53 protein-coding genes and 1 tRNA gene (1 of these 54 running past the window's edge) are annotated in these 55,946 nt (G+C 65.5%); 26 read left to right on the top strand and 28 right to left on the bottom strand.

Translation table 11 applies throughout. The features are described from left to right. The 6 genes from ABIE08_RS20290 to ABIE08_RS20265 form a co-directional block, all read right to left on the bottom strand. Positions 1–1,108, bottom strand: partial view of a glycoside hydrolase family 127 protein gene (locus ABIE08_RS20290; protein ID WP_354553669.1) — the 5' portion only. Its footprint begins 830 nt before the window's first position; the window shows 1,108 of its 1,938 coding nt (coding positions 1–1,108); it begins with the start codon at positions 1,106–1,108; its stop codon lies off the left edge, out of view. Positions 1,109–1,149: 41 nt separating this feature from the next. After that, entirely contained in the window at positions 1,150–2,010 is an 861-nt protein-coding gene (locus ABIE08_RS20285; protein WP_354554216.1) for a carbohydrate ABC transporter permease, read from the bottom strand. 17 nt (positions 2,011–2,027) lie between these two features. Then, positions 2,028–2,960 (bottom strand): carbohydrate ABC transporter permease, encoded by a 933-nt coding sequence (locus tag ABIE08_RS20280; protein WP_354553668.1) that lies wholly within the window; start codon positions 2,958–2,960, stop codon positions 2,028–2,030. Between the two features lie 71 nt (positions 2,961–3,031). Next, the gene (locus tag ABIE08_RS20275) at positions 3,032–4,279 is read right to left on the bottom strand and encodes an ABC transporter substrate-binding protein (RefSeq protein ID WP_436409590.1); all 1,248 of its coding nucleotides are present in this window, start codon (positions 4,277–4,279) and stop codon (positions 3,032–3,034) included. A 66-nt stretch (positions 4,280–4,345) separates the two neighbouring features. Further along, complete coding sequence (locus ABIE08_RS20270) at positions 4,346–5,401, bottom strand: LacI family DNA-binding transcriptional regulator (protein WP_354553667.1); 1,056 nt, start codon at positions 5,399–5,401, stop codon at positions 4,346–4,348. 271 nt (positions 5,402–5,672) lie between these two features. After that, positions 5,673–6,341, bottom strand: coding sequence for an exopolysaccharide biosynthesis protein (locus ABIE08_RS20265; RefSeq protein WP_354553666.1), 669 nt, complete (start codon positions 6,339–6,341; stop codon positions 5,673–5,675). Positions 6,342–6,498: 157 nt separating this feature from the next. On the opposite strand from ABIE08_RS20265, the gene ABIE08_RS20260 reads away from it, so the two are divergent. Both ABIE08_RS20260 and ABIE08_RS20255 read left to right on the top strand, forming a co-directional pair. Next, complete coding sequence (locus ABIE08_RS20260) at positions 6,499–8,913, top strand: DUF3772 domain-containing protein (protein WP_354553665.1); 2,415 nt, start codon at positions 6,499–6,501, stop codon at positions 8,911–8,913. Positions 8,914–9,002: 89 nt separating this feature from the next. Beyond that, on the top strand, positions 9,003–9,614 hold the full coding sequence (locus ABIE08_RS20255; RefSeq protein ID WP_354553664.1) for a CAP domain-containing protein: 612 nt from the start codon (positions 9,003–9,005) through the stop codon (positions 9,612–9,614). Here ABIE08_RS20255 and ABIE08_RS20250 read toward each other — a convergent pair. After that, the gene (locus tag ABIE08_RS20250; RefSeq protein ID WP_354553663.1) at positions 9,604–10,494 is read right to left on the bottom strand and encodes a LysR family transcriptional regulator; all 891 of its coding nucleotides are present in this window, start codon (positions 10,492–10,494) and stop codon (positions 9,604–9,606) included. The two genes, ABIE08_RS20255 and ABIE08_RS20250, sit on opposite strands and share 11 nt — an antisense overlap. A gap of 83 nt (positions 10,495–10,577) precedes the next feature. Between ABIE08_RS20250 and ABIE08_RS20245 the strand changes: the two genes are divergently transcribed. Then, the gene (locus ABIE08_RS20245) at positions 10,578–11,618 is read left to right on the top strand and encodes a YeiH family protein (protein WP_354554212.1); all 1,041 of its coding nucleotides are present in this window, start codon (positions 10,578–10,580) and stop codon (positions 11,616–11,618) included. On the opposite strand, the gene ABIE08_RS20240 is transcribed toward ABIE08_RS20245, so the two are convergent. Both ABIE08_RS20240 and ABIE08_RS20235 read right to left on the bottom strand, forming a co-directional pair. Then, on the bottom strand, positions 11,581–12,729 hold the full coding sequence (locus tag ABIE08_RS20240) for a GNAT family N-acetyltransferase (RefSeq protein WP_354553662.1): 1,149 nt from the start codon (positions 12,727–12,729) through the stop codon (positions 11,581–11,583). The genes ABIE08_RS20245 and ABIE08_RS20240 overlap by 38 nt on opposite strands. Continuing rightward, positions 12,726–14,165 (bottom strand): lipopolysaccharide biosynthesis protein, encoded by a 1,440-nt coding sequence (locus tag ABIE08_RS20235; protein ID WP_354553661.1) that lies wholly within the window; start codon positions 14,163–14,165, stop codon positions 12,726–12,728. The genes ABIE08_RS20240 and ABIE08_RS20235 overlap by 4 nt, the downstream gene beginning before the upstream one ends. Before the next feature lie 125 nt (positions 14,166–14,290). On the opposite strand from ABIE08_RS20235, the gene ABIE08_RS20230 reads away from it, so the two are divergent. Beyond that, positions 14,291–14,596, top strand: coding sequence for a sulfurtransferase TusA family protein (locus tag ABIE08_RS20230; RefSeq protein ID WP_354553660.1), 306 nt, complete (start codon positions 14,291–14,293; stop codon positions 14,594–14,596). On the opposite strand, the gene ABIE08_RS20225 is transcribed toward ABIE08_RS20230, so the two are convergent. The 4 genes from ABIE08_RS20225 to ABIE08_RS20210 all read right to left on the bottom strand — a co-directional run bounded on the left by ABIE08_RS20225 (position 14,584) and on the right by ABIE08_RS20210 (position 18,103). Then, positions 14,584–15,123, bottom strand: coding sequence for an NADPH-dependent FMN reductase (locus ABIE08_RS20225; protein WP_354553659.1), 540 nt, complete (start codon positions 15,121–15,123; stop codon positions 14,584–14,586). The genes ABIE08_RS20230 and ABIE08_RS20225 overlap by 13 nt on opposite strands. Before the next feature lie 77 nt (positions 15,124–15,200). After that, positions 15,201–15,467, bottom strand: coding sequence for a hypothetical protein (locus tag ABIE08_RS20220; RefSeq protein WP_354553658.1), 267 nt, complete (start codon positions 15,465–15,467; stop codon positions 15,201–15,203). 123 nt (positions 15,468–15,590) lie between these two features. Next, positions 15,591–16,778, bottom strand: a complete 1,188-nt coding sequence (locus ABIE08_RS20215; protein WP_354553657.1) for a CobW family GTP-binding protein — start codon at positions 16,776–16,778, stop codon at positions 15,591–15,593. A gap of 5 nt (positions 16,779–16,783) precedes the next feature. Next, positions 16,784–18,103, bottom strand: coding sequence for a D-alanyl-D-alanine carboxypeptidase family protein (locus tag ABIE08_RS20210; protein ID WP_354553656.1), 1,320 nt, complete (start codon positions 18,101–18,103; stop codon positions 16,784–16,786). 371 nt (positions 18,104–18,474) lie between these two features. Between ABIE08_RS20210 and ABIE08_RS20205 the strand changes: the two genes are divergently transcribed. After that, on the top strand, positions 18,475–19,182 hold the full coding sequence (locus ABIE08_RS20205) for an urease accessory protein UreE (protein WP_354553655.1): 708 nt from the start codon (positions 18,475–18,477) through the stop codon (positions 19,180–19,182). An 87-nt stretch (positions 19,183–19,269) separates the two neighbouring features. Beyond that, the gene (locus ABIE08_RS20200; RefSeq protein WP_354553654.1) at positions 19,270–20,439 is read left to right on the top strand and encodes a M20 aminoacylase family protein; all 1,170 of its coding nucleotides are present in this window, start codon (positions 19,270–19,272) and stop codon (positions 20,437–20,439) included. Here the strand turns inward: ABIE08_RS20200 and ABIE08_RS20195 are convergent. After that, the gene (locus ABIE08_RS20195) at positions 20,397–21,416 is read right to left on the bottom strand and encodes a TerC family protein (RefSeq protein ID WP_354553653.1); all 1,020 of its coding nucleotides are present in this window, start codon (positions 21,414–21,416) and stop codon (positions 20,397–20,399) included. The two genes, ABIE08_RS20200 and ABIE08_RS20195, sit on opposite strands and share 43 nt — an antisense overlap. Before the next feature lie 260 nt (positions 21,417–21,676). Between ABIE08_RS20195 and ilvD the strand changes: the two genes are divergently transcribed. Next, on the top strand, positions 21,677–23,533 hold the full coding sequence (ilvD, locus tag ABIE08_RS20190) for a dihydroxy-acid dehydratase (RefSeq protein ID WP_354554210.1): 1,857 nt from the start codon (positions 21,677–21,679) through the stop codon (positions 23,531–23,533). A 103-nt stretch (positions 23,534–23,636) separates the two neighbouring features. On the opposite strand, the gene ABIE08_RS20185 is transcribed toward ilvD, so the two are convergent. After that, positions 23,637–25,139 (bottom strand): M48 family metalloprotease, encoded by a 1,503-nt coding sequence (locus tag ABIE08_RS20185; protein ID WP_354553652.1) that lies wholly within the window; start codon positions 25,137–25,139, stop codon positions 23,637–23,639. Between the two features lie 3 nt (positions 25,140–25,142). Continuing rightward, positions 25,143–25,886 (bottom strand): thermonuclease family protein, encoded by a 744-nt coding sequence (locus ABIE08_RS20180; RefSeq protein WP_354553651.1) that lies wholly within the window; start codon positions 25,884–25,886, stop codon positions 25,143–25,145. A gap of 419 nt (positions 25,887–26,305) precedes the next feature. Between ABIE08_RS20180 and ABIE08_RS20175 the strand changes: the two genes are divergently transcribed. From ABIE08_RS20175 to ABIE08_RS20140, 8 genes are all read left to right on the top strand, one after another. Beyond that, positions 26,306–26,382, top strand: a tRNA-Arg gene (locus tag ABIE08_RS20175). Between the two features lie 402 nt (positions 26,383–26,784). Then, on the top strand, positions 26,785–27,801 hold the full coding sequence (locus ABIE08_RS20170; protein WP_436409595.1) for a UDP-glucuronic acid decarboxylase family protein: 1,017 nt from the start codon (positions 26,785–26,787) through the stop codon (positions 27,799–27,801). Next, complete coding sequence (gene galE / locus ABIE08_RS20165) at positions 27,798–28,784, top strand: UDP-glucose 4-epimerase GalE (protein ID WP_354553650.1); 987 nt, start codon at positions 27,798–27,800, stop codon at positions 28,782–28,784. The genes ABIE08_RS20170 and galE overlap by 4 nt, the downstream gene beginning before the upstream one ends. Further along, positions 28,781–30,634, top strand: coding sequence for a glycosyltransferase family 2 protein (locus ABIE08_RS20160; protein ID WP_354553649.1), 1,854 nt, complete (start codon positions 28,781–28,783; stop codon positions 30,632–30,634). Before galE ends, ABIE08_RS20160 begins: the two co-directional genes overlap by 4 nt. Before the next feature lie 2 nt (positions 30,635–30,636). Further along, entirely contained in the window at positions 30,637–32,058 is a 1,422-nt protein-coding gene (locus ABIE08_RS20155) for a UDP-glucose dehydrogenase family protein (protein ID WP_354553648.1), read from the top strand. After that, a complete protein-coding gene (locus ABIE08_RS20150) occupies positions 32,039–32,665 on the top strand; it encodes a DUF995 domain-containing protein (RefSeq protein WP_436409589.1) in 627 nt (208 codons plus the stop codon). The genes ABIE08_RS20155 and ABIE08_RS20150 overlap by 20 nt, the downstream gene beginning before the upstream one ends. A gap of 6 nt (positions 32,666–32,671) precedes the next feature. Continuing rightward, positions 32,672–33,643 carry a glycoside hydrolase family 26 protein gene (locus tag ABIE08_RS20145; protein WP_354553646.1) on the top strand — a complete coding sequence of 324 codons (972 nt, stop codon included), beginning with the start codon at positions 32,672–32,674 and terminating at the stop codon, positions 33,641–33,643. Positions 33,644–33,753: 110 nt separating this feature from the next. Continuing rightward, positions 33,754–34,269, top strand: a complete 516-nt coding sequence (locus ABIE08_RS20140) for a DUF995 domain-containing protein (protein ID WP_354553645.1) — start codon at positions 33,754–33,756, stop codon at positions 34,267–34,269. A gap of 123 nt (positions 34,270–34,392) precedes the next feature. Here the strand turns inward: ABIE08_RS20140 and ABIE08_RS20135 are convergent, their stop codons facing one another. Then, positions 34,393–34,707 carry a hypothetical protein gene (locus ABIE08_RS20135; RefSeq protein WP_354553644.1) on the bottom strand — a complete coding sequence of 105 codons (315 nt, stop codon included), beginning with the start codon at positions 34,705–34,707 and terminating at the stop codon, positions 34,393–34,395. A gap of 548 nt (positions 34,708–35,255) precedes the next feature. Between ABIE08_RS20135 and ABIE08_RS20130 the strand changes: the two genes are divergently transcribed. Both ABIE08_RS20130 and ABIE08_RS20125 read left to right on the top strand, forming a co-directional pair. Further along, the gene (locus ABIE08_RS20130) at positions 35,256–35,726 is read left to right on the top strand and encodes a hypothetical protein (RefSeq protein WP_354553643.1); all 471 of its coding nucleotides are present in this window, start codon (positions 35,256–35,258) and stop codon (positions 35,724–35,726) included. Further along, positions 35,726–36,121 (top strand): helix-turn-helix domain-containing protein, encoded by a 396-nt coding sequence (locus ABIE08_RS20125; protein ID WP_354554207.1) that lies wholly within the window; start codon positions 35,726–35,728, stop codon positions 36,119–36,121. The genes ABIE08_RS20130 and ABIE08_RS20125 overlap by 1 nt, the downstream gene beginning before the upstream one ends. A 340-nt stretch (positions 36,122–36,461) precedes the next feature. On the opposite strand, the gene greA is transcribed toward ABIE08_RS20125, so the two are convergent. Continuing rightward, positions 36,462–36,944 carry a transcription elongation factor GreA gene (greA, locus tag ABIE08_RS20120; protein WP_354553642.1) on the bottom strand — a complete coding sequence of 161 codons (483 nt, stop codon included), beginning with the start codon at positions 36,942–36,944 and terminating at the stop codon, positions 36,462–36,464. A gap of 197 nt (positions 36,945–37,141) precedes the next feature. Between greA and ABIE08_RS20115 the strand changes: the two genes are divergently transcribed. From ABIE08_RS20115 to ABIE08_RS20105, 3 genes are read left to right on the top strand one after another with little or no spacing between them, the layout of a single operon-like run. Next, complete coding sequence (locus tag ABIE08_RS20115) at positions 37,142–37,645, top strand: DUF3833 family protein (protein WP_354553641.1); 504 nt, start codon at positions 37,142–37,144, stop codon at positions 37,643–37,645. A gap of 48 nt (positions 37,646–37,693) precedes the next feature. After that, entirely contained in the window at positions 37,694–38,092 is a 399-nt protein-coding gene (locus tag ABIE08_RS20110; protein ID WP_354553640.1) for a hypothetical protein, read from the top strand. Beyond that, entirely contained in the window at positions 38,092–39,453 is a 1,362-nt protein-coding gene (locus ABIE08_RS20105; RefSeq protein ID WP_354553639.1) for an MFS transporter, read from the top strand. The genes ABIE08_RS20110 and ABIE08_RS20105 overlap by 1 nt, the downstream gene beginning before the upstream one ends. Here ABIE08_RS20105 and ABIE08_RS20100 read toward each other — a convergent pair whose 3' ends face one another. The 3 genes from ABIE08_RS20100 to ABIE08_RS20090 are packed head-to-tail and all read right to left on the bottom strand — an operon-like array spanning position 39,454 to position 41,123. Then, positions 39,454–39,870 carry a DUF2177 family protein gene (locus ABIE08_RS20100; RefSeq protein WP_354553638.1) on the bottom strand — a complete coding sequence of 139 codons (417 nt, stop codon included), beginning with the start codon at positions 39,868–39,870 and terminating at the stop codon, positions 39,454–39,456. Positions 39,871–39,891: 21 nt separating this feature from the next. Continuing rightward, complete coding sequence (locus ABIE08_RS20095; protein ID WP_354553637.1) at positions 39,892–40,548, bottom strand: ChrR family anti-sigma-E factor; 657 nt, start codon at positions 40,546–40,548, stop codon at positions 39,892–39,894. Then, positions 40,545–41,123 (bottom strand): sigma-70 family RNA polymerase sigma factor, encoded by a 579-nt coding sequence (locus ABIE08_RS20090; protein ID WP_266331199.1) that lies wholly within the window; start codon positions 41,121–41,123, stop codon positions 40,545–40,547. Before ABIE08_RS20090 ends, ABIE08_RS20095 begins: the two co-directional genes overlap by 4 nt. Before the next feature lie 233 nt (positions 41,124–41,356). On the opposite strand from ABIE08_RS20090, the gene ABIE08_RS20085 reads away from it, so the two are divergent. From ABIE08_RS20085 to ABIE08_RS20075, 3 genes are read left to right on the top strand one after another with little or no spacing between them, the layout of a single operon-like run. Beyond that, positions 41,357–42,715: an NAD(P)/FAD-dependent oxidoreductase gene (locus ABIE08_RS20085; protein ID WP_354553636.1), complete on the top strand. Its 1,359-nt coding sequence runs from the start codon at positions 41,357–41,359 to the stop codon at positions 42,713–42,715. Beyond that, positions 42,712–43,521 carry a DUF1365 domain-containing protein gene (locus ABIE08_RS20080; RefSeq protein WP_354553635.1) on the top strand — a complete coding sequence of 270 codons (810 nt, stop codon included), beginning with the start codon at positions 42,712–42,714 and terminating at the stop codon, positions 43,519–43,521. The genes ABIE08_RS20085 and ABIE08_RS20080 overlap by 4 nt, the downstream gene beginning before the upstream one ends. Then, positions 43,508–44,728 carry a cyclopropane-fatty-acyl-phospholipid synthase family protein gene (locus ABIE08_RS20075; protein ID WP_354553634.1) on the top strand — a complete coding sequence of 407 codons (1,221 nt, stop codon included), beginning with the start codon at positions 43,508–43,510 and terminating at the stop codon, positions 44,726–44,728. The genes ABIE08_RS20080 and ABIE08_RS20075 overlap by 14 nt, the downstream gene beginning before the upstream one ends. A gap of 9 nt (positions 44,729–44,737) precedes the next feature. Here the strand turns inward: ABIE08_RS20075 and ABIE08_RS20070 are convergent, their stop codons facing one another. The 6 genes from ABIE08_RS20070 to lsrA form a co-directional block, all read right to left on the bottom strand. Continuing rightward, entirely contained in the window at positions 44,738–45,529 is a 792-nt protein-coding gene (locus ABIE08_RS20070) for an SDR family NAD(P)-dependent oxidoreductase (RefSeq protein ID WP_354553633.1), read from the bottom strand. A gap of 155 nt (positions 45,530–45,684) precedes the next feature. Beyond that, a complete protein-coding gene (locus tag ABIE08_RS20065) occupies positions 45,685–46,932 on the bottom strand; it encodes a class II aldolase (RefSeq protein WP_354553632.1) in 1,248 nt (415 codons plus the stop codon). 72 nt (positions 46,933–47,004) lie between these two features. Beyond that, positions 47,005–48,036, bottom strand: a complete 1,032-nt coding sequence (lsrB, locus tag ABIE08_RS20060; RefSeq protein WP_354553631.1) for an autoinducer 2 ABC transporter substrate-binding protein LsrB — start codon at positions 48,034–48,036, stop codon at positions 47,005–47,007. Positions 48,037–48,049: 13 nt separating this feature from the next. Then, positions 48,050–49,051 carry an ABC transporter permease subunit gene (locus ABIE08_RS20055; RefSeq protein WP_354553630.1) on the bottom strand — a complete coding sequence of 334 codons (1,002 nt, stop codon included), beginning with the start codon at positions 49,049–49,051 and terminating at the stop codon, positions 48,050–48,052. Beyond that, on the bottom strand, positions 49,048–50,091 hold the full coding sequence (locus ABIE08_RS20050) for an ABC transporter permease subunit (RefSeq protein ID WP_354553629.1): 1,044 nt from the start codon (positions 50,089–50,091) through the stop codon (positions 49,048–49,050). Before ABIE08_RS20050 ends, ABIE08_RS20055 begins: the two co-directional genes overlap by 4 nt. Next, positions 50,084–51,580, bottom strand: coding sequence for an autoinducer 2 ABC transporter ATP-binding protein LsrA (lsrA, locus tag ABIE08_RS20045; protein ID WP_354553628.1), 1,497 nt, complete (start codon positions 51,578–51,580; stop codon positions 50,084–50,086). The genes ABIE08_RS20050 and lsrA overlap by 8 nt, the downstream gene beginning before the upstream one ends. Before the next feature lie 241 nt (positions 51,581–51,821). Here lsrA and ABIE08_RS20040 point away from each other — a divergent pair, with 241 nt between their 5' ends. The 3 genes from ABIE08_RS20040 to ABIE08_RS20030 are packed head-to-tail and all read left to right on the top strand — an operon-like array spanning position 51,822 to position 54,709. Then, a complete protein-coding gene (locus tag ABIE08_RS20040) occupies positions 51,822–52,769 on the top strand; it encodes a sugar-binding transcriptional regulator (protein ID WP_266331189.1) in 948 nt (315 codons plus the stop codon). A gap of 10 nt (positions 52,770–52,779) precedes the next feature. Then, on the top strand, positions 52,780–54,345 hold the full coding sequence (gene lsrK / locus ABIE08_RS20035) for an autoinducer-2 kinase (protein ID WP_354553627.1): 1,566 nt from the start codon (positions 52,780–52,782) through the stop codon (positions 54,343–54,345). A gap of 58 nt (positions 54,346–54,403) precedes the next feature. Then, positions 54,404–54,709 carry an antibiotic biosynthesis monooxygenase gene (locus tag ABIE08_RS20030; RefSeq protein WP_354553626.1) on the top strand — a complete coding sequence of 102 codons (306 nt, stop codon included), beginning with the start codon at positions 54,404–54,406 and terminating at the stop codon, positions 54,707–54,709. 35 nt (positions 54,710–54,744) lie between these two features. Here the strand turns inward: ABIE08_RS20030 and ydiK are convergent, their stop codons facing one another. Further along, positions 54,745–55,800, bottom strand: coding sequence for an AI-2E family transporter YdiK (ydiK, locus tag ABIE08_RS20025; protein ID WP_354553625.1), 1,056 nt, complete (start codon positions 55,798–55,800; stop codon positions 54,745–54,747). Positions 55,801–55,946 lie beyond the last annotated feature (146 nt).

Raw genomic sequence — 55,946 nt, 5'->3', positions numbered from 1 at the left:
GTTCCATGGCGTCGGCATAGCGCGTGTTCGGACCCATGCCGAGCATGCGGTTGGCCCAGAAGGCGAGGCCGACGGCGGCGCAGGTCTCGGCATAGGCCGTCTCGTTCGGCAGGTCGTAGTCCGAGGTGAAGCCCTCATTGTCGGCCGACGGGCCGAGGCCGCCGGTGACGTAGAGCCGCTTCGAGTTCAGATCGTCCCAGAGCCGGTCGAGCGCCTTGCGCAGGTCGTCGTCGCCATATTCCGTCGCGACGTCGGCCATGCCGGCATAGAGATACATGGCACGGACGGCGTGGCCGACGACCTTGTCCTGCTCGCGTACCGGCTTGTGCGCCTGGTTATACTCGTAGTTCTTGAAGTGATACTCGGACGGATCGGCGCCCCGCGCCTTCGCCTCTTCGTCGAAATAGTGCGGCTGCTGGCCGCGCTGGTCGACCATGTACTTGGCGAGATCCATGTATTTGTGATTGCCGGTGACGCGGGCAAGCTTGACCAGCGCCAGCTCCAACTCCTCATGGCCGCAATAGCCCTTCCGCTGGCCGGGATTGGGGCCGAACACGGTGCCGATATGGTCGGCATAGCGCGACATCACGTCGAGCAGCTTGCGCTTGCCCGTCGCCTGGTAATAGGCGACGGCGCCCTCGATCAGATGCCCGGCGCAATAGAGTTCGTGGCAGTCGCGCAGATTGGTCCAGCGCTTGCCGGGCTCCATGCGCTGGTACCAGCTCGACAGGTAGCCGTCTTCCTGCTGCAGCTTCTCGAACATGTCGATCACCGCGTCGATCTTGGCCTCGAGCGCCGGATTGGGCTTGCGATAGACGCAATAGGCCGCCGTCTCGATCGTCTTGCCGAGATCGGAATCCCAGAACATCTGCATCGTCACCGTGCCGTTCGGGTGGAACGGGATGCGCAGCGCCGGCACCGGCCGGTCCGGGTCGATCTGGTCGAGCATGCCGGCCTCGACGCAGCGCTGGTAGAGGATGTCGGCGGTCTTGTCGGCGACGGCGTCGACGCGCGCGCCCCAGAAGCCGCGGACTTCAACCTGGGGAACTGCGGGCGGGCGAAAACGGGCGCGCGGCACGTCGTGGGCGGCGGATGGCAGGGCACTCATGGAAGACTCCTGTTCTTTGGAAGCTTGGGTCGGGGGGAGGGCTACTTCACCGCGCCGGCCGTCAGGCCGCGGATGTAGTAGCGCTGCAGCAGCAGGAAGAGGATCAGGCAGGGGATCATCATCACGGTGACGCCCGCCTGCACGGCGCCCCAGTCGACGGCGCCGAAGCGGCCCGACTGCACGGCGGTCATCATGATCGGCAGGGTGAACTTGCCCTGGTCGGTCATCAGCACGAGGGCCGCGAGGAACTCGTTCCAGGTGTTGAGGAAGGCGAACAGCCCCACCGTCACCACGCCAGGCCAGACCAGCGGCAGCATCACCTTGGTCAGCAGCGCGAAATTGGTGGCGCCGTCGATGCGGGCGGCTTCCTCGATCTCCTTCGGCACCGCGTCGAAGGCGTTGCGCATCATGAAGATCGAGAACGGCATCTGCAGCGTCACATAGACGAGGATGAGCCCGGTCAGCGTGTTCTGCAGCCCGAGCCAGGAGAGGATCAGGAAGATCGGCGTCAGGATCGACTGGAACGGGATCATGATCGTCGACAGGATCAGGATGAAGAACAGGTTCTTGAACGGGAAGCGGAAGCGCGAGAAGCCGTAGCCGGCGAGCAGGCTGATCACCGCCGTCAGCACGACGCTGGAGCCGGCGACAAAGATGCTGTTCTGGGCCGAGTGCCAGAGACCGGCGCCGAAGCTGTCGAGCGTCACATAGTTCTCGAGCGAGAAGCCGGTGGTTGGCCAGGGCGGGATCGGCGGCAGCCGCGCCTCGGCAGGCGGCTTGAAGGTGGAGAGGATCGCCCAGGCGATCGGCGCGATGAACAGGATCGACAGGAACAGGCCGATGCCGTGCTCGCCGACGAGGCGGGCGGAAAAGCCGCCCTGGCCGTGCTTGGTCTTCGCCATGGAGGATGCCTTGGCCATCATGTGCCCTCCGGGTTACGCAGCAGCCGGAGCTGGATCAGGCTCAGCACGACGAGGATGACCAGCAGCACCATGGACAGCGCCGCGCCGTAGCCGAGTTTGAACGAGACGAAGGACTGGTTGAAAATCCAGTACACCGCCGTGATCGTCGAATTGCGCGGGCCGCCGCGCAGCAGGATGTAGAACTGGTCGAAGGCGAGGATCGAACCGGCGACCGAAAGGATCAGCGCCAGCGCGACGGTCCGGCGCATCAGCGGCAGGGTGATGGCGCGGAAGCGCTGCCAGGCATTGGCGCCGTCGATCTTGGCGGCTTCCTGCAACTCGGTCGGGATCGACTGCAGCCCGGTCATCAGGATGACCATGGTGAAGCCGGCCACCTTCCACACCACCATGACGATGATCGACCAGAAGGCCGGGTTGAAGGTGGCGATCAGGTTGAACTTCTTTTCCGTCAGGCCGAGCTGCTGCGCCGCCGGGCTGAAGAGCCCGCTATCGACATTGAGTAGCCAAGCCCAGAGCAGGCTGGCCGACGCGAAGCCGACGACGACGGGCATGAAGAAGGCCGTGCGATAGACGCTCGCCATCGGCCGCGGCTTCTCGACGAAGAGCGCCAGCGGAAAGGCGACGGCGAAGATCGCGATGGTGACGATCACCGTGTAGTAGAGCGTGAACTTGAGGGCGTTCCAGAAGCGGACGTCCTTGGTGATGGCGACGTAATTGTCGAGGCCGATGAAGCGGTGCTGGCCCATCAGCGGCCAGTTGTGCAGCGACATCCAGGCGGTCATGCCGAGCGGGATCACGAAGAACACCGTCACCAGGAGGATGGCCGGGGCGATGTAGAGCAGGCCGACCCAGTGGCTGCGGTCGACTTTCGCGCGTCGGCGGACAGGCTGGGAGGACATGGCGCCCGCCTTGGCCGTGATCGAGGACATGGATGTTTCCTTCGCGAGCGAGGCTGGCGGACGGCGGAGGCGCAGCTGGCGCCCCCGCCGATCGAGTGGCCTTACTGACCGGTGCCGGCGTCGATGATGCCCTGCATCGTTTCCTGCGCATTGGCGATCGCGCCGTCGACGTCGTCGCCGAAGAACACCTCGTTGATCATCTGCGCCCAGGGGCCGTTGGCGCTGTTGATGATGTCGTTGAAGACGACGCTGTACGGGGTGCGGCCCTTGGCCATCGCTTCCGCCGCGATCTGGTAGCGCGGGTCGAGATCCTTCAGCGCTTCCTTGGCGAGGTCGCCACGGACGGGAAGGCTGCCGCGGCTGGCGAGCAGCGTCTGGCCTTCGAGCGAATAGGCGTAGTCCAGGAACTCCTTCAGCACGGCCAGCTTCGGCGTGCCCTTGGTGACGACGAAATTGTCACCGCCGGCGAAGGAGGACGAGCCGCCATCCTTGCCCGGCAGGAAGGTCACGCCGTAGTCGATGTCCTTGTACTGGGTGTTGAGCGCGCCGATGGCGAAGGCGCCGGACGGGGCGATGCCGATATTGCCGGCGGCGAAGGCGGCGAAGAAGTTGGCGCCGCTATCGGTCTTGGCGCCTTCCGGAACCAGGCCCTTCTCGACCATGCCGCGATAGAGCGCGATGGCGTCGCGCATCTGCGGCGTGTCGAGCGTCGCCTTGGAGCCGTCCTCGCTGAGGATGTCGCCGCCGCTCGCCCAGATCAGCGGCGTGAAGGTGAAGATGTTGCAGCCGCCGCAGGCGCCGGAGAAATAGAAGCCCTTGATGTCGCCGCCCAGCGCTGCAACCTTCTCCGCATCCGCCGCGATCTCGGCGAAATTGGCCGGGCCCTTTTCGGGATCGAGTCCCGCCTGCTTGAACAACTTCTTGTTCCAGATCAAGACCGAGCTGTCGGCCGAGAATGGCAGGCCGTAGATCTTGTCCTTATAGGTGCCGGTCTTCACATGAGCCGGCGAAAGATCCTTGAAATAGGGCAGCGATTTCGCCCAGTCGGTGATGTCCTCGAGCTGGCCGGCCGCCGCGAAAGCCGGCGTATAGATCAGGTCGAGCGACAATCCGTCCGGCGCCGTGCCGCCGGCGGCCGAGGTCGCATATTTCTGGACCAGTTCGCCATTTGGAATGATGTCGAGCTTGATCTGGTTTTCGTGGCCCTTGTTGAAGGCCTCGACGATCTGCGGCATGAAGTTCGAGCCGTCGGCCCGGACCCAGATATTGGCGGTTTCCGCCGCAGAGGCGAGCGCCGTCATCGATAGCAGGGCCGCCGTCGCGGCGAGCCAGCGTGTAGTTGTTTTCATGGTTTCCCTCCCTTTTGAAGACTTCGTTCCCCCGCAGCTCCTCCCGCGGGTTCGCGACCGTTCTGGTTAGCCGCCCGGTGGACGGCCGCATGACTGACGCACCACCAGTCGGCACGGCAGTTTTCGGATTCCCGGCTCGACGGGCTTGCCGTCGACCAGCGAAAGCAGCGTCATCCCGGCCTCGCGGCCGAGCGAGACGAGGTTCATGTCGACCGTGGTGAGCGGCGGGCGCGTGGCGGCAGCGACAATCTCCCAATTGTCGAAGCCGACGACGCCGACATCGTCGGGCACGCGCAGTCCCCGTTCGCGCAGCGCATCGACGACGCCGCGGGCGATCTGGTCATTGCCGCAGAAGACGGCATCCGGCTTCTCGCCAGGCGCGTCGAAGAGTTGCGCCACCGCCTGGTGACCCCAGCCTTCCGACCAGGCCCCCATCAGAACGCGCGGCGGCGCCAAGCCCTGTTCGGCCAATACGGCGCGATAGGCGCCGGCGCGCTGGTGCACGACCTCGAAGGTCTCCGGTCCCGTCACATGCACGATGCGCCGGCGGCCCAGCGCCACGAAATGCTCGACGGCAAGCCGGGCGCCGCCGGCATCGTCGGAGACAAAGGCAATCGCGTTGGTGTCGGGGTCGGGGTTGGTGAAGGCATAGATCACGGGAATGCCGAGATTGGACAGATCGACGGGCAGGCGGCGGTCGAGCCGCTTGCCCGAGGCGATGATGCCGTCGACGCGCTTTTCCAGCATGGCGTCGACATGCATCTGGCCGAGGCGCGGGTCGTCCTCGACATTGCAGAGAAAGACCGAGACGCCATTGTCGAGCAGCGCTTCGGAAACGCCGGCCATCACCGGCAGCGAGAAGCGGCCATAGGTGTCGTTGGTGAGCAGGCCGACGGTGAAGCTGCGCCGGCGGAGCAGGCTCTGGGCGAGGCCGTTCGGCCGGAAGCCGAGCTGCAGCGCCACGCTACGGATGCGGGTCCGCGTCTCGACGGTCATGCGGCCCTGGTCGTTCAGCGCCTTCGAGGCGGTGGCGACGCTGACGCCGGCCGTCTCGGCGACGTCGCGCAACGTCACAGGCCGCCTGCGGGCGGGCTGAATCACGTTGTCGCTGCCGTCGCTCATGCCGTGTTTCCTGACCCCGGCCATCCGTTCGAGCGGCGGCCTGTTTTGTAGAGAAAAGGTTTTCTCAAGTGGTGCTTAAAAAAGGCGGAGGGAGTGTCCCGCCGCCAACGGCCGATTGAGAAAACCTTTTCTCACTCAAAGCTAGCACGATTTTTTCGTCGCGCAAGTCGATCCGGGGCAAAGTTGCGGAGAAAATTCGGCGAGCTCCGACGTGGGCCGGGCGAAGCCTTTTGAAGCCTGGGGACAGGTCCCGTCCGAAGGAGGGACTGCCTCAGAGCGACGCCCAGAGATCCGCCGTCCAGCGGTAGAGAAACAGCGACAGTTCCGCGCCGAAGAAGACGATCGCCGAGTTCCAGGCGATCGCGATCACGGTCAGTACCCAGCCCACGATCACGGCCAGTCCGTCGCGCTCGATCAGCCCGAAGGCGAAGACGATGACGGCGAGCGAGGGAAGCTGGTTGCCAAGCGGGATCGGCAGCAGGATCATCACGGCGTGCACGAAGATCGGCACCGCCAGGATGAAATAGGCCAGCTTGCCCGCGAGAAAGGAATAGCGCGGCCGCAGCATCCATTCGACCCGCTTGAACCAGGGCGCGATCCACGCGCCGCCGCTCACCACCGGGCCCCTGGGGAGGCTGCGCCGGCGCAGCCATTGCGGCAGCAGCAGCCGGTCGGCGCCCACCATGATCTGCAGCGAGAGGATGGCGAGCGCCGTGCCGAAGACGAAACCGGTCGGCAGGCCCGGGATCGGGATGAAGGAGGGGAGGGCCAGCATCAGGATGGTCAGGCCGAGGCCCGCTTCGCCCAGCGCATCGACCATGTCGCCGAGGCTCACCCGGTCCTTCTTCAGCACCGAACCCAGATCGGCCAGGATCGCCGAGGCGGACCGGGTCCGGAAGAACGCCGCCGTCGGGTCCTCAGGGTTCTGATCACTGGGCAAGCGGCGGGTTCCTTCGCGATGGCTCGAGGGTCGCATATGGGGTGCCGTCGCCGCCGCGCCACCCATTCGGGCGTAAGATGGAGCGCGTACACCCTCCGCAAATTGCAGCTTAAATCCCTATTCTCGTCATCTTTCATCCTATAGCTCAGGCAAGCGCATGACGCGTATCGTTGCCTGCCCGGAGATCTGCTTGTTCAGCGCCGCCGCCCTCCACCGCCCGTCCGCCTATCTCGTCGCGTCCCGCGCCTGCGTGGCCGCGCTGCTGCGCCTGGCGGTCGCCGCCTTCTTGCTCGCAGTTCTGGCGGTCGGGGCGGCCTGGGCGCAGCCGGATGACCCGCAGAAGCAGATCGACGCCTGGAACGCGACGCTGGAACGGATCGATCTCGCCATCGACCAGCCGGGCGTGACCGATGCCGATTTCCGGCGCTACAAGCAGGACGCGACCGACATCGTGCTGGCGGCGAATGCCTTTGCCGACACGCTTACGCCGAAGGTCGAGGCCGCGACTGCGCAGTTCGAGCAGCTGAAGCCGACGGAGACCACCGAGGCGGCGGAATCGGAAGCCGCCAAGGCGAACCGCCAGCAGGCGCAGCAGCAGCTGGCGGACCTGGCCGGCTTCCAGAAACAGGCGCTCGCCGTCGCGACGCATGGTTCCTACACGCTGTCCCAGATCGGCGAACGCCGGCGAACCCGCTTCACCGCCGCGTTGCTGGAGCGCAATTCCAGCCTGATCGACCCCGGCCTCTGGGGCGACGCCGCCACCGACGTCCCCTCGATCGTCGGCCGCTCGGGCTCGGTCGTCGGCGAATGGGCCGGCGTCGTCGCCAATCGCAGCGACCGCTCGGTGATCGCGATCTTCGTCAGCCTGCTGGCGCTGATCATCATGGTGCTGGTGCCGGGACGACGCTTCCTGCTTTCCAAGCTACGCCGGCCGACCGCCGACCAGCAGCCGACCATGCGGACCAAGGTGATGTCCGCCGCCGCAATCGTGGCGGTCAATGCCTTCCTGCCGCTGATCGTGTTGACCGCCGTGCAGTCGATCCTGAAGGCGCTGGATCTGATGCCTTATCGCATCGATCTGGTCTGGACGGGTGCAACGGCGGCGATCGTGTTCTTCTCGCTCGCCTTCGGCGTGTCGCGGGCGCTGCTGGCGCCGACGCGCAGCACCTGGCGGCTGGTCGCGCTGGACGATGCCGTCGCCACCCGCGCCTTCCATCTCTCGGTCGCGATCGCGGCGCTCGAGGCGTTGGTAATCGTCCACCAGAGCTTCGCCAAGGTGACGCTGGCCTCGCTGCAGTTCGTCATCGCCCTGGACGGCATCCTGTCGATCGTCATCGCCATACTCGTCATCGGCATGGTTCGCGTGCTGACCCGGCGCAACACGCCGGACGAGGAGGAAACGGACGACCCCGCTGACGAGGAATACGGCCTGGGCCGGCTCGCGCTGCTGGTCGCCGGCCTTTCCGCCGGCGCCGCCATCATCGCCAACCTGATGGGCTATGTCGCGCTGGGCCGCTTCCTCACCACGCAGACGGTCTGGGTCGCGGTGGTCATCTCGCTGCTCTATCTGCTGATGAAGCTGACCGACGAGCTGACCGCCGCCTCGTTCCGGCGCGACGGCGTGGTCGGCAGCCGCCTGATCTCCTCGGTCGGCTTCGCGCCGCGCTCGGTGACACAGGCCGGCGTGCTGGCCAATGGCGCGGCGCATCTGGTGCTGATCGGCTTTGCCTTCCTGGCCATCGTGGCGCAGTGGGGCGTGGATTCCTCCGGCCTGTTCGAGACGATCCGCCAGCTCTTCTTCGGCTTCAAGATCGGCTCGATCACTATCTCGCTGTCGACGCTGGTCGCCGGCATCGCCGTCTTCATCGTCGGCCTGGTCGTCACGCGCTCGATCCAGAACTGGCTCGACACCCGCTTCCTGCCGACGACGCGGCTGGATTCGGGCCTGCGCAATTCGATCCGCACGACCTTCGGCTATGTCGGCATGATCTTCGCGGCGACGCTGGCCTTCGGCTATGCCGGGCTGGATCTCTCCAACATCGCGATCGTCGCGGGCGCGCTCTCCGTCGGTATCGGTCTCGGCCTGCAGGCGATCGTCAACAATTTCGTCTCGGGCCTGATCCTGCTGGCCGAGCGGCCGATCCGCGCCGGAGACTGGATCACGGTCGGGGCGGAGGAGGGGACGGTCAAGCGCATCAATGTGCGCGCCACCGAGATCGAGACCTTCGATCGCGCCACCGTCATCGTGCCGAATTCGAGCCTGATCACCGGCGTCGTCAAGAACATGGTGCTGCGCGACCGGTCGGGCCGCATCATCCTGCCGGTCACGGTCAGCAAGCTGTCCGATGCGGAGGCGGTGAAGACGATCCTGCTCGAAACCGCCAAGGACCATTCGCTGGTGCTGCGCTACCCGGAGCCGATCGTGCTGTTCCTGAATTTCGGCGAGAAGTCGCTCGATTTCGAGCTGCGCTGCTATCTCGCGGATATCGCCACCGGCGCGACAGTCCGCTCCGAGCTGCGGTTCGCGATCCTGAGCCGGTTGAAGGAAGCAGGGGTGGCTCTCCCCGGCTGAGCCGCCGGGGGGCCCTATCGCCGCTCGCAGTTCGTTAGCCTTTATTGCTTATTCCGGTATCTCCGCTTTCCTTACCCCCGAGGCGCTTCATGACCCCTTTCCTCCGGCGCATGCCCCCGCTGCTTGCCGCTCTGATCGCCGCCGCCGTCCTGGCCGGCTGCTCGGAGACGGTCGTCGACACGACGCCGAAATCGCCGGTCTTCTACAATCGGATCGATTCCGCCGGCGCGACCGTCGACCCGCAGGCCGCCGCCAGCCTGATCACGGGATACCGCATGAACAAGGGCCTCGGCCCCGTCACGGTGGATCCGCTCCTGAACAAGATGGCGGCCGATCAGGCGCGCGCCATGGCCAAGGCCGACAAGGTCAACCATGACGTTGGCGGCAGCTTCCAGCGCCGTCTCGCGGCTTCCGGCTTCGATGCCGGCATCGCGGCCGAGAATGTCGGCGCCGGCTATCGCACTCTGGCGGAAGCCTTTTCCGGCTGGCGCGATTCGCCCCACCACAACGCCAACATGCTGAAGCCCGGCGTGACCCGGATCGGCATCGGCACGGCCTATGCGCCGAAGAGCAAGTACAAGGTCTACTGGTCGCTCGTGCTGGCCAAGCCCTATGAGCGCCCGGCCGTCGTGGGCGGCGGACCGCTGCCGGCCGATGGCAGCACGGTCGTCTCTATCGGCGGCGCGGTCGTCAACCGCTAGCCGGCGCAACGAGCAGCGTTTCCAGGGCCCGGGCGGCCTTGGAGCGGTAGCGCTCCTTGTGCCAGACCATGCTGAAAGCGCGCGGCGTCATCTCGAAGGCGACGCGCGCCAGCTTGCCGGCCGCGATATGCGGGCTGGCGACCAGTTCGGATACCACGGTCGCGTGGTCCCCGACTTCGACGGCGGCCCGAACCGCCTCGTTGCTCGGCAATTCCAGCTCGACCTTCAGCGTCTCGGGCAGGATGCCGCGCGCGGTCAGCGCCGCCTCGAACACCGAGCGGGTGCCCGAGCCGCGCTCGCGCATCACCCAGCGCGTCGCCGCGATTTCCGCCGTGCCCACATGGCTTGCCTTCGACAGGGGATGTTCTGGGGTCGCGACGAGGATGAGCCGGTCCTCGCCAACCGCCCGGGTCGCCAGCGCCGGATCGTCGATCTCGCCCTCGATGAAGCCGATTTCGGCCAGACCCTCATGCACCGCATGGCGCACGGTTTCGGTGTTGCCGGTGGCGAGATGGATGCCGATCGAGGGATAGGCGGCGCGGAAGCGGACCAGTGCCGGCGGCAGCCAGTAGCTCGCGATCGTCTGGCTCGCCTGGATCTCCAGCGTGCCGCGCATCAGCCCGCCCAGTTCCGCCAGCGCCAGTTCGGCCGCCTGAGCGCGGGCGAGCGTCGCCTGCGCCTCGACCAGGAAGACGCGACCCGCCTCGGTCAGCTCGATGCGCCGGCCGACCCGGTCGAACAGGCGCGTATCGTAGCGCGCTTCCAGCGCATGGATGGCGGAGCTTACCGCCGACGGCGTCAGGCGCAGCGCCTCGGCGGCGCGCGTCAGATGCTCGCGCTCGGCGACGGCGATGAAAATTCTAAGCTGGTCGAGGGTCATGAGAATGTTTGTTCGATTGGATCGAACGAACAGTATTATATTTCGAAATGGATTGCATGATTAGCCGGCTGCATCTTCCCGGCATGTCCTTCGCTCTCCGCTCCTTCCCCGCTCGTCTGCACCCCCTGGCTCCGGGACTGGCCCTTACCGCTGCCGTGGCGGTCGCGGCCCTCCTGGTCGAGCATGCCGAGGCCGCCTTCTTCGGCCGCGCCTGGCTGGATGGCGTGGTGCTGGCGATCCTGATCGGCGTGGCGGTCCGCTCCGTCTGGCGGCCCGGCGAGAGCTTTCTGCCCGGCGTCGTGTTCAGTGCGCGCACGTTGCTGGAACTGGCGGTCATGCTGCTCGGCGCCTCGATCAGCGCCGCCGCCGTCGCCGCGCAGGGCCTGACCCTGCTGGTCGGCGTCGCGCTGGTGGTCACCTGCGCCATTCTGGTCAGCTATGGCATCGGCCGGATGATGGGGCTCGATCGCGGCATGGCGATCCTGATCGCCTGCGGCAACTCGATCTGCGGCAACTCCGCCATCGCCGCCGCGGCGCCCGTGATCCATGCCGATGGCGAGGATGTCGCTTCGGCAATCGCCTTCACGGCCGTGCTTGGTGTCGTCGTCGTGCTGACGCTGCCGCTGCTGATATCTGTGTTCGGCCTGTCCGTGACGCAGTACGGCGTATTCGCCGGGCTCACCGTCTATGCCGTGCCGCAGGTGCTGGCCGCGACGGCGCCGGTTGCCGCCGCCAGCGTCCAGATGGGCACCTTGGTCAAGCTGCTGCGCGTGCTGATGCTGGGGCCGGTCGTGCTGGTGCTGTCGCTGCTGCAAAGCCGGGTCGACGGCGCTGGCATCGCGACCGGACGCCCCAACCTGCGCCACATGGTGCCCTGGTTCATCCTCGGCTTCATCGGGCTCGGCATGCTGCGTTCCGCCGGGTTGATACCGGATTGGGTCGTCGGCTATACGGCCCCGCTCGCGAGCTTCCTTACCGTGCTCGCCATGGCGGCGCTGGGCCTGGGCGTCGACGTCCGCTCCGTGGCGCGGGCCGGCCTGCGGGTCACGGCAACGGTCGTGCTGTCGCTCGCGGCGCTGGGCATCATCAGCATGGTAGCGATCCGGTGGATGGGGATCGCCTGAGCCGCGCCTTCAGCGCCTCGGCCCTCTGCCGCGCGGTGTGGACGAGGCGACGGGCGATGGGGCGCAGGCTCAGTTCCAGTCGCGCCAACGCCAGGCCGATCTCGTAGCGGAGGCCGCCACCCTTCGGCCCGATGACGAGCGTGCCGATTTCCAACCGGTCCGGCCAGATTGGGTCGACCATGGGGTGGTCGGGAATGGCAATCGAATCGATCTGGTCGATGGCCGGATCGGCCAGCAGCGCGACGGACGCCTCCAGCATGATGTGGACGCCGGGCGAGAAGCGCGCATAGGCTTCGTCATAGGCGATCTTCCATGTCACGGCGCTGCCACCGGCCTTGAAGCTGACCAGCATCGCCACGGCGCGGCCCTCGAGCCGGATCGCGTGGATGGTCGCATCGCCGCTGGCGACGGAGGCCTTGGCAAACGCCTTTTCGCGCTCGCGAAGCGTTAGCGCCGTGCCGCGCCGGCCCTTCCAGCCGCTCGCCTCCAGCGTGAAGAAATCCTCCAGCGCGGCCGCGAGACGTTCCGGATCCGAGACGTGCTCGGCAGTGAGTGTTCCCAATTCCCCGAGGCGGCGAAGCTGGCGCGCCAGTTCCTTGCGCTTCTTGGCCGAGATCGCCTGCCGGAAAAGCGTGGGAGCGGGACCCGTCCGCTTCAGCATGGCTCGGCGGTGCGCGGCGAGCACGGCGATCGGCCGGCCCGTGATCTCGGCCTGGTGGCGCAACGCGTCTGCGGCGGGGCCTGCGAGCGGCAGATAGGGGAACTCGAGGATGCGCCGTCCCGGTCTCCCGCCATCCATGGCGGCGATCAGTCCGGCGGCCGCGGCGTCGATCGCACCGGCGTCGAGCAACGGGGTTCCGAGCGGCCCATGCGGATGCACCCAGACGGCCATGGCGGGGATCAGCCTGCCGAGAGAGGTCGGGCGGATCGGCGCCAGGGCGATGACGTCGCCGCTGGCATCGGTAATGGCGGCGATCGTTACGCTTGGGTCGCCGAGGTGCTCTCGCGCCGCGCCGAGAAGGCCCGCGGTAAAGAAGGGATTGTCCTCGGCCGCGCCCGCAACCGGTTCTCTCGCCGGAGCCGGCACTTCCGCGACGGACGGGGTCGTCACGGCTGGCGCTCCGAACGCGGGGTCAGGCGGATTGTGCCGCGCGGTCCCAGCACATGCAGGATCGAGCAGCGCAGCTTCAGCCGCCAGCGCACGGCCAGATACACGGCCAGCGTTTCGAGGCAAAGCGCCAGCGAGGTGGCGATCGCTGCGCCCTCCAGCCCGAAATGCGGGATCAGCGTGTAGTTGAGGACCAGGTTGACCAGGAACGTCCCGGCATAGACGGCGGCGCAGATCCGCTGTTCCCCCGCCATGGTCAGGATGCTTTCCGCCGGACCGATCGAGGCGCGCACCAGCAGCCCGGCTGCGAAGATGAAGATCAGCGGGAAGCCGGAAACGAAACTGGCGCCGAACATCGACAGCAGGAAGCGGCCGCAGAGCAGCAGCAGAATGACGGCGACGACGGAGGGCCAGAACGTCCAGTGCAGCGAATCCCGCACCGTCGCCTCGAAGCGGACGCGGTCGCCGGACGAATAATATTGCGAGAAGCGCTGCATGGTGGCGGCGCGGACGGCGAAATAGACGAAATGGACCAGCGCCAGCGTCTTCACCGTGGCGAAATAGACGGCGACCTCTTCCGGCGGGCGCAACTGGCCGACGATCAGGATGTCGACATTGGTCAGCAGGTTGAAGAACCCCTCGACCAGGAAGATCGGGAAGGCGACCGCGATCCAGGTGAAGGAGCGATAGTGGCGGACGCCAGGCGTCACGACCTTTTGCGTGCGATAGGCCAGCGCCCCCATCTGCAGCACGCTGGTCAGGTAGGTGGCGAGGATCGCCGTCGTCATCGCCGTGGTGGCATCCGCGACCGCGCCCATCTCCAGCGCCACATAGGTGAAGAGGATGATCAGGACGGGGCGGATGATGAAGGTCGGCCAGAGCGCGAGGTCGGCCCAGTTGAAGCCGCGCGCCAGGCCATCTTGGATCTCGCCGATGGCCAGCATCGGAATGCAGATCGCCGCGAGATAGAGCGGCATGACATAGTAGCTGGCGATGCTGTCGCGAAACAGGAAGATGCCGATCAACCCGATCGCGGCGATCAGCGTCGCCGTGGCGAGGCCGTGCACGCGGCTGCCGATCAGGATGCCGCGCAACAGCGCGAGTTCGTTGCGTGCGGCATATTCCGGCACGAAGCGCACGACCGCGGTCTGGATGCCGAGGCAGGCGAGGCCGCCAATGATGACGGCGCCGACCCAGACGACGACATAGACGCCATATTCGAATTCGCCGATCCAGCGCGCCAGCAGCACCTGGCTGGCATAGGCGATGACGGCGGAGAGAATGCGGATGGTGAAGGCGGTCAGCGCCATGCGCTGGGCAACGGCGCGGTCGTCGCGGCCGGTGACGATGTTGTCGGCGATCGCGGTCAGGCGGACCAGGCGGGCGCGGAGCACCGCCGGCGCAAAGCGCTCGACCATGCCGACGAAGGAAACACGCACCGGGCGGAGCTCCTGAACCGAAAGGGGAAATCGGGACGACCAGCGCGTTTTGTAGCGGTTTCTGCTTTAAGAAAGCGTTCGCCCGTCGAAACGGGCCAGCTCTTGCCGAGGATATGCTGACCGACATGACCGACGATGCAGCCCATGCCGCCCCGGGCGAAAGCGCACTCTGGCTCGCCGACCGCTTGCTCGATGCGCGGGGGATCGCCTGTCCGCTGCCGGTTCTGAAGGCGCGCAAACTGCTTGCCGGCATGGCGCGGGATAGTCGCCTGCTCGTCGAGGCGACCGACCCGATGGCGGCGATCGACATCCCGCATCTCTGCCATGAGGATGGCCACATCCTGATCCGGCAGGAACGCGTGGACCAGGGCGGGCGCATGATCCTGCGCTTCCTGATCGAGCGCGGCGCGAACGCCGCTCAGCCCGACTGAGGAGGCTCGATCACAGCCAGCAGAGCCGCGAGACCTCGCTCAAGGATCGGGCGGAGTTCCGGATCGGTGGCGACGGCGTCGGCTTCGCGATTCCCAGCGAGGAGGGCAACGGCGATGTGCGCCTCGTCCACGACCCGGGCCGACATGGTGGTGAGGACCAGTCGAAGCGCCGCCTGCGCATCGGACGCGCGCGGCGAGGCATTGAACAGCGCGACCGGCTTGCCGGGAAGCTCATGTCCTCCCACGAGCCAATCCAAGCCATTCTTGAAGGAACCGGGGATTCCACGTGCATATTCCGGGCAGGAGATCAGGATCGCGTCCGCTGCGTCGACACGGGCGCGAAGATCGGCGACCGGGGCGGGCAGGGGGCCGGCCTCGATGTCCGGGTTGAAATGGGGCAGGTCGCCCAAGCCTTCGAAATGCTCGAAGACGACACCCACTGGCGCGATTTTTTCAGCCGCGCGCAACAGCGTCCGGTTGGAAGAGGCGGCGCGGAGGCTGCCGCAAAGCGTCAGGATCTTGGGCATGGACGGACCGAATCGCTCCAGCATGGTGGGGGACCATGTTGCCGGAGCGATCCGGCGACGCCAGCCGGTATCGAAGGCTAGCCGAGATAGCGGATCTTGCCGCCCTTGGTGACGATGCAGTTGAACTGTCCGCCGTCGATGACGAGACCGAACTCATAGGTGCTGCTGCGCACCTTGGTGCGGTTGATCTGCACGTTGCCGCGCAGGGCATTGTGCTTGATGGCGGCCTTGTTGATGCAGATGTTCTTCGCCGCGTTCTGCGAAACGGCCAGGGCCTGGGTCGGCATCATCGGCAGGCAGGCGGCGATCGACACGGCTGCGGCGACGGCAATCTTCATCGACATCTTGGCTCTCCTCAGGGTTGCCTCTGATGCCTTAACGACGCCTTTCCCATTCGGTTCCGTCCCGGCAAGCGCAATTGTTCCGGGGCCACCTGCAACCGCCGATGGCGGAGGCTACCCGCGTGGTCAGGGCCGGAAAACGCCGGAAAAGCCCGAGATGGCGAGGGGGTTGTCGGCCACCGTCGTTGCGTCGGCGATATCGGTCTGCGGCAGGTCGGAGAAGGCGCCGACCAAAGCGCGTTCGGCCGCTTCCGGCATGTCGCGCACGATCAGCACCAGCCGCGAGCGGCGGTCATCGCTCGGCCAGGCGGGAAGCCGGGCGGGCGGATGGAAGATCGTCTGCGCCGCCTGGATGACGAGCGGACGGTCGGGTGCGTCCGCCGTCTGCACCAGCCCCTTCAGCCGCAGCAGGCTCGCGCCATGCTCGCGGGCCAGCCGGTCCAGAAAATCATCCAGCGCATGGCGGGAAATCGGCGTCGAACGGGTCGCGACGAAGGAGCGGATACGCGCGTCATGCCGATTCACGTCATGCGCGTGCTGGTGCGCATGCGCCGCATGCCCGTGACCATGGTCGTCATGGTGATGGTGATGGCCGTGATCGTGACCGTGACCGGCATGCGCTTCGGCCGCCAGCCAGCCGACCACGTCGGCGATCTTGCCTTCGGTGGTGAAGGGCTGCGTGTCGAACAGGTTTGCGGGCTGCACGTCGTCGTGGGACGCTTCGAGGATGACGGCGCCGGGGTTGAGGGCGCGGATGCGGTCACGGATCGCCGGATCTGCTTGGGCGAGGTCGGTCTTGGTCAGCACGATGCGGTCGGCGACCGCGACCTGCCGGTTCGCCTCGTCCGACATGTCGAGGGTGCGCGCGCCGTTGACGGCATCGACCACGGTGACGACGCCGTCGAGCCGGTAGCGCATCGCCAGATAGGGGTGGAGCAGCACGCTCTGCAGCACCGGCGCAGGATCGGCCAGCCCGGTCGTCTCGATGACAACCCGGTCGAGCCGTTCGATGCGGTGGTTGTCGAGCGCGCGCAGCAGGTTCTCGAGCGTGGTCACCAGCTCGCCGCGAATGGTGCAGCAGAGGCAGCCGGAGGAAAGCTCGATGATGCCGTCCTCGGACTCGCCGACCAGCAGATGGTCGAGCCCGATCTCGCCGAACTCGTTGACGATGACGGCGGTGCCGGCGAGCGCCGGATCGCGCAGCAGCCGGTTCAGCAGCGTCGTCTTGCCGGCGCCGAGAAAGCCGGTCAGCACGGTCAGCGGGATCGGCTTCGGGCGTTGGCGGGCGGGGTTCTGGGCGGCTTCCTGAGACAAGCGCGTCACTGCGAGATGGCGAGCGCCGAATCCGGCAGGGGGGCGACGTCGGTCGAGTCGAAGGGAACGCCGAGCTCGATCTTGGGCTTGGCGGGCGCCTTGGCCTTCACCGGCTTGTCGCCTTCTTTCTTGGCGACGGCCTTGGAAGGCTTGGCGACGGGCTTCGCAGCCGACTTCTTGTCGCCGTCCTTCTTGCCGTTCCGGGTGGTCTTGCCCTTTTGCTTCTTTTCCTGCTTGGCGGCAGCCGCGGCGATGGCGGCGGCTTCGTCCTCGGCTTCGGCGACGGCGGCTGGCTTTATCGAGCCGTCCGGGTTGCGCACGCCGATCGTCGAGACGACGACGGGCTCCATCAGCTTGACGCGCGGCTCCAGCGCGCTGGGCAGGTTTGGCGCGGCGGCGGTCTCCGCCTCGTGCTCGCCGCGTTCCTTGCGGTTGCAGATGTCGTCGCGCATGTTGATCGCGCCGTCGACTGGCGAGGCGCCGCGGAAGCTGGCCAGCGTGGGACGGTTGCCGGTCAGCGCCAGGCTGCCGAAGCTCTGGTTCATCAGGCGAGCCGTCAGCTCGGCGCGTTCCTTGGCGGTGCTGGAACCAAGCACCACTGCGACCAACGTATGGCCGTCGCGCGAGGCGGTCGCCACGACGTTGAAGCCGGAGGCGCAGATGAAGCCGGTCTTCATGCCGCTCGAGCCGGGATAGCGCTCGAGCAGCGAGTTGGCGGATTTCAGCACGCGCTTGCCGGAGCGGATCGCGGTGATGCCATAGAGCTGGCGCCGTTCGGGAAACTCGATCCAGAGCGCGCGCGCCAGCACGGCGAGATCGCGCGCCGATGTGAACTGGCCCTCGCCGGGCAGGCCGTTCGGATTGATGAAATGGGTGTTCGTCATGCCGAGCCGGGCCGCCTCGGCATTCATCATCGCCACGAAGCCGGCCTCGCTGCCGCCCACCGTCTCGGCGATCGCCATGGCGATGTCATTGGCCGAATGCACCAGCATCATCTTCAGCGCATTGTCGAGATCGATGACGGTTCCGACCTTGAAGCCCATCTTGCTCGGCTGCTCGTTGAGCGCGTGGCGAGAGACGACGATCTGACTCGCCAGCGAGATCCTGTTGTCGCGGATCGCCTTGAACACGACATAGGCGCTCATCAGCTTGGTCACCGAGGCGGGGTACCAGTCCTGGTGCGCATTGCGCGCCGCAAGGACTTTGCCGCTGTCGATGTCGGCGACGATGTAGGGCGTCTCCACCGCGGAAGCCGCGTTCACGCCAAGGCCTACCAGCAGGATGAGTGCGAGGAACCGGGCGATCGATCGGGTCACGAAGTGCATGTCAGGCTTTGTCCGTGTCGGGAAGGTGGCGGGACCGACGAGGCCGGCGCGTCGGACCTGAATAACCGATCTGGGGCGGGCTTGGCAAAGCGACCAAACCGCCGACTTGGCGGACGATCCGGAAGTCCTTGGAATGAGAGCGAAAATTTCTCTCTGTCCACGAGGCGCTTCAAACGGCTTCCGCGAGGCGATCGGCCGATTTTTGACGACCGATTCACGATTTCGCGCAGCCCGCGCCGCTGCGGAGACCATAGCGTGACGCAACGTTATGGCCTAGATTAGGGGCATGGGTCGTTCTGGGGGCGGTATGCGAGAGGTCGCCGGACCGGCATGCGGTCTGGCGACGGACCACGATTGTGAGGAGGCGCTGCATGATCCGCGCAACCACCATTCTTCCCGCCGGCTCCTGGACCGGGGCCGTCGCCGATACTGTGCTGCTGGACTATGAAGCCCGTCGACGAGGGCGCCTGGCCATGTCGGCGAAGGGCGGCGTGTCGTTCCTGCTCGATCTGCCGATGCCGGTCGGGCTGCGCGATGGCGACGGGCTGCTGCTGGAGGATGGCCGCATCATAGCGGTCGAGGCGGCGAGGGAGCCACTGATCGAGGTCTCGGCCGGCAGCCTGCCGAAACTGGTTCGCATCGCCTGGCATATCGGCAATCGCCAGTTGCCGACGCAGATGATGGGCGACCATCTTCGGATCCGCCCCGATCCGCTCGTTGAGGCCAAACTGACCGAACTCGGCGCGATCCTGCATCGCATCGAGGCGCCGTTCGATCCCGAGAGCGCGCCCCAGGATGACGACAATCCCTGGGCAGGTTTCTGGCAGAGCTTTGCCGGCCAGCCCTTCTCGCCCGGCTTCGAACAGGCCGATGGCCCCAGTCACTCCGAGGGGCGTGGATTTTTCCACCGCCATGGGCCGACTTTCGCCGAGGCGCATGGCCATGCCTTCTCGGCCGGCCGATCGCGGCAGTCGCACAGCTGGTCCGAGAGCCATGCGCGCAGTCCCGGCCATCAGCGTCGCGATCCCGGCGAGACGCGCGAACCCGATCCGGACGATCCATCGGCCCGGCACGGCTAAGGCAAGGAAAAGCAAACCGGATCGTGATTTTTTGCTGCGCCGCAGCTAGAGTGGAGCTTCGTGCTGTAAACCCCGCGGAGTTCCGGAATGCCGATCATCAATCGTCTGGCCGAGTATCAGGACGAGGTCGCCGCCTGGCGGCATGATCTGCACCAGCATCCGGAAATCCTCTACGACGTGCATCGCACGGCGGCCAAGGTCGCGGAGCGGCTGCAGGAATTCGGCGTCGACGAAGTGGTGACGGGCCTCGGCCGCACCGGCGTGGTCGGCGTCATCCGCGGCAAGCGCGGCGCCGGCGGCCGGACCGTCGCGCTGCGCGCCGACATGGACGCGCTGCCTCTGACCGAGATCACGGGCAAGCCCTATGCCTCGACGATCCCCGGCAAGATGCATGCCTGCGGTCATGACGGCCATACGGCCATGCTGCTGGGCGCGGCCAAGTATTTGGCCGAGACGCGCAATTTTGACGGCACCGCCGTGGTCGTGTTCCAGCCTGCCGAAGAGGGTGGCGCCGGCGGCAAGGCGATGGTCGAGGACGGGCTGATGGAGCGGTTCGGCATCGACGAGATCTATGGCATGCACAACATGCCCGGGCTCGACATCGGCAAGTTCGCGATCCGGCCCGGCCCGATCATGGCGGCGACCGACGAGTTCAATTTCACCATTGCCGGCCGGGGTGCCCATGCGGCCAAGCCGCATCTGAGCCTGGATCCGATCGTCATTGGCTCGCATCTCGTGCAGGCCATGCAGACCATCGTGTCGCGCTCGGTCGATCCGCTCGACTCCGTGGTCGTCTCGGTGACCAAGTTCCACGCCGGCGAAGCGCACAACATCATCCCGCAGACCGCCTTTCTGGGCGGCACCGTGCGCACCCTGACGCCGGAGATGCGCGATCTCGCCGAGAAGCGGATCCGCGAGATCGCCGCCGGGATTGGCGCCACTTATGGCGCCCGGATCGAGGTCGACTACGACCGGAATTATCCCGTGACGGTGAACCACGTCGCCAACACCATCTTCGCGGGCGACGTGGCTTCGGAGATCGTCGGCGGCGACCGCGTCGATCGCGAGGTCGCGCCGATGATGGGCGGCGAGGACTTCTCCTACATGCTGGAGAAGCGCCCCGGCGCCTTCATCTTCATCGGCAATGGCGACACGGCCGGGCTGCACAACCCGGCCTATGATTTCAACGACGAGGCCCTGCCGATCGGCGCATCCTACTGGGTGCGCTTGATCGAGACGTCGCTCTCGCCGGCCTGAGCGATCGGCTCCACGTCGTTGCGCGTCTTCCACAGCGAGAGGATGACGCCGGCGGCGAGGATGCCAATGGTCGAGCCCAGCGACACGAAGGTGTTCACCGGGCCGATCAGGTGCGTCCAGAAGATCTTGCCGCCGACCAGCACCAGCACCAGAGCCAGCGCGTATTTCAGGTAGTGGAAGCGGTGCACCATGGCGGCCAGCGCGAAATAAAGCGCGCGCAGGCCGAGAATGGCGAAGATGTTCGAGGTGTAGACGATGTAGGGGTCGGTCGTGATCGCGAAGACGGCGGGCACGCTGTCGACCGCGAACACGATGTCGGCGATCTCGATCGAAACCAGCGCCAGGAACAGCGGCGTCGCCACCAGATGCGCCTTGCCGCCGGCCTGCTGAACGCGGGTGAAGAAGCGGTGGCCATCCAGATTGGGCGAGACGGGAATCATCCGCCGCACCAGCTTGAGGATCCGGCTCTTCTCCAGGTCCATCGGCTCGTCGCCGGCAAACAGCATCTTGATGCCGGTGAGGATCAGGAAGGCGCCGAAGATGTACAGGATCCAGCCGAAGGACGAGATCAGCGCCGCGCCGAGGCCGATCATCACGGCGCGCAACACCAGCACGCCGAGAATGCCCCAGAACAGCACGCGGTGCTGGTAGGCGCGCGGGATCGCGAAGGCGCCGAAGATCAATGAGATGACGAAGATGTTGTCGAGGGCGAGGCTCTTCTCGACGACGAAGCCGGTCAGGTAGAGCATGCCGGCATCCGCGCCGAGATCGTACCAGACCCAGGCACCGAACAGCAGCGCGACGCCGATGTAGAAGCTGGAGAGCAGAAGGCTGCGGCGGATGCCGATCTCGTGGTCACCACGATTGAGCACGCCGAGGTCAAGGACCAGCAGCAAAACGACGATGCCGGCAAACAGCAGCCAGACGGCAGCCGGCTGGCCGAAAAATTCGGCCCCGAAGAACGAAACAATATCCATGGATCACGAGCACAGGTCGCCGGGCCAAACTATTTAAGGGTCCGACATCACGGTGGGCGACGCACCGCCAGAGGGGCCCGGACCCCGCTCGTTTGCAGGAGATGGCACTCTGGCAATGCCCGCGCAAGGTCCGAAACGCGAAATTTTCTCGACATCCCGGTTGCTTTGGTGCAACCAAAACCCCTTACCACTTCCCCCGGAACGCTCCGCTCGATCGCCGGTGCCCTATATGGGGGAAAACGATGCAGATCGAGGTCAACATGCCCGCCTATCGTTCCCGTACTACCACCCACGGCCGCAACATGGCCGGCGCGCGCGGCCTTTGGCGCGCCACCGGCATGAAGGACGGTGATTTCGGCAAGCCGATCATCGCGGTGGTAAACTCGTTCACGCAGTTCGTCCCCGGCCACGTCCACCTGAAGGATCTTGGCCAGCTGGTGGCGCGCGAGATCGAGAAGGCCGGCGGCGTCGCCAAGGAATTCAACACGATCGCCGTCGATGACGGCATCGCGATGGGCCATGACGGCATGCTCTACTCGCTGCCTTCGCGCGAGATCATCGCCGACTCGGTCGAGTACATGGTCAACGGCCACTGCGCCGACGCCATGGTCTGCATCTCGAACTGCGACAAGATCACCCCGGGCATGCTGATGGCGTCGCTGCGCCTCAACATCCCGACGATCTTCGTGTCCGGTGGCCCGATGGAAGCCGGCAAGGTCGTGCTGTCCGATGGCAAGATGCATGCGCTCGACCTCGTCGACGCCATGGTAGCCGCCGCTGACGAGTCGATGTCCGATGCCGACGTCACGCTGATCGAGCAGAATGCCTGCCCGACCTGCGGCTCCTGCTCCGGCATGTTCACCGCCAATTCGATGAACTGCCTGACCGAGGCGCTCGGCCTGTCGCTGCCGGGCAACGGCTCGACGCTCGCAACCCACGCCGACCGCAAGCGCCTGTTCGTCGAGGCCGGTCACCAGATCGTCGACATCACCCGCCGCTACTACGAGCAGGACGACGAGAGCGTGCTGCCGCGCAACGTCGCTTCGTTCGGCGCCTTCGAAAACGCCATGACGCTCGATATCGCCATGGGCGGTTCGACCAATACCGTGCTGCACATCCTGGCGGCGGCGCATGAGGGCGAGATCGACTTCGACCTCGATGATATCGACCGCCTGTCCCGCCATGTCCCGGTGCTCTGCAAGGTCGCCCCGGCCAAGCAGGACGTGCATATGGAAGACGTCCACCGCGCCGGCGGCATCATGGCGATCCTCGGCGAGCTGGCGCGCGGCGACCTGCTGAACCTCGACCTGCCGACCGTGCACTCCTCGACGCTCGCCGAGGCGATCGCCCGCTGGGACATCCGCCAGACCAACAGCGAGAGCGTTCGCGAATTCTATCGCGCGGCTCCCGGCGGCGTTCCGACCCAGGTGGCCTTCAGCCAGAACCAGCGCTGGAGCGAGCTCGATCTCGACCGTGAGAAGGGCGCGATCCGCGACGTCCCGCATGCCTTCTCGAAGGATGGCGGCCTCGCGGTCCTGAAGGGCAACATCGCGCTCAACGGCTCGGTGGTGAAGACCGCCGGCGTCGACGAGTCGATCCTCAAGTTCACCGGCCCGGCCGTGATCTTCGAAAGCCAGGACGACGCCGTGCTCGGCATCCTGAACAAGAAGGTCAAGGAAGGCGACGTCGTCATCATCCGCTACGAGGGACCGCGCGGCGGCCCCGGCATGCAGGAAATGCTCTATCCGACCAGCTATCTGAAGTCGCGCGGCTTGGGCAAGGCCTGCGCGCTGGTGACGGATGGCCGCTTCTCCGGCGGCACCTCGGGCCTCTCCATCGGCCATGTGGCGCCGGAAGCCGCGGCCGGCGGCGCCATCGGCCTGGTCGAGGAAGGCGATACGATCGAGATCGATATCCCGAACCGTATCCTGCGCATCAAGATCTCCGACGAGGAGCTTGCCGCCCGCCGTGCTGCCATGGACGCGCGCGGACGAGATGGCTGGAAGCCGGTCAAGCCGCGCAAGCGCAATGTGACGACGGCGCTCAAGGCCTATGCCGCGATGGCGACCAGCGCCGACAAGGGCGCGGTCCGCGACGTCAGCCGCTTCGACGTCTGACCGGCTGAAACGCAAAAGGGGCGCCTTCGGGCGCCCTTTTTTGTTGTCTGGCCTGTCGGTAAAACGGCGGCGTCCGGACGGTCCCGGTGCCGCCGCCTGGCGCTCAATCGCCGATGATCTTGACCTTGTCGCCGGCGGGCGGCAGGGCGTTGCCCTTGATGTCGTTCAGCACGCGGAAGAGATCCCCCGGCCGGTCGACGCCGTTCATGCGCCGCGCGAGGCTGTCCACCGTATCGCCCGACTTCACCGTCACCAACTGCACCCGCAGCGGCTTGAGCGCGGCGGCTTCCTGCGGCGACAGCTTGCGGAAGCTCTGCACCGTCTCGTTCGTCGATTGCTCGAGGCCCGGCGTGTCGGTCTCGTTGGCGAAGATGAAGCGATAGGTCGCGCTGGGGCCGACGCGGATCACGGCGATGCGGAACACCCAGCCCTTGGCTTCGGCGCGCGCCGAGGCGGCCTCCAGCCCGTTGACCGAGAAGCTCTTGATCGAGTTGCGGTCCAGCCCGTTGACCCAGCCCGACGCGATATAATCGGCCAGCGCGGTGCCGACCGGCAGGTTGGCGCCGTCGAAGCGCAGGGCCGTGCCATCCGGCGCCGTCGCCAGCACCGCATCCGTCGTGTTGTCGAGGATGAAGCCGCTCGGCACCGTGAAGGCCACGCCGAGCGTCGGATGGTAGAAATTCTTGCCGCGCACGAATCCCTGCGAGCGGTCATCGCCGAACAGCATGCCGTCAATGCCCTGCAGATAGCGCTCGCGGTCGACCTCGCCGATGCCGGGGGCACCGAACTGACGCGCGGCGCGCACGGCGAAATCCACGCGCTGCGGCGTCGCCGGATGCGAGGCGAGGAAATCGGGCCGCTTGTCCTGCACGCTGCCGGCCGACTTGTAGGCGGCGAAGCGGCCCATCAAGTCGAGGAACCGGGCGGCGGCGAAGGGGTCGTAGCCCGCCTTGCCGATCGTGCGCACGCCGATCGCGTCGGCCTCCAGCTCCTGCTGCTGCGAGAAGGCGGCGAGCGTGCGCTGGCTCGAGGCGAGCGCCAGCTGGCCGGCGTCGCCGTCCTGCAGCACGTCGGTGACGACCCGGCTGACGATCATCGCCGCGCGCGCCTTGTTCTGGCGCTGCATGGCGTGGTTGGCGGTGACGTGGCCCATCTCGTGCGCGATCACCGCCGCGACCTCGGAGGAATCATTCGCCAGCGCCAGCAAGCCGCGCGTCACGTAGAGATAGCCGCCCGGCAGCGCGAAGGCGTTGACCGAAGGCGTGTTGAGGATGGTGATCCGGTAGGATTGCGACGGATCGTCCGAGGCGGCGACGATGCGGCCGACGATCCGCGCCACGGTCTTTTCGAGCTTGTCGTCGTGATAGACGCCGCCGAAGCTCGCGACGATGCGCGGGTGTTCCTGCGCGCCGATACGCGCCTGCTCGGGATCGACAGGGGGAGGGATGGCGGCGCCGGCCGTTGTCTGCGGCGGGCCGTAGGTCTGTTCAAGCACGGTTGTGCAGCCGGCGAGCAGCAGGCTCGCCGTGATGATGGCCGCCTTCCAGAGAAGCGCGCCGCGGGAGCGCGACCGCTCCCTATCCCGTGTGGCACCGAATGCCGTCATTCTTCACCATTGGTCCAACAGTTCGAGCTGCTCGGGATGCGTGATCCGCAAGCTCGGCCCGTCGTGACTCTCGATCCAGCCCCTCAGTCTTACCCGTTTCCCCCTCAACGCCTTCACGTCGATGCCGTCTTCCGCCAAGGCCGCCAGGGCTTCGGCCGTCAGCACCGCCGTGAAATCCGTCGACCAGTCGCGCCCGAAATCCAGATAAGCGATCGGACCGCGCTCCCCGACGGAAACGACTCTTCCCTCAACCAGATCATATACATCGTGTCGGGTTGCAAGTGCGGGATCGGTCGCAGGGCGGATGGCGTAGTATGGATCGGGCCAGAGGCCAAGCCCTGATTTGCGCGCCTGCCGTTCAACATTCATCAAAGCGTCGACACACTGGCGGTTGTCGGCAAAGGAATAGACGCGGGCCAGGCCGCCGGCGACCATCGCCTGCTGCAGCCAGAGCGGTTCGCCGCCTTCCGGAAGGATCTCGACATGGGCGAGCGCGCGGCCGTAGCGGTCGCGCCGGGCGCCGCCATAGCGCAGCTGCGCCGCCTGGCCGAGCGCCATGCGTTCCAGCGCCGTCTTCGCTTCCTCCGCCAGCGGCCATGCCGTGAAATCCGGCCGGCCGAGCGGCAGTTTCGGCGCCTGCATGCCGACCAGCCGCACTTCCAAGCCGGAATCGAGCACCAGCGTGTCGCCGTCGACGACGCTGGCAACCAGGCCGGTCTCGCCCTCGACGAGACGGCATTCGTGCAAGCCCGCCGTCCTTTCGGACCGTTCGGCCCCCGTCGCTTCCGCCATCATCGCTCCCAACATGGCCATGACAAGCCCGAGCCCGCTCGCCGCCAGCGCCCATCCGCACCTCCCGGCGCCCCCGGGAGCGAGCGGCGCCCATAAGCTGCGGCGCTTCGTGCCCATCCCCGTCCTGATTCCCCCGCCCTTGTGTCATCGTCATGGCGACGCGATGACATCGTCTCATGCAGGCTCCCGCTGCGCATCCGGAAATCTGCAAGGCGGGCGTGTGACTCGTCGAAGAGCCGACTGCGACCCAGGCGAGCGGATTGCATCCCAGATTTCTGCGGCGCGCTCTTGAAAACAGGGTGGCAATCGGACCATAAGCATTCCGCCCGCCCGGCAACCCCGGTCAGGCCCGCGCCGCCCCTTGGGCGGCCGATGTCCCGGTAGCTCAGCAGGATAGAGCAACGGTTTCCTAAACCGTAGGTCAGGGGTTCGAATCCCTTCCGGGACACCAAAATTCCGCACCGATAATGTGTGGTTTGGCGCGAGGCTTGTTCGCTCCACTTCGATATTTCCCGAAAGTCCGGAACGGTTTCCAAGAGGCCCAGTCGAGCCGCGACTTCTTTGGCCACCCTCTAGCGGCGGGCTGACCACTTTGGCTGGTCGCGCGACGCAGTCCGCGATGAAAGGTTGATTTCTGTCCCGCCTTTCTCGTCAGGGATGCAGAGCCCAAAAATGGACGCGAAGACAATTTCACGGATTCCAAGATAGCGACCAAGTGTCCGAAGGTCGGTAACGTCAGAACTTAGCAGTGCGCAAACAGAGCTTTGTTTGATCGCTAATTGATCATCGAGAGGACTAAGCCTCTTCCCGAAACGGATCGATATGCTTTTTCCTTGTTGTGACGGAGGAAAAATTGGCTTCTATATTCCGAAATTCGGACCTGAACTCGAAGAGAATGCCGGGTAAACGCATTCTTGTAGCCGGCGGAGCCGGCTTCCTTGGCTCTCATCTTTGTGAGCGGCTGGTTCATGAAGGCCATGACGTCATCTGCGTCGACAACTTCTCGACCGGTCGAATGGAGAACCTACGCGATCTATCGCGCTTCGAGACGTTCAGCTTCATCCGGCATGACATCGTGAATCCTCTCGAGCTGCCCGTGGACGAGATCTACAATCTCGCCTGCCCGGCCTCGCCGCCGCACTATCAGGCGGATCCGATCCATACACTGAAGACCAGTGTCATCGGCTCGCTCAACCTGCTTGAACTGGCGCTCCGGCATCAGGCGCGGATTTTCCAGGCGTCGACCTCGGAAGTCTATGGCGATCCCCATGTGCATCCGCAGCCGGAAGCCTATTGGGGCAACGTCAACTCGTTCGGCCCGCGCTCCTGTTACGATGAAGGCAAACGCTCCGCCGAAACGCTGTTTTACGACTTTCACCACCAGCATGGCGTCGATATCCGCGTTGTTCGCATCTTCAACACCTATGGGCCGAGGATGCGGGCCGACGATGGACGCGTGGTATCCAACTTTATCGTCCAGGCCCTCAGGGGCGACGACCTCACCATCTATGGCGACGGGTCGCAGACCCGCTCCTTTTGCTATGTCGACGACCTGATCGAGGGCTTCTGCCGTTTGATGAACAGTCAGCCGGCTATCCAGAAGCCGGTCAATCTGGGCAATCCAGGCGAATTCACCGTGCGCGAACTGGCCATGCAGATCATTCGCATGACAGGCTCGTCCTCAAAGATCGTCCACCGCCCGCTACCGACGGACGACCCACGTCAGCGCAGGCCCGATATCACCGCTGCCAAGCGCGACCTCGACTGGACGCCTGGCGTGGCTCTGACCGAAGGCTTGAAGTCGACGATCGCCTATTTCGAGCAGCAGTTGAGCCGGGCGGACGGCGAATTCGTCGAGGCCGCGCAATGAGCCGGCCAGCCGTTCTCGTCGTAGGCGGCGCGGGCTTCATCGGCAGCCACACGGCCAAGCTCCTGTCGAGGCAGGGCTACGACCCCGTCGTCTATGACAATCTCTCGACGGGGACGGCGTCGGCGGTGCGCTGGGGCGCACTGGTCGAGGGCGATATCCTCGACCAGAGGAAGCTGGTCGAGACGATCCGGATTTTCGAGCCGGTGGCGATCATCCATTTCGCCGCCTCCGCCTATGTCGGCGAGTCCGTCCAAAACCCTGCCAAATACTACCAGAACAACGTTAACGGCACGCAGTCGCTGCTCGAGGCCTGCCGCCTCGCCGGCGCGCCTCCCGTCATCTTTTCGTCCAGTTGCGCCACCTACGGCGTCCCGGATCACCTGCCGATCCGGGAAGGCGAAGTCCAGCTCCCGATCAACCCCTACGGGCGGACCAAGCTGATAGCCGAGCAGATGCTGGCCGACTATTCGGCGGCCTATGGCATCCGCTATGCGGCGCTCCGCTATTTCAATGCCTGCGGCGCCGACCTGGAGGGCGAACTGGGCGAGGCCCATGACCCCGAAACCCATCTGATACCCCGCGCCATGCTCGCGGCCGCCCGGTCGATCGACTTCCTCGAAGTCTTCGGCGACGACTACGACACGCCCGACGGCACCTGCATCCGCGACTACATCCACGTGACGGACTTGGCGCGGGCCCATGTCATGGCCGTCGAGCACCTGATTGAGGGCGGCGACAATCTTGCCGTCAATCTGGGCACCGGCCGTGGCACCTCTATCCGCGAGATTCTCGAGGCCATTGGTCGCGTGACCGGCACCCAGGTTCCGGTCGAACTGCGGGCTCGCCGGGCGGGCGATCCGCCGATCCTCTACGCCGATCCGACGCTCGCTGCCGAGAAGCTCGGCTTCCACGCGATGCACTCCGATCTCGACACGATCATCCGCACGGCGGCGCCGTTTTTCGGACTGACGGTGCGGCCATGAAGACGCCGCGCATTCTTCCCACGACCGAGCGCGAGGAGCCGCTGCTGGTGCCGATCTTCACCGGGCGCAAGCGGGTGGAATATGTCGTTGGCGTTGCCTTCTGGGCTGCGGCTCTTCTCTTCTTCTGGCAATGGTGGCTGTTCCAGGCGACGCATACCCATCTCTTCGGATCGGTGCTGGTCACGGCCATCCTGGCGTGGATCACCATCCTGCCGGTCTATTTCATCACGATCTTCTACAATGCGCGCCGGCCGAACGGGCCGCTCCGCATTCCCGCGGGCAGCCGGGTCGCCATGGTCGTTACCAAGGCGCCCTCCGAGCCATTCCCGATCGTCGCGGAGACGCTGCTGGCGATGCTGGCGCAGAACGTGCCGCACGACACCTGGCTCGCCGACGAGGATCCGACGCCCGAGACGCTCGACTGGTGCCGCGAGCACGGCGTGTTCGTCTCCACGCGGAAGGGGCGCGCCGACTATCATCGCCAGACCTGGCCGCGTCGCACACGCTGCAAGGAAGGCAATCTGGCCTTCTTCTACGACACCTATGGCTATGAGCGGTATGACTTCGTCTCCCAGCTCGATGCCGACCACGTGCCGGAGCTGGATTATCTTTACAACATGCTGCGGCCCTTTGCAGACCCGGCCATCGGCTATGTGTCCGCTCCCAGCATCTGCGATCGCAATGCGCATGAGAGCTGGTCGGCGCGTGGACGTCTCTATGTCGAGGCGAGCATGCATGGCTCGCTGCAAGCCGGATATAATGGCGGCTACGCCCCGGTCTGCATCGGATCCCACTATGCGGTGCGCACCGCCGCGCTGAAGCATATCGGCGGCCTCGGCCCGGAGCTGGCCGAGGATCACTCGACGACGCTGTTCATGAATGCGCATGGCTGGCGCGGGACGCATGCTCTTGATGCCATTGCCCATGGTGACGGTCCGCGCACCTTCGCCGATCTCGTCACGCAGGAATTCCAGTGGTCGCGCAGCCTGGTGATGATCCTGCTGCAGTATTCGCCGGCCCTGGTGAAGCGGCTGCCGCTGCGCCTTAAGGTGCAGTTTCTGTTCTCGCAGCTCTGGTACCCGCTCTATGCGTTCTTCCTGGCAGCGACGTTCCTCCTGCCCGTGACAGTGCTGTTCTACGGCGCCAACTTCGTGACGGTCACCTATCCCGACTTCCTGCTCCATTTCATGCCGCAATCGCTCATGATCCTGGTGCTGGCGTTCTGGTGGCGGTCGAGCCGGACATTCCGTCCCGTCGACGGCAAGATCTTCAGCTGGGAAGCCATGCTGTTCCTGCTAGCGCGCTGGCCCTGGGTGATGGCCGGCACGATCGCAGCCTTCCGCGACTGGGCAACCGGCTCCTTCGTCGACTTCCGGGTCACGCCCAAGGGGTCTTCCGAGGTTGATCCGCTGCCGTTCCGCGTTCTGGCGCCCTACGTCGTCATCATCGCTCTCTCGATCCTGCCGGTTCTCCTCGTTCAGGATGCCTTCGAGACGCGCGGCTTCTATGTCTTCGCCATCATCAATACCTGCTTCTATTTGGTGCTGATGGCGGTGATCGTGCTTCGGCACTCGGGCGAAAACAACGTTCGCATGCGCAGCCGCGCCTATCGTCCGGCTCTGGCGAGCGGCCTCGTGACGCTGTGCGCGATCATCAGTTTCGCCACCATTGAACGGGGCCGCGACGGCATCGAGGCGCTGACCTGGGGCACGAAGAGCTTCTCCATCTTCGACGACCGCTTCTCGGTCGCGGGCGCGGGCGTCGGGGGACATGCGGTCCACAAGACCGTCTTCAATCCGCGTTGGCGCGGCAGTTCAACCAGTCGTCAGAACGAGCGGGAGCAAGACTAATCATGAAAATCGCGGTCATTGGGACGGGTTACGTCGGCTTGGTCAGCGGTACCTGCTTTGCCGAGTGGGGTCATGAGGTGGTCTGCGTCGACAAGGATGCGCAGAAGATCGCCGGGCTGAAGCGCGGCGTCTTGCCCATCTACGAGCCGGGGCTGGACGAACTGGTCGTAAGCAACGTCAACGCGCGCCGGCTCGGCTTCACCTGCCATCTCCCCGAGGCGTTGAAGGGCGCCGCCATCGTCCTCATCGCGGTCGGCACGCCGACGCGTGCCGGCCATGGCGACGCGGATCTTTCCTTCGTCTACATGGCTGCCCGCGAACTGGCGCCCCATCTCGAAAAGGGCGCGGTGATCGTCGTCAAATCGACAGTCCCCGTCGGCACGGGGGACGTGGTCGAGAAGATTGTCGGCTCAATCCGACCGGCCGGATCGTTCTCGGTTGCGTCGAACCCTGAATTCCTCCGGGAGGGCGTTGCCATTCGTGACTTCCTCGAGCCGGATCGTGTTGTAATCGGCGTCGAAGACGACCCTGCGCGCAAGGTCCTGACGGCGCTGTATGGCCCGCCGTTGGAGGCTCGGGACACCCCCATCGTGGTAACCCGGCGCCGTACCTCGGAACTGATCAAGTACGCTGCCAACGCATTTTTGGCGACCAAGATCACCTTCATAAATGAGTTGGCCGACCTCTGCGAGGAAGTTGGCAGCGATGTCAGCGAACTCGCGCTTGGCATGGGGTTGGACAAGCGAATCGGCGCCAGCTTCCTCAATGCCGGCCCTGGCTATGGGGGCTCCTGCTTCCCGAAAGACACGCTGGCGCTGCTGCGCACAGCGCAGGATCACGGCATCGCGCTGCGGCTGGTGGAAGAGACCGTCACCGCCAATGAAGCGCGCAAGCGCCGCATGGCGCTCAAGGTGATGGAGGCGCTCGGCGGGGAGGTCGAAGGTGCGACAATCGCGGTGCTGGGACTGACCTTCAAGCCCGACACGGACGATATGCGCGATGCGCCGTCCGTCCCGCTCATCGAGACGCTACAGCGCTTCGGCGCCCGAATCCGCGCCTACGATCCCATCGGCGTGGAGAACGCCAGCCGGGTTCTCTCCGACATCGCCTTCTGCGACGACCCCTATGAATGCGTTCGTGGCGCCGACGCGGCTGTGGTGGTGACAGAATGGGACAGCATCCGCGATCTCGATCTCGCGCGCGTCAAGGGTGCGATGAAACAGTCCGTCCTGATCGACCTTCGGAACGTCCTGTCGCAGGCGGTAGCGGAGAGTCTCGGCTTCCAGATCACAGCCATCGGCCGTTCTGCATCCAAGCGACAGGAGGTCGTTGCCGGGGCAGGGTCGCACGCGATCTCCCATCGGATCGGGGGCATCAGCAACCAGGCAAGAATCGGAGGTTCAAATGAGCGTATGGAGAGTTGAAACGGGCCGATCCTCGTCAGGCTCGAAAGGGTTGACCCTGATTATCCTTGTGGCATCGACGATCGCCAGCGGAACCGCGTCGGGGGCGGCCCCGGGCGCAAGCCTTCCTAACGCCCCGAACGCGCCCGCCACTTCGACCGCCTCCGCAAGTGCGGTGACCCTACCTGCGGGAGCGTCCCCCATGGTGGCTTCACAGCTGTTTGTGCTCTATCGGGACAAGAGCTGGCAATGGACGGATGGCGCCGGCCGGATGTCCGGCAAGGATCGCCGGTTCACCGCCTGGATCGACGGCGCCAAGGGCAAATCCTGGGCCGAAGGTCGATGGCTGGTCACGGATGCCGGCCTGATGTGCATCAAGGCCAACTGGCACAGCGCCGAGGGGATCTTTCCGGGCAAGACATGCTTCGCGCACCGCATGGCCAGTGGGACGATCTACCAGAAGCAGGAGCCGGATGGAGCCTGGTACGTGTTTCGCCACGCCGATGGCCGCGAAGACGACGAAGCGAAAAAGCTGGTCTCCGTTGACCTGGTCACGGCCCGCTTCGAAAGCCTGAGGCCGGTGCGGGGCCCGGAACAATTGCCGACCAAACCGAAAGCGAAGGAGTGAGGGGCCATGCAGTCAAGATTTTTGATAGCCGCCATTTTGCTGTCCGGGGCGGCTTTCCCCGGCACCCTCCATGCTGCCAGCGGAGTTGCCGGCGCCAATGTCGACAACCGCAGCCAGTTTCAGGACAAGCGGCCCGTCATCGCCACGCCGTCAGTAACCCCCGGCGCCTATGATCCGCATGGTGACTATGCCAACGATTCTAACTCGAAGATCGAGCATGTCTTCCTGCCCTGGGAAGACGTCGATCTCGAGACGCTGGCCATGGCTGATCAGTACGCCAGCCAGCGTGGACGCTCATTGCTGATCACCGTCGAGCCCTGGTCATGGGCCAGAGACTGGCGTGTAACGCCGGATGATCTGCTGCGAGGCATCCTGGCGGGGCGCTATGATTCGAATATGTCTTCGGCCTGCTCCGCCGCGTCAGAGTTGAAGAGCTCTGTGACAATTCGCTGGGCGCAGGAAATGGACGACAAGTCCGGGCAGTTCACGTGGTCGTACTGGAAGCCGGACGACTACATCAAGGCCTATCGCCATGTGGTGGATGTGTGTCGCAAGGAGTTTCCAACTGCCCAGTTTATGTGGTCGCCTCGAGGCGATGAAGGTCTCGAGGCCTACTATCCTGGCAACAACTATGTCGACTCCATCGGTCTTTCGGTCTTCGGATACCAGCCTTACGACCAACTGACTACCGGGCGCGACACAACCTTCGTCGAGCGGACCAAGCCGGGATACGATCGCGTGAAGGGGTTCGGCAAACCCATCGCCATCGCCGAGCTCGGCTATGAGGGCAAGGATGACTATGTCCGCGGCTGGGCCCTCGAAGCCAACCGTCCGCATGCCGAATTCCCGGCCATGACGGCGGTTGTCTACTTCAATGATCGTGAAGTCTATCCGTGGCCCCGCGGAGTCGGTCGGCCGGATTGGCGTGTCGCCAATCATCCGCTGAACTGGCCCGCACCATCCGAGCCGCTGGACTAGCTTGCAGTCCTCTAGTCGCGGCCACCTTTAATGCCGAATGGAATGCCCATTTGGCTTTGGACGACCGCTTCGTCTCCCTGGATTCGCTCAGAGATGAATAGGAAAGAAAAATGTCTCCTATTATCCAATTCACCATTATGGGTGCGGCTTTGTCCACGCTCCTCGTCGCAGGTGCAAGCGCTGCCCCGGCATCCAAGACGGACGACGTAACGGCAAAACTCGCTATTGCCGCGACGCCGATGAGTGCTCAGGCGTTGGAAGCGCTCTATTCCGGCAAGACGTGGAAGTGGAAAGACGGCGGCGGCTATTTTTCCAGCGACCGCCACCGCTTCACCGGCTGGTCGCAGAAAGGCGATGCCTGGTCGTATGGCAAGGGTCGCTGGCAGGTCAACAACAGTGGCAAGCTCTGCATGCCGGCTGTCTGGTACTACAGGACCGGCTACTCCAATAACGTCACATGCTTCCTGCATCGCGAAAAAGACGGCGTGATCTACCAGAAGCCGGCCCTCGGCGGATCTTGGTACGTGTTTCAGCACAATCCCGTCCGTGTCGGTGACGAGGTACGGAAGCTTGCTCCAGGTGACCGGGTGAGCAAGCCGCTGGCACGCCTACAGGCTGGTTCCTGAGAATTTAAGTACGCCAACGGGGCGAAGCAATCCGCCCCGTTCTCTCCCCAGAAGCGCCGGCTGTTTCCGAGACGGGAATCTGTCGAGAGGACACACCCTTGCTGCGCGTCCAAAATGGTCCGCTCAGAAGAAATCGCGGCGGTAGCAGCGTGACTGCTGGCCGAAGCCGCTGGGTGTGCAGACATAGGGCGTGCCACGGCGATAGGCAGCGGCAGATATGCTCCGGATCTTGCCGGCACCTCCCTTGTTGTAGCGGACCTCGCCGTTGACCCGATACTTGGTGAGGTAGACCGTCCGCACGTCACCGCTCTTCTTCCGGGCCTGCTCGGCCTGGGCCTGCCCTTGCAGCGACAGGGATAAGGCAATTCCGGTGGCGGCTATCGCCAGCCAGTTCAGGCTCGTACGACGCAAGTGCTGAAGCCGTTCGACGTATCTCACAGGGGCATCCTCCAGATTTGGGATCTGGTGCGGACTCCTATCGGTCCCCCGCTAAGAATCATGCCGAGAAACGGTTAGAATTTTCATCAATACCGAACCTGTGCTTTAGGCCAAGACAGCAAGCGTCTCGCTGCCTCTTACTTGCAGTAGCTGTCGTCCCATGTCGCCCCTGTGGCGTCGGTCACAGATGTAAAACCTGAATCGGTCTAGGGTCAAAACTTGAAAAAGGGGAATTCTCCACCTAGGTTCTTCGCTAGACTTTGCAGGGTATGGCCGTGGCATCTACTGGGCACAAGGATACATACTCTCAGTTCGAATTTGTCGAACGCCGATTGCTACCACGCGTCGCAATGGCCCCGCTAGGAGAGGATGAGAATAGGCCCTCGGCCCTGATTCCCCGGTATTTCACCACGGAACAGTTACCCGCAGCGCTCCAGTTCCCTGCTTGGCAAGAGCATCTGTCGCCGCTTGTGGATGTTCGCCTACCCGACGGTGTCGTTGTCGAGGGCGGATTCCGAGCATCACAGACATGCTGGAATCTTGGCGGTATGCTTTTCATCCAACAATCCGCCTCGGCCTTCCGATATGAAAGATCCCAGGAAAAGGTGCGCTTCAGCCCGATCGACCATTGGCTGATAACGTTGCTTCGGATCGGCAGCACCTGGACCGCAGTCGATGGGCGTGTTGCCGAGAACAAGCCGGGCATGATCGCCATCCGCTCGCTCGGCCAACCTTGCCGGGGGCGCGCGCTCGCAACGACTTCCGTTTCCCTTGTCATTCCAGTCGATACTTTCTCCGACCGCGGAGGCTTGCCCGAGGCGGCCAACCACGCTGTTCTCGGCGGTCAACGGGCCAGGCTGCTCATCGAATTCATCTCAAGCGTCGAGGAAAGCCTCGGCCGGCTAACCCTGAATGATCTCGCTAGTGTGAGGGCTTCCCTGATCGAGATCGTCTTTAATACCGTGTCCCATTTAGTCGGCCCGAACAGCGAGAAGGATCCGTGTTCCAACACCGGCTGATGACGCGCGCGCGCCGGTTCATTCGCAGCCATCTCTTGTCGGCCGACCTCTGCCCAGAGCTCGTGGGCCGGGAACTGGCAATATCGCGCACCCGACTCTACGAAATGTTTGAAGGACTAGGCGGGGTACAGAAATATATCCGGGAAAGGCGCTTGGTTGCTGCCCATGCAATGTTGGCAGATGCGTCGGAATTCCGCAAGATTTCGGATATAGCGATAGCCATTGGATTCGACTCTTCTGCCAATTTCAGCCGGGCGTTTACCCAGCATTTTGGATATAGTCCGAGCACCGTGCGGAAGCTGCCGACGGCCTCAGATATACATATGAATTCTTCATCCAAGTCGATTGACGATGCCTCGTTCGAGGCCTTGTTGCGAACTCTCGAACTACGATAATCGCGCAATTCTCTTAGGAGAGGTCGAGTCCATCGCGGCTGCGAGCGGATCTGTCATCGTTGATGTTCCGATCCGGATGGCGATTTTCCTAGTCGGCACCGAGTTCGTCAGGGGCTCGACCAGGAATGGCGCGACCGGCAGGCGGCAGACGATGCTCGAGCGACTTTCCGCCCCGAAAGAGGCGGAAAAAGCCGGTTGGGCGACCGCAAACGTTCCGACATTTAAGATTGGTTCGGGGATCCCGGTCGAGCGCGGAAGACACTTGGGCTAGGTGCATCCTAAAGAGCGTTGCGCACGGCGAAGAGTTCGATCGGCGATGGAGTTCATCCTCCAGCGATCGCTACGCGATCGCCATTATCTCGAGTTCGCTCGGGCCGAAGCGGACGACGTCGCCGACGGCCTTGCCCATCAGGGCGAGCGCGACCGGGGAGCCGTGCGAGAGGGTGGCTCGCGACGGGTCGGCCTCGTCTTCGCCGACAATGCGGAAGGTCTGCGTGCGGCCGTCGTCGCGCTCGAACGTGACCGTGTGGCCGAATGCGACGACGTCGCTGGATGTTGGCGCGGGCATCAGCTGGGCCGTGCGGACGCGTTCGGCAAAATACCGGATGTCCCGGAGCGGAACCGCCGATTGCCGCCGCCTCTCGTTCACGTCCTCCAAGAGATTGGCGGCGTCGAGCGCCTGACGGGCGAGGGCCAGCTCTTCCTGCAGCCTGGCGAGACCCGACTCGGTGACCAGGTTGATGCGATTGGAGATCGGGCGAGCCGGCAGGATCGTTTCCGAAGCCGTCTCGGCACTTTCCTCCTTGGTGAATGCAACGCTCAACGGACGGAATCTCCCTGTCGAAAGCCGGACAGTCGGATAACCCACAGCGATCGACAAAGCTGCAATAAATCGAAAGGCTCGTCCCAGCGGCGGCGCTGGACCTTCACTGACGCCCCGAAAGGTCAGCGCGCCCGGCGCTGATCCAGCCGTCGCTCCGCCCCGTATAAGCAGCACGGACGGCATCGGAGGAGGGTGGAATGAACAGCAGAACGGCAGGCCTGGCGGCCATGGCACTTGTGACGCTCCTGGGCATCCTGCCCGCGACGGCCCGCGATCTTTCCCTGGAGCGCTATTTCGCCGGCAAGACGTCGGCGGTTGGCAGCTTCAAGGCGATCAACGGCGTGAAGCGCGACTTCACCGTCGCTCTGCGGGGCCAATGGAACGGCCGGACGCTGACGCTGGTCGAAGACTTCGTTTATTCCGACGGCGAGCGGGACCGCAAGACCTGGCGCTTCCGCAAGATCACACCGAACCAGTATCGCGGCACGCGCGAGGACGTCGTCGGCGACACGCTGGTGACGGTCACCGGCAATACGGCGCGCTTCACCTATCTGGTCGATCTCGACGCGGCGCGAAAGCGCAACCGCGTCCGCTTCCACGACACGATGGTGCTGCAGGACGATGGCCGGCTGATCAACAACGCCACGATCACCAAGTTCGGCCTGCCCGTCGCCAAGACCCGCGTCGAATTCAGCCGCTGACGCGTCGCCGCGCGACGCTCACTAACGCACAGGGGAGACGACCTCATCATGCCCGTTCCCTCCACCCGAAAGCTCTCGCTTGCCATCGTTCTTGCCGGATGCGCGACCGCCATGCCCGCCAAGGCGGCCGAACTCAGCGGGCCGGAAATCCGGCAGTTGATCGGCGGCGAGAAGGTCCGCCTCAGCACGCCGTTCGGCATCGCGCTGCCGCTTTACTATCGCGAGAATGGCGTCGTGGTCGGCGATGTCTCGGGGATTTCGGCGGCCCGGATGCTGGCGCCGCGCGAGGAAGGGCGCTGGTGGATCTCCGGCAATTCGCTCTGCCAGAAATGGCCGAGCTGGTATGACGGCCGGCAGTTCTGCTTCAAGATCACATCGCTCGGCGGCGGCAAGATCACCTGGCTGCGCGACGATGGCGCGTCGGGAACCGCGCGGATCGGACCCTAGTGGCGCCGGCTCCGGAAGCGCAGGACAAAACCCCCCGGCGCGCGACGCTTCTCGCCTATGCCTTGCCGGCCGTGCCGCTCGCGGCGATCGCGCTGCCGCTCTATGTCATCGTGCCGACCTTCTATGCCGACCATCTCGGCCTGTCGCTGGCGGCGATCGGAACGGTGCTCCTCCTAATCCGCCTGTTTGACGCCGCGAGCGATCCGGTGATCGGCTGGCTGTCGGACAGGGTGTCGCCGACCTTCGGGCGCCGGCGCACGGTCTTCGTCCTGTCGCTACCCCTGACGGCGCTCTCGGCCTTCATGGTGTTCTGGCCGCCCAGCACGGCCGGAACCGGATACCTCGCCTTCTGGGGCATCCTGCTTTCGATCGGCTATACCGTGACGCTGCTGCCCTATACCGCCTGGGGCGCGGAGCTCTCGACCGATTATCGCGGCCGTTCCGTCGTCTCGGCGTTTCGCGAAGGCGCGACGCTGCTTGGCACGCTGGTGGCTATCGTGCTGCCCTTCGCCGTCGGCATGGAGGCGATCGACGGGTTCCACGGCATGGCCGCCGTCGCGGTGCTGACGCTCCTTGCGCTGCCGGCCTTCGGCTTCCTTGCGGTGGGCGTGGTTCACGAGCCCGCCAACCGGTCGCGGTCTCGGCTCCCTCTCCTCGACAGCCTGCGCTATCTCGGCCGCAACCGGCCCTTCCTTCGGCTGGTCGCCGCCTTCCTGCTCAACGGCTTCGCCAATGCGATCCCCGCGACGCTGTTCCTCTATTTCGTGTCCGAGCGCCTCGGCGCCGAGGCGCTGCGCGGCCCCTTGCTGTTCGGCTATTTTCTCTGCGGCATCCTCGGCGTGCCGATCGCGGTCTGGGTGGCGGCGCGGTTCGGCAAGCACCGCAGCTGGTGTGGCGCCATGCTGCTTGCCTGCGTCGTGTTCTTCTTTTCGGGATTTCTGGGGACCGGCGACATCGCCGCCTTCGCCGTGATCTGTGCGCTGACCGGCGTGCTGCTCGGCTTCGATCTGGCCCTGCCGCCGGCGATCCAGGCCGATGTCATCGATTGCGACACGGCGCTTTCGGGCGAGCAGCGCACCGGTGTCTATTTCGCCGCCTGGGGGCTGGCGACCAAGCTGTCGCTGGCGCTGGGCGTCGGTCTCGTCTTTCCGATCCTCGCCTGGTCGGGCTTCGTACCGGGAAGTGACGCCGTGGTGCCCGCCTTCGCGCTCGACACGCTGACGATGCTCTATGCGTGGCTGCCGATCCTGCCGAAGCTGGCGGCGATCGCCATCATGTGGAACTTTCCGCTCGGTGAGACGGCGCAGACGGAGTTGCGCGCCCGCATCGAGGCGAGCGCGCCGGTGGGGCCGCTCGTCTGATCAGCCGCCGCTGCGCGTCGCCATCCAGGTGGTGACCAGATAGCCACATGTGGCGGCGACGGCGCTCAGCGTCACGCCCCAGGCCATGTCGACGATGCTGACCGAGACCGACCAGTTCTTCAGCGTCGAGAGATTGGTCATGTCATAGGTGCCATAGGCCACCAGTCCGAGCAGCGCGCCGTTCAGCAGCGCCGTGACCCAGCTTCCCGTCTGGACCGCGGGCATGACCGCGAAATGCACGAGGCCGGCGACATAGACGAGATAGAACAATCCGGCGACGCCGAGATTGGGCTGCGCCAGCAGAAGCTCGCCGATCCGGCTCTTGTAGAAGCTGGAGGCCACGCTGGAGAGCCAGACGAAATCCAGCCCGAAGAACACCAGCGCGGTGCCGGCATAGGCAATGGCGAAGTTTAGCATGGGGGATGCTCTCAGGTTGGATCAGATGCCCAGGATGGGCTGGATGGCGCGGACGATCCAGCTGCGGAAGCGAAGCGGCGCGTCGGTAACGGCAAGGCAAATGCAGTCCTCGCCGGGTGTCGCGATCGGTTGGTGCGTCAGGCTGGCATCGGCATCCTCGATGTCGCCCCGCGCGAAAAGGTCGTCGCCATCGGCGAAGCTACCCGTCAGCACGAGGGTCAATTCGCGGCCGCCATGGCCATGCTCCGGCACCGGCTTGCCGGCCGGGATCCGCAGCAGGCGGACCTGGGTCTCGCTGTCGGCGGTCGGGATGCGGATCTGGTAGGCGCCGCGCCCGAGCGAGCGCCAGCGCAGCGTGTCGATATCGCCGCCGAGATAGGAGCGCAGCGGCTCCGGCAACCCGCCTTCGCGTCGTCCGCCGGACGCGACGCGCGGGGCCTCGGCCGCAACCGGCTCGGCCAGGCGCCGGCGGACCGCTTCCCAGGACGACGTGACGTCTTCCGATGCTTCCGTCGCATCCAGCAATTCGCCGCCTATGTCCTCGGCCAGGGTCAGGCGTTTCCGGCATTCGGGGCAGAGCGCCAGATGGGTCGCGACGGCCAGGCTCCAGCCTTCGGCGAGGCTGCCGGCGGCGTAGCTGACGAGGAGGTCGTCGCTTAGATGATGGCGGATGGTCACGACGCGTCTCCATTGCGATCGAGCGCGGCGCGCAGCTTGGCAAAGGCAAGGCGCAGTCGCGATTTGACCGTGCCGAGCGGCATGTTGAGGCTGGTCGCGATGGCGCTGTGCGAGCGGTCCTCGAAGAAGGCGAGCTTGAGCAGCGCCACCTGCTCCTCCGGCAGCGAGGCCATCGCCAGGTGCAACTGGGCCGAGACTTCCTGCGACTCGAACATCTCGTCGGCGGGCGCGACATCGTCCTGGACGAAGGCCGGATCGTTCGGGTCGAAATCCGGGCGATTGTCGCGCCGGAACGCGTCGATGCGCAGATTGCGCGCGATGGTGAAGATCCAGGTCGAGGCGGCGCCCTTGGCCGGATCGAAACGATCCGCCTTGTTCCAGACCGCGACCATGGTTTCCTGCATCAGTTCCTCGGCCAGGTGACTGTCGCCGGCCAGGCGCGCCATATAGGCCTTCACGCGCGGCGCGAAATGCCGGAATAGCGCCTCGAACGCCTCGACATCGCGGCGCGCGCCGACCGCGACCAGCAGAGCCGCCATGCTCGGCGTCGCGTCGCTCTCCGTCGGACGGCGCATTTCAACCATTCCCAACCTGCGATCTAGCGATCCGACGCGGTGCCGGGGCACCACCGTCCTGGATCGTTTCTGCCATGGCGAAGCGGCAATGGAAATGAGCGCGTTCATGCAGCTTCTACGCGCGGCTCCGGCGAGCGGATCACCCGCCGGCGATTTTTTGCCGCCGATGGATCCAGAACGTCTTTCGGCCCGTATCAGCAAGCAGGAACCAGATCGGCGCGGGAAGGTAGAACGTGCATATTGAAGCCAAGGGCCACCAGCCGGATACCGCGCGCCACGTCGCCGTGGTCGGTTCGGGAATTTCCGGCCTGTCCGCCGCCTGGCTGCTCAGCCGGACCATGAGCGTCACGCTTTACGAAAGCGATGCCCGGCTTGGCGGCCATTCCAACACGGTGGTGGTCCCCACCGCGAACGGTTCGATCCCGGTCGATACCGGCTTCATCGTCTATAATGAGCGCAACTATCCGAACCTCGTCGCCCTGTTCAAGGAGATCGGCGTCGAGACGGCAGCGTCGGAAATGTCGTTCGCGGCGTCGCTCGATGGCGGCCGGCTCGAATATTCGGGCTCCGGCCTCAACGGGCTGATCGGCCAGCGCGGCAATGTGGTGCGGCCCCGCTTCTGGCGGATGATGCGCGACATCCTGCGCTTCTACCGCGAGGCGCCGCTCCTGCTGCCGCGCACCGACCTCGACGGGCTGACGCTTGGCGCCTATCTCGACGGCCACCATTATTCGCCGGCTTTCATCGAAGATCACCTGCTGCCGATGGGGGCCGCGATCTGGTCGATGACGGCGCGCGAGATGCGCGATTATCCGCTGCTGGCCTTCGTCCGTTTCTTCGCCAGCCATGGTTTGCTTAACCTCGTCGACCGCCCGCTCTGGCGCACCGTTCAGGGCGGCAGCCGTGCCTATGTCGAGCGGCTGAGCGCGGCGTTCGCCGATGGAATCCGCCTGAATACCCCGGTCAGCCGGATCACGCGCGAGAACGACCGCGTCCTCATCACCGATGCCTCGGGCCATACTGAGAGCTTCAGCGATGTCGTGGTCGCGACCCATGCCGACCAGGCCTTGCGCCTGCTTGGCGATGCCGACGCGCAGGAACGCTCCGTACTCGGCGCCTTCCGCTACACCGACAATCTGGCCGTGCTGCATTCGGACGAAACGCTGATGCCGAAGCGCCGGCGCGTCTGGTCGAGCTGGAACTACATCGGCGAACCCCAGCAGGAGGGCGCGCAGCCGCTCTGCGTGACCTACTGGATGAACCGCCTGCAAAATCTCGACAGCCGGCATCCCCTGTTCGTCACGCTCAACCCGACGCGCGCGATCGATCCGGCCAAGGTCATCCAGAGCTTCCAATATACCCACCCGCTGTTCGACCAGCCGGCGCTCGACGCACAGCAGCAGCTCTGGCGGCTGCAGGGGCAGCGCAACACCTGGTTCTGCGGCGCCTATTTCGGCTACGGCTTCCACGAGGATGGCCTGCAGGCCGGACTCGCCGCGGCCGAGGATCTGTCGGGCCTTCGCCGGCCCTGGACGGTCGGAGACGAATCCGGACGGATCGTGCTGGCGCCGCAACGCGAGGCGGCCGAATGAGCGGCCATTCCGCCCTCTATCTCGGCGACGTGATGCATGCCCGCTTCCGACCGCGCCGGCACAAGCTGCATTACCGCGTCTTTTCGCTGCTGCTCGATCTGGATGAACTGGCTACGTTCAGCGCGACGTCCCGGCTGTTTGGCTATAACCGTCGCGCCGTGCTCAGCTTCTGGGACAAGGACCATGGCGATGGCGAGACCGGGGGGCTGCGCGCCTGGGTCGAGGCGCGGCTGGTCGAAGCCGGATGCTTCGAGGCGGGCATGAGCCTTCGCGTGCTCTGCTATCCGCGCATCCTCGGCTATGTCTTCAATCCGCTGACCGTCTATTTCTGCTATGCGCCCGATGGCACATTGCGCGCCATTCTCTACGAGGTCTGCAACACCTTCGGCGAGCGCCACACCTATGTCATCGCCGTTTCAGGCGACGAGCCCGGTCCGATCCGGCATGGCTGCCCGAAGGAGCTCTACGTATCTCCCTTCCTGCCGATGGCCTGCTTCTATCGCTTCCATATCGAGCCGCCCGGCGAGGCCATCCTGGTGCGGATCGACGAGTCGGATGCCGATGGCCCCTTGCTCGTCGCCTCCTTTGCCGGAACGCGCCAGCCGATGACCGACCGGTCCCTGCTCGGCGCGCTGCTGCGCTACCCGCTGATGACCCTCAAGGTGACGGCCGGGATCCATTGGGAGGCACTGCGCCTCTGGTGGAAGGGCGTTCCCATTCACCGTCACCAGGCCGCCGACCGGCCCGTTGCCAGCACCATCGTTACGACCCGCTTCGAGGATGCGACAGCCCATGAGCCACGTTGAAGACAAGGCATTCCCGGCCGGGGGCTTCCTCACGCCGCTCTGGTCGCGCGTCCTTCGGGGCTGGGCCGATCGGATCGTCGCGGGCGAATTGACGATCCGCTTTCCCGACGGCGCCAGCCACACGGTCCGGGGCGTTCTGCCCGGGCCCTCCGCCAACCTCCACGTTCGCCGGGGCCGGCTGTTGTGGCGGATCGCCAGCGGCGGCGATCTGGGGCTCGCGCGCGGCTATATCGACGGCGATTGGGACACGGCCGATCTCGGCGCACTGCTGGAGCTTGGCCTCGTCAACGAGCAGGCGCTGCAATCGGTGCTGCATGCGCCGGGGCTTGGCCGGATCCTCGCCTATCTCCGTCACCGGCTTCGCGCCAATACCCGCGCCGGCAGCCGCCGCAACATCGCCTTCCACTACGATCTCGGCAATGATTTCTATCGCCAGTGGCTCGACGAGACGATGACCTATTCCTCGGCGATCTTCACCAGCCCCGAGCAATCGCTGGCGGATGCCCAGCGCGCAAAATATGCCCGCGTCGTTCGTGAGCTCGCGCTTGGCGAAAGCGACCATGTGCTGGAAATCGGCTGCGGCTGGGGCGGCTTCGCCGAGTTCGCGGCGCGCGAAACCGGGTGCCGCATCACCTGCCTGACGCTGTCGCAGGAGCAGGCGAAATTCGCCCGCGAGCGCATCGCGGCGGCGGGGCTTGCCGATCGGGTCGAGATCCGGCTCGAGGACTATCGCGATTGCGCCGGCCAGTTCGACAAGATCGTCTCGATCGAGATGTTCGAAGCGGTGGGCGAGGAAAACTGGCCGACCTATTTCGACGCGGTGCGGACGCTGCTGAGGCCCGGTGGCCGCGCCATGCTGCAGGTCATCACCATCGCCGAGGCCAGCTTCGACGATTACCGGCGCAACGCCGACTTCATCCAGACCTACATCTTTCCCGGCGGCATGTTGCCGTCGCGGACCGCCTTCGCGGCCGGCGTCTCCGCCGCGAAGCTCGACCTCGTGGGTTCTGAATTCTTCGGCCGCGACTATGAGAAAACGCTGCTGATCTGGGACCAGGCCTTTTCGGCGGCCTGGCACCGCATCGAGGCGCAGGGCTTCGACGCGCCATTCAAGCGGATGTGGCGCTATTATCTGCAATACTGCGCCGTCGGCTTCCGCTCCGGCAAGATCGATGTCGGCCAGTTCCTGCTGCAGCGCCCGCAATAGCAGGGCGCTTCAGCGGACCATCTTGCGGGTGATGGCGAAGAATAGCCGCGACGGCAGCAGGGCGAGCAGTTTCAGCGACAGCACCATCTTCCACGGGAAGGCGATCTCGAAGCGCCGGGACTTCAGCCCGGCCATGATGTGATCGACCGCCGCGTCGACGGAGATCAGGAACGGCATGGGAAAGTCGTTCTGCTGCGTGAGCGGGGTGTCGACAAAGCCGGGATTGATGACGCTGAGGCGGACCTGACGGCCGGACAATTGCGGATAGAGCGCTTCGCACATGTTGATCAGGGCCGCCTTGGTCGCGCCATAGGCCATCGCGCCTGGCAGGCCGACATATCCGACAACAGAGGACACGACGGCGATGTGCCCCGCCTGCCGTGCCACCATTCCCCGCATTAGCGGCGCCAGGCAATGCACGGTGCCCATCAGGTTGACGTCGACGGTCCGGCGAAATGCCGCGAGATCGAACGAGTAGACGGCGTCGCGGCGATAGGTGCCGGCATTGAGCACGGCGAGATCGATCGGACCCAGGCGATCCTCGATCTGGGCCACCGTATCGTCGCTGGCCGCCGCGTCGGTGACGTCGAGCGGAAAGGGGTGCAGCCGGTCCGGCATTTCGTCGGCCAGCGTCTCCAGGTCCTGCACGGTCCGGGCGCTGATGGCGACGTTCCAGCCTTCCTGCGCCAGGCGCCGCGCCAGGGCCCGGCCGATGCCGGAGCCGGCGCCGGTGACCCAGGCGACGCGGCCGGATGGGGCCCGGGTCGCGCTCGGGTGGTCAGGCGTCGTCGTGATCGGCATGGTCGTTTCCTCGCGAGGTCAGCGTCAGCCCCCTTCGCTTCTTACGGACCAAGTCGATAACTGGTTTTCGGACCGACACGAATTGCCGCTATTGCGCGCCTTCCGAGCCGAACTCGCCTCGGTGAGCCGGGCGGGGCGGACCCCGCCCGCGCCGGTCAGGCCGACTTCAGCTTGGCCTGCTCCAGCGACCAGTATTCCATGTCGAACAGGTCGGGCTCGGAGATTGGCGTGAAGCGGCCATAGGCCTCGGCGGCGTTCATGACGCGCGTCGACTGCTCGATCAGGTCGCCGGCGATCCTGGCCGACTTGGCATTGTTGCCGAGACCGAACATGCCCTCGCCGCGGACCAGCACAACGCGCGGATAGGCGTCGAGCATCGTCTTCGGTTCCGACGCCTTGGCGGCGTTGCGCTCGAAATAGGCGGTGTAGCGCTCGATATAGTCGGCCAACGCCTGGTCGATATCGGCCTCGGAGGCGTCGGCATCGAGGATCAGCGGGAACGGCTTGATGCGGATGACGTGGTCGGGCGTGACGGTGCCGCGCAAGGCGATGTCCGCGACTTCCGGCTTGGAGACGTGACGGCGGATCGCCGGCGTCGAACGGTAGTCGAGCGAAAGTCCCTTGGCGAAGGGCGAGCCGGGACGGGTGAGGGCAGCGGTGAGCCGTTCCACCAGCGCCGGGTCGGCGTCGCGGTCGCTCTGCTGCGGGCCTTCCAGCGTGACGCCGGCGCGGGCCAGTTCCTGCTCGGCCATCGTCGCGAACTCGATCATCAGTTCATAGGAGGCTTCGGCAGTGTCGGCGAAGCTGAACAGGCCGTGGTTCTCGAGCCAGAGGCCCTCGCAGCCCGGGTGGTCGCGATAGACCTTGTCGCCCTCGATCGAGAGGTCGAAGCCGGGCATGACATAGGGAACCCAGGCGAGGCGGTCGCCATAGACGCGTTGCACGGTCTCGCGCATGTCGGGCTGGTTGGCCAGCGCCAGCGCAGCGGTCGCGTGCGTATGGTCGACGAAGCGGAAGGGCAGGAAGGCGTGCAGGAGCGCCTCGACCGACGGGTTGGGCGAGGCCGGGTCGAGCAGGGCAGAGCGCAGCAGCGCGACCATTTCGGGATCGGAGAGCTTGCCGCCATCGCGCGCGGCGATCAGCGGCTCCATCCGAACCGCCGGCAGGCCCGGCGCCTCGATCGTGTCGAGATCCCAGCCGCTGCCCTTGATGTGCATGATTTCGTTGCCGTCGGCGTCGGTCACCTTGGCCGAGGTGTTGCCGCCGCCATGCAGGACGAGATCGGGATCCTGGCCGATGATGCGCGAGGTATAGATGCGAAGGCCGAGGGCCTCGCTCTGGCCGGCGTCAAGCGCTGCCTGGATGAAACGATTGGCCTCGTCGCCGTTCCAGCGGCTTTGCATGGGTCTGGATCCGTTGTTCTGGAGAAATGGAGCGGGCGGCCCGCATGGAGCCGCCCGCATGGGTTTCGTGAATTAGAAGTCGAACTTGCCGATGTTTTCCTTGGTGAACACGGTCCGCTCCGGCAGCAGGATGATGCCGTTGCCTTCGGCTTCGTAGTCATAGCCCTGGACGCTGTTCGGGGAGACTTCGATGGTGCCGACGCCCGGGATTTCGAGCTTGTCGCCGACCTTCATCTTGCCGTTCTTCAGCACGTGCTCGGCGACATGGACCGAGATCTTGCCCTGCTGGGTGACGTCCCAGAGGCCGAAGCGCTTGATCGTGCCGCGCTCGACATAGGGGCGCATGACGTTGGGCGTCGAGAAGCCGACGATGTTGACGCCGTCGGCGCGCTTCAGGTTTTCCGCGGCCTGGGCGGCAGCCGGCAGGGCGTTGGCGTCCGGCGCGATGATGATGTCGAGGTCGGGATAGGTCTGCAGGATGCTCTCGGCGGTCTGCAGCGACTTCTGCGCATCATTGTAGCCGTACTGGGTGGTGACGATCTCCCAGCCCGGATGTTCCTTGGCGATCTTGGCCTTGGCGGCTTCCGCCCAGGCGTTCTGGTCGGTCACGGTCGGGCTCGAATAGAAGAACGCGACCTTGGCCTTCTCCTTGGTCACGCCTTCCGCCGCCATGTCGACCAGCAGGCCGCCGAGCTGATCCGGGGTGCCCTGGTTGATGTAGTAGCTGCGGCAATCCGGATTGACGTCGCTGTCCCACGTCATGACCAGAACGTCGCGCTCCATGGCGCGCTTCAGGGCCGGGCAGAGACCGTCGGGCGAGACCGACGACACGATGATCGCATTGTAGCCCTGGTTGACGTAGTTGTTGATGAACTGCACCTGCGCCGAGACGCTCGGCTCGGTCGGGCCGTCATAGGTGACCTTGGCGCCCACTTCCTCGCCGGCCTTGACCGCACCGGCGCCGCCGCTGGTGAAGAAGCCGACGCCGACAAGCTTCGGAATGAAGGCGATCTGGGATTCGGCCTGCGCCGCGCCCGAGGCGAGCATGGTGCCTGCGAGCAGCGTTGCCGCCATCAGTCCGGACTTCAGGAATTTCATCGTCATTTTCGTTTCCTCCTCAAAAGGCCGTCGCCCGATCGTTTCGTTTCTGTCGGGCGACAGCGATAAAATCGGCCAGCAGCGCGCTTCCGTGGCGCAATGCGACCGCCGCAACCAGCAAACCTCCCGAAAGCGCGCTGGATATCTGGCTTGGGACACCGCTCGCCTGCAGACCCTGCTGCAGATAGCCGATGACGAATGTCGCGAGCAGCGTGCCGAGGATCGAGCCCTGGCCGCCATAGATCGAGGCGCCGCCGAGCACCGCTGCGGTGACGGCCGGCAGCAGCGTCGCGGCGCCGAGATCGACGCGCGCCGAGCCGAAATAGGCCGACATGACGAGGCCCGCGATCGCCGCGCAGACGCCGGTGATGACGTAGGTGATGGTCTGGGTCGTCCCGACCGACAGGCCGGAATAGCGCGCGGCCTCCGCCGACTGGCCGATCAGGAACACGGCGCGGCCGAAGCGGGTGAAATGCAGTAGCACGATCAGAACGGCGGCGAGCGCAAGGAACACCGCGAGCGGCGCCGGCAGGCCCAGGATCTCGGCATAGCCGAAGGAGGTGAAGCTGGCCGGAAAGTTGCCGATGCCCTCATAGCCGCCGGCGCCGACGACGCCCGACAGCACCGTGGCGGCGCCCTGGAACAGATAGAGGCTGCCCAGCGTGACGACGAGCGGCTGGATCTTCGACAGATGGATGACGGTGGCGTTGAGAAGCCCGGCCAGCGCGCCGGCGACGAGCGCCAGCCCGATCGCCAGCGGCAGCGGCACGCCGAAGAAATTCGAGACGCCGAAGACGATGGCGCAGAGGCCTATAGTCGAGGCGAACGAGACGTCGATGCCGCCGGCGATGATGACGAGGGTCAGCGGCAGCGCGACGATGCCGATCTGCACGAAATCCGACGTGCCGTAGATTAGATTTCCGACATTGAGGAAGCGCGGATTGACGAAGCCGAAAATGGCGAGCTCGACGACGAGCATCAGGAAGAGCGCCGCTTCCCAGCGGAAGAGTACGTTTTTCATCGGCTTGCCTCCGCCAGCAGGGTCTTGTCGGCATGGTTGCCGGGCGCCTCGCCGATTGGCGGCGTGCGGTCATGCACGGCGTAGCGGCGGGCGCGGATGCGCCGGTCGATCAGCAGGCGGATGCGTCCGTCGAGCAGCAGCACGGTCAGCAGGATCGCGCCGGCGATGAAGTCGTTCCAGAAGGCCGGGATCTTCAGGAACACCAGCGCGCTATCGATCGAGGTCAGGAAGATCGCGGCGGTGAAGACGCCGGCGACCGAGCCGCTGCCGCCGAGCAGGCTGACGCCGCCGAGCACGTTGACGGCGATCGCCTTCAGCTCGACGCCATTGCCGGCCTGGTTGGGGATGAAGCCGATCTGCGCCGCGAAGATCAGCCCGGCGATCGCAGCGCAGGCGCCCGAGGCGACGAAGGCGGTGAACTGCACCCGTCGGACCGGCACGCCCAGATGATGGGCGGCGTCGCGGTTGTCGCCGACCGCATAGAAATAGCGGCCAAAGCGGGTGCGCCGGAGGAAGATCCAGGCGAGCGCGAAGAGGGCGAGTACGGTGACGGTCAGGATCGAGACGCCGAAGCCGATGCCGCCGGCCAGCGCCTTCAGACCCTGCGGCAGGTCCTCGATCCAGCGGCCGCCGGTCTGGATCAGCATGATGCCGCGATAGAGGCCGAGCGTGCCGAGCGTTGCGACGATCGAGGGGATGCGGAGATAGGCGACGAGCAGGCCGTTGACGGCGCCCGCGACGACGCCGGTCAGGATGCAGAGCGCGATCGCCAGCGGCAGGCTGGCGCCGGCATTGAGCGACAGGCCGAGCGTCGCGGCGCTGAGGCCGAGGATCGAGCCGCTGGAAACGTCGATGTTGCGGGTCAGGATCACCAGCATGGTGCCGAGCGAGATCAGCAGCAGTACGAGGCTGTTGGACAGGATCACCGAGGCGGTGGCGGCCGAGAGATAGCCGGGCGCGGCGAAGCCGAGGGCGAGGCAAGCCGCCGCCATCACCGCCAGCAGCATGAGGACGCGGTTGCGCGCGACGAGATTAAGCATGGGCCTGTTCCCCCGCGCCGAATGCCAGGCGGGCAATCGCGTCGACGCTGATGTTTTCGGTCAATTCGCCGCCGAGCTGGCCGAAGGCCATGACGACCACCCGATCGGCCAGGAGTTCGATCTCGTCGAAATCGGACGAGATCAGGATGACGGCGACGCCCTCGGCCGCGAGCTGGCGGATCAGGGCGTAGATGTCGTTGCGCGCCGCGACGTCGACGCCGCGGGTGGGCTCGTCCAGGACGAGCACCTTCGGCTTGGCCGACAGGCACTTCGCCATCAGCACCTTTTGCTGGTTGCCGCCCGAGAGTGCCTTGGCCGATTGGCCGGGGCCGGTGCACTTGATGCCCATGCTCTGGCGAAAACCATTGAAGAGGCTGCGCTCACGGGCGGGGCGGAGCAGGAAGGGCAGGCGGTGGATCAGATAGGACGAGGCGTTCCAGTAGAGCGGCGCCTCCAGGAACAGGCCGTTCTGCTGCCGGTCTTCCGGCAGATAGACCAGCCCGGCATCGATGCAACGACGCGGCGAGCGGCTGGTAAGCGCGACGCCGTCCAGCGTGACGGAGCCGGCGCTCTGGCGGCGCAGGCCGAACAGCGTCTCGGAAAATTCCGTGCGGCCGGCCCCGACCACGCCGGCAAGCCCCAGCACTTCGCCAGCGCGGACCTCGAGGCTGATGTCGCGAAACCCTTCGCCGCTCAGCTTGCGCACCGCGAGGCGAACCGGGCCGCGATCGCTGCCGGATCGGGTGGCCGCCAGAGGGGCGGCGCCGGTGGCAACCCGGCTCATCGCATCGATGATTTCGGCGTCGCTATAGCCGTCGAGCGGGCCGCTCAGCACCACCGCGCCGTCGCGCAGCACGCTGATCGTGCCGCAGATCTCGCGGATCTCGCGCAGCTTGTGCGAGATGAAGAAGATGCCGACGCCCTGGGCCTGAAGCTTGCGGACGCGCTGGAAAAGGGCGTGCACCTCGAACGGCGTCAGCGCCGAAGTCGGCTCGTCCAGGATCAGCACGCGCGCGTCGCGGATCAGGCCGCGCAAGATCTCGACGATCTGGCGCTCGGCGATCTCCAGGGTGGCGGCCTGTGCGTCGAGGTCGAGGGTGACGGCGAGTTCGGCGATCAGCTGCTCGACCCGCTTGCGCAGGGCGCGCGGGGAGGGACGCAAGCCCAGGCAGATGTTCTCGAGCACGGACTGGTTGCCGAGGATATGCGCTTCCTGGGGCACCAGATACAGGCCGAGCTGCTGGGCGAGGGCGGGGGACGCATGCGTCAGCGTCTCGCCGTTGATCTCGATTGAACCGGCATTGGCCGGGACCAGGCCGGACATGATCTTCATCAGCGTGGACTTGCCGGCGCCGTTGCCGCCCAGCAGCGCGTGCACCTCGCCCTTTTGCAAGGCGAGCGAAACCCCCTTCAGGACCGGAACGGGACCGTAGGATTTCCATATGCCGGTGAGCTGTGCAGCCCTCCCGGCCGCTGTGTCCGCAGTCATTCCGCACCTGTTCAGATGTCTCTTGTGTCTCGCAAGTGATCACAAGATTCGAAGGGCGTCAATATGGTCAGATCGGAGGCTTGGGAACGTGATGGGCAATATTGCGCTGCAATATTGCGATTTCGGTGGAGTTCTCACGGTTGCGCTCGATCTCCGGGACAAGCGGAGCCTGTCCTGTTGACGGATCAAATGTTTTTACGATATCGATATGATCACAAATCGCGGGGAGGGTGCTCGGCGCATGGCCTTGGAAAGCAACGAGTGGAGCTATGGCGATGCCGACGAGGAGATCCTCACGCGCATTGCCTGGTACTATTACAATGACGGCCTGACGCAGAACGAGATCGGCGAAAAGCTCGCCATGTCGCGGATCAAGGTGTCGCGCCTGCTGGAAAGCGGCCGACGGTCCGGCATCATCCAGGTCCGGATCAATTCGCGCTACCAGGGCTGCCTGTCGCTGGAGCGCGAGATCAAGGCCCGCTATGGCCTGCTCGAGGCCTATGTCGTGCCGGAACTCCCCGAGCAGAGCGCCAGCGACCGGCTGGGCCAGGCGGCGGCGCAGTTCCTGATGCAGCGGCTGCAGCCTGACGACCTGCTTGCGGTCGGCTGGGGCGCCACCGTCAGCAACGCCATCCAGCGCCTCGGCCATCTCGCCAATGAGCGCAATATCGGCCTGGTCAGCCTGACCGGCGGCGTCGGCACCTATGTCGATGGCATGCGCACCGCGAACTGGGGCAGCAGCGTCCATCTGGTGCCGGCCCCGCTCGTGGTGCGCGACCCGGACGTCGCGAAGAACCTGTCCTCGGAGCCGGCGGTCGCCAATCTGCTCGACATGGCACTGAACGCGTCCTACCAGCTGGTCGGGATCGGCGAGCTCTCTGGCACCTCGACCGTGGTGCGCTCCGGCTATGTGACGCCGGACGAGGTCGAGCCGCTGCGCCGCAAGGGCGCGGTCGGCGACATCCTCTGCCAGTTCTTCAACGACAAGGGCGAAGTGCTCGACCTGCAGCTGCACGACCGCGTCATCGGCGTGAAGCTCGCCGCGCTGTCGCGCGCCGAGAAGGTCGTGGCCGCCGCCGGCGGGCTCGAAAAGGTGCCGGCCATCCATGCCGCGCTCAAGGGCAAGTTCGTCGGCATCCTGATCACGGATGAAACGACGGCGCTGGGTCTGATGGACCTGAAGGATTAGGGAGAGGGCTATGGCGGGAACATATCTTCTGGCGGTCGACGCCGGGACGGGAAGCGGCCGCGCGGTCGTCTTCGACGCGGCCGGCAACCAGATCGCGGCCGCCCAGCACGAATGGTGGCACAAGCCCGATCCGCGCTTCCAAGGCTCGATGGATTTCGATGTCGAGGGCAACTGGGCCCATCTCGCCCGCGCCATCCGCCAGGCGATCGCCAGCGCCGGCATCTCGGCCGGCGACATCGCCGCCGTCAGCGCCACCAGCATGCGCGAGGCGCTGGTGGTCTATGATTCCGACGGCCGGGAGATCTGGGCCTGCGCCAATGTCGACAGCCGCTCCAACAGCGAAGTGCGCGAACTGAAGCTGGCCTTTCCCGAACTCGAGGCCCGGCTTTATCAGCATAGCGGCCAGACCTTTGCGCTCGGCGCCCTGCCGCGCCTGCTCTGGCTGAAGCGCAACCTGCCGGACGTCTATGACCGCATGCACCGAATCAGCATGCTGTCCGACTGGGTCCTCGCCCGGCTTTCCGGCGTACTCGTCAGCGAGCCCTCCAATGCCGGCACGACGGGCCTGCTCGATCTGCGCGCGCGCAACTGGATGCCGGAGGCGATGCGCTGGGCCGGCATGCGCGACGACATCTTCCCCGAGACGGTCGAGTCCGGCACGGTGATCGGCCATGTCACGGCCGCGGCGGCCGAGGCGACGGGCCTTCAGGCCGGCACGAAGGTCGTTGCCGGTGGCGGCGATTGCCAGATCGGCACGGCCGGGCTCGGCGTCGTCAACAAGGGCGATTGCGCGGTGCTGGGCGGCACTTTCTGGCAGCAGATCGTCAATGTCGACCAGACGCTGACCGACCCGTCAATGGATCTTCGCATCAACCCGCATGTCGTCGCCGGCCTCAACCAGGCGGAAGCGATCAGCTTTTTTGTCGGCATCGTGATGCGCTGGTTCCGCGACAGTTTTGGCGCGGCGGAGATGGCGGAGGCGGCCTCGACGGGTGGCGATGCCTATACAATGCTGGAGGCGCAGTCGGCGCATATCCCGCCCGGTGCCTACGGCATCATCCCGGTATTCTCGGACGTGATGCATTACGGCAAGTGGTACCACGCGGCGCCGTCGCTGCTGAACCTCTCGATCGATCCGGAAAAGTCCGGCAAGGCCGCGATCTTCCGCGCCCTGCAGGAAAACGCCGCGATCGTTGCGGCGCGCAACCTTTCCGCGATCTTCAAGCTGTCCGGCGTGACCCCGAAGCAGATCGTCTTCGCCGCCGGTGCGGCCAAGTCGGCCCATTGGGCGCAGATCCTGTCGAGCGCGACCGGCCTGCCGGTGGTGACGCCGGTGGTGAAGGAAGCCACCGCCCTCGGCTGCGCCGCCGCCGCCGCGATCGGCGCCGGCCTGCAGCGGGACTTCGTTTCGACCGCCGAGACCTGGGTGCGCTGGGACCGGCATTTTGAGCCGGATCTCGGCCACAAGGCGATCTACGACGAGGCCGGCGAACGGTGGGCGCGCGCCTATGCGCTGCAGCTCCAGCTCGTCGACGAGGGCGTCACCACCTCGATGTGGAAGGCCCCCGGCCTCTGAGCTTCCAACCTTCGCCGCGCTTCCGGCGCCGCGCCAATCTCTTTGCAAAGGAGTGACTATGCTCATCCAGATGGTGACCATCAGGGTCAAGCCGGGCCATGCCGATGATTTCATCGAGGCCTTCCGCATCAATTATGAAGGCACGCGCCAGGAGCCGGGCAATCTGCGCTTCGACGTGCTGCGCGATCCTGACGATGGCAACAAGTTCCTGATCTACGAGGTCTTCAAGTCGGAAGCCGCCCTCGAGGAACACCGCCGCACGCCGCACTATCAGAAGTGCGTCAGCCTGCTCGAGCCGATCCAGACCGGCCCCCGCACCAAGGTCTTCTACAACGCCGAAATGGCGGACTTTCTTGCGGACTAGCATCGGGGACTGCAAGCCTCTTCCTGGCTGTACCGTCAGCCAGGCTCGCTCTCGCTGATCCAGGCGTTGAGCAGCGTGTAGCCGACGCCCAGGACCGTCGGCCCGATGAAGATGCCGAGCATGCCGAACGCAATCAGGCCGCCGATCACGCCGGCGAGGATCAGCAGGACCGGCAGATCGGCGCCGCGCCGGATCAGGATCGGGCGCACCAGCTGATCGATGGTACCGGCGACCAGCGTGAAAGCCAGCAGCACCGTCGCCCAGACGGCATTGCCGGAATAGTACATCCACGCCACGGCGGGCACCATGACGAGCCCGGGGCCGAGTTGGATCAGGCATAGCAGGAAGATCATTGCCGTCAGGATGGCGGCGAAGGGGATGCCCACGACCAGAAGCCCGATGCAGGCGATGGCGCTCTGGGTAATCGCGGTCACGACGACGCCCAGCGCCACGCTCCGGATCGCCTGGGCGCCGAGCCGTACCGCCATCTCGCCGCGGTCGCCCGCCAGGCGGCGGCCGAAGCGAATGACCTGCCGGGCCGCCTTTTCCCCGCTCAGATACATCAGGGCGGCGATCACCGTGGTGAGCAGGAAGTGGACGAACATCGAGCCCAGGCTTCCCGCCGTGGATGCGACCCACTGGGTTATCGCACCGGTATAGGGAGCCAGTTTAGGTGCCAGAGCCTCCAGCCGGTCGGACGACAGGGTCGCCCAGGCCTCGCTCGCGCGCGCGCCAAGGAGCGGAAGCTCGGCCAGCCAGGCCGGTGGCGGCGGCAGGCGCAGGGACAGGACAGTTCGGATCAGCTCGCGAATCTCGTCCGTGTTGGCGACGACGGCGCTGAGGGCGAGCCAGAACGGCACGATCAGGATCAGCAGCAAGACGAGCGTCATGATCAGCGCGGCCAGGCCGCGCCGGTTGCCGGTATGGCGCTGGACCCACAGCATCAGGGGCCAGGTGGCGATCACCAGGGTGGTGGCCCAGATGATGGCAGGCAGGAAGGGCAGCATCACCCAGATGCAGGTGACCAGAATGCCGCCGATGAACAGGACCGCCAGCGTGATCCGCGTGAGGTCCTGGTGTTCCCGGATCATCGCTTTCCGCCCCTTGACCTTGCTTGTACGGCACCGCGCGGCGTCGTCCCATCAGTGGCCGCCGAAGACCAGCGTCTGCACGGGTAGCAGGATGGCCTGCATGCGCAGGATCGCGGCATGAACCACCGCGACGGCGTCGACGACAT

Source organism: Kaistia defluvii, from assembly GCF_040548815.1.
GTDB lineage: Bacteria > Pseudomonadota > Alphaproteobacteria > Rhizobiales > Kaistiaceae > Kaistia > Kaistia defluvii_A.
This window is presented reverse-complemented; position numbering and strand designations above follow the sequence as displayed.

Excerpts from the sequence above, each read along its gene's own strand:
- ABIE08_RS20150 (WP_436409589.1), top strand. The coding sequence starts at position 32,039 with ATGAGCGTATGGAGAGTTGAAACGGGCCGATCCTCGTCAGGCTCGAAA.
- ABIE08_RS20250 (WP_354553663.1), bottom strand. The coding sequence starts at position 10,494 with ATGACCCTCGACCAGCTTAGAATTTTCATCGCCGTCGCCGAGCGCGAG.
- ABIE08_RS20075 (WP_354553634.1), top strand. The coding sequence starts at position 43,508 with ATGAGCCACGTTGAAGACAAGGCATTCCCGGCCGGGGGCTTCCTCACG.
- ilvD (WP_354554210.1), top strand. The coding sequence starts at position 21,677 with ATGCCCGCCTATCGTTCCCGTACTACCACCCACGGCCGCAACATGGCC.
- ABIE08_RS20115 (WP_354553641.1), top strand. The coding sequence starts at position 37,142 with ATGAACAGCAGAACGGCAGGCCTGGCGGCCATGGCACTTGTGACGCTC.
- ABIE08_RS20245 (WP_354554212.1), top strand. The coding sequence starts at position 10,578 with ATGTCCTTCGCTCTCCGCTCCTTCCCCGCTCGTCTGCACCCCCTGGCT.
- ABIE08_RS20185 (WP_354553652.1), bottom strand. The coding sequence starts at position 25,139 with ATGACGGCATTCGGTGCCACACGGGATAGGGAGCGGTCGCGCTCCCGC.
- ABIE08_RS20275 (WP_436409590.1), bottom strand. The coding sequence starts at position 4,279 with ATGAAAACAACTACACGCTGGCTCGCCGCGACGGCGGCCCTGCTATCG.
- ABIE08_RS20160 (WP_354553649.1), top strand. The coding sequence starts at position 28,781 with ATGAAGACGCCGCGCATTCTTCCCACGACCGAGCGCGAGGAGCCGCTG.
- ABIE08_RS20230 (WP_354553660.1), top strand. The coding sequence starts at position 14,291 with ATGACCGACGATGCAGCCCATGCCGCCCCGGGCGAAAGCGCACTCTGG.
- ABIE08_RS20140 (WP_354553645.1), top strand. The coding sequence starts at position 33,754 with ATGTCTCCTATTATCCAATTCACCATTATGGGTGCGGCTTTGTCCACG.
- lsrK (WP_354553627.1), top strand. The coding sequence starts at position 52,780 with ATGGCGGGAACATATCTTCTGGCGGTCGACGCCGGGACGGGAAGCGGC.
- ABIE08_RS20070 (WP_354553633.1), bottom strand. The coding sequence starts at position 45,529 with ATGCCGATCACGACGACGCCTGACCACCCGAGCGCGACCCGGGCCCCA.
- ABIE08_RS20200 (WP_354553654.1), top strand. The coding sequence starts at position 19,270 with ATGCCGATCATCAATCGTCTGGCCGAGTATCAGGACGAGGTCGCCGCC.
- galE (WP_354553650.1), top strand. The coding sequence starts at position 27,798 with ATGAGCCGGCCAGCCGTTCTCGTCGTAGGCGGCGCGGGCTTCATCGGC.
- lsrA (WP_354553628.1), bottom strand. The coding sequence starts at position 51,580 with ATGACTGCGGACACAGCGGCCGGGAGGGCTGCACAGCTCACCGGCATA.
- lsrB (WP_354553631.1), bottom strand. The coding sequence starts at position 48,036 with ATGACGATGAAATTCCTGAAGTCCGGACTGATGGCGGCAACGCTGCTC.
- ABIE08_RS20145 (WP_354553646.1), top strand. The coding sequence starts at position 32,672 with ATGCAGTCAAGATTTTTGATAGCCGCCATTTTGCTGTCCGGGGCGGCT.
- ABIE08_RS20225 (WP_354553659.1), bottom strand. The coding sequence starts at position 15,123 with ATGCCCAAGATCCTGACGCTTTGCGGCAGCCTCCGCGCCGCCTCTTCC.
- ABIE08_RS20110 (WP_354553640.1), top strand. The coding sequence starts at position 37,694 with ATGCCCGTTCCCTCCACCCGAAAGCTCTCGCTTGCCATCGTTCTTGCC.
- ABIE08_RS20130 (WP_354553643.1), top strand. The coding sequence starts at position 35,256 with ATGCTTTTCATCCAACAATCCGCCTCGGCCTTCCGATATGAAAGATCC.
- ABIE08_RS20055 (WP_354553630.1), bottom strand. The coding sequence starts at position 49,051 with ATGAAAAACGTACTCTTCCGCTGGGAAGCGGCGCTCTTCCTGATGCTC.
- ABIE08_RS20080 (WP_354553635.1), top strand. The coding sequence starts at position 42,712 with ATGAGCGGCCATTCCGCCCTCTATCTCGGCGACGTGATGCATGCCCGC.
- ABIE08_RS20065 (WP_354553632.1), bottom strand. The coding sequence starts at position 46,932 with ATGCAAAGCCGCTGGAACGGCGACGAGGCCAATCGTTTCATCCAGGCA.
- ABIE08_RS20125 (WP_354554207.1), top strand. The coding sequence starts at position 35,726 with ATGACGCGCGCGCGCCGGTTCATTCGCAGCCATCTCTTGTCGGCCGAC.
- ABIE08_RS20210 (WP_354553656.1), bottom strand. The coding sequence starts at position 18,103 with ATGCACTTCGTGACCCGATCGATCGCCCGGTTCCTCGCACTCATCCTG.
- ABIE08_RS20205 (WP_354553655.1), top strand. The coding sequence starts at position 18,475 with ATGATCCGCGCAACCACCATTCTTCCCGCCGGCTCCTGGACCGGGGCC.
- ABIE08_RS20040 (WP_266331189.1), top strand. The coding sequence starts at position 51,822 with ATGGCCTTGGAAAGCAACGAGTGGAGCTATGGCGATGCCGACGAGGAG.
- ABIE08_RS20030 (WP_354553626.1), top strand. The coding sequence starts at position 54,404 with ATGCTCATCCAGATGGTGACCATCAGGGTCAAGCCGGGCCATGCCGAT.
- ABIE08_RS20195 (WP_354553653.1), bottom strand. The coding sequence starts at position 21,416 with ATGGATATTGTTTCGTTCTTCGGGGCCGAATTTTTCGGCCAGCCGGCT.
- ABIE08_RS20220 (WP_354553658.1), bottom strand. The coding sequence starts at position 15,467 with ATGTCGATGAAGATTGCCGTCGCCGCAGCCGTGTCGATCGCCGCCTGC.
- ABIE08_RS20090 (WP_266331199.1), bottom strand. The coding sequence starts at position 41,123 with ATGCGCCGTCCGACGGAGAGCGACGCGACGCCGAGCATGGCGGCTCTG.
- ABIE08_RS20100 (WP_354553638.1), bottom strand. The coding sequence starts at position 39,870 with ATGCTAAACTTCGCCATTGCCTATGCCGGCACCGCGCTGGTGTTCTTC.
- ydiK (WP_354553625.1), bottom strand. The coding sequence starts at position 55,800 with ATGATCCGGGAACACCAGGACCTCACGCGGATCACGCTGGCGGTCCTG.
- ABIE08_RS20285 (WP_354554216.1), bottom strand. The coding sequence starts at position 2,010 with ATGGCGAAGACCAAGCACGGCCAGGGCGGCTTTTCCGCCCGCCTCGTC.
- ABIE08_RS20270 (WP_354553667.1), bottom strand. The coding sequence starts at position 5,401 with ATGAGCGACGGCAGCGACAACGTGATTCAGCCCGCCCGCAGGCGGCCT.
- ABIE08_RS20050 (WP_354553629.1), bottom strand. The coding sequence starts at position 50,091 with ATGCTTAATCTCGTCGCGCGCAACCGCGTCCTCATGCTGCTGGCGGTG.
- ABIE08_RS20255 (WP_354553664.1), top strand. The coding sequence starts at position 9,003 with ATGACCCCTTTCCTCCGGCGCATGCCCCCGCTGCTTGCCGCTCTGATC.
- ABIE08_RS20280 (WP_354553668.1), bottom strand. The coding sequence starts at position 2,960 with ATGTCCTCGATCACGGCCAAGGCGGGCGCCATGTCCTCCCAGCCTGTC.
- ABIE08_RS20155 (WP_354553648.1), top strand. The coding sequence starts at position 30,637 with ATGAAAATCGCGGTCATTGGGACGGGTTACGTCGGCTTGGTCAGCGGT.
- ABIE08_RS20260 (WP_354553665.1), top strand. The coding sequence starts at position 6,499 with ATGACGCGTATCGTTGCCTGCCCGGAGATCTGCTTGTTCAGCGCCGCC.